We start from the raw sequence: 57001 nt of genomic DNA on the forward strand, positions 1-57001 counted from the left end.
GCCGGGCATTATTCATTCCTGCCACCCTGCACACCCTATATTGCTGAAAACTTTGGTTATTTGTGCCGGGATTTCGGGCGCGAACGCACTGATATTCACCGCACGGTCGAGCAGGTGGTGCTGAAGTTCCTCGGTGACATCAAATCAGGTGATTTTCAGGGTCGCTAATTACAGCGAAGCTGTTTATTTTACGCAGCTTGCAATAGGGCTAAGGAAACGTCACCCTGTTGGTTTGAACGCTATATAAAAAACGCCACACAAAACTGAAGATCGAGATCGGTATGAGCACGACCTCCAAGACCCCGCTTTTGGACACGATTAACACCCCGGCTGATTTGCGCAGCCTGCAACCTGCACAGATGAAGCAGGTCGCAGATGAATTGCGCGCCGAGGTGATTGATGCCGTGTCGGTCACCGGCGGGCATCTGGGGGCGGGGCTTGGCGTGGTCGAGTTGACCGTGGCCATCCATTACCTGTTTGATACGCCCGATGACCGGCTGATCTGGGATGTCGGGCATCAATGCTATCCGCATAAAATCCTGACCGGGCGGCGTGATCGTATCCGCACCCTTCGTCAGGGCGGCGGGCTTTCGGGCTTTACCAAACGCTCCGAGTCTGAATATGACCCGTTCGGTGCCGGGCACAGCTCGACCTCGATTTCGGCCGGGCTTGGCATGGCGGTTGCCAACCAGCTTTCGGACGATAAACGCAAAAACGTCATTGCCGTAATCGGTGATGGCTCCATGAGTGCCGGCATGGCCTACGAGGCGATGAACAATGCCGCCGCCGCTGATCAGCGCATGATTGTGATCTTGAATGATAACGACATGTCGATTGCCCCACCGGTGGGCTCCATGTCGGGCTATCTGTCGCGTCTGATTTCGGGCAAGGGCTATCAGGGCCTGCGCAATGCGGCCAAGGGCCTGACCAAACATCTGCCACGCCAGATCGAAGAAGCCGCCCGCAAGATCGAGGAATATACCCGCGGCATGGTGACCGGCGGGACCCTGTTTGAAGAAATGGGTTTCTTCTATGTCGGGCCGATTGATGGACATAATCTGGATCATCTTCTGCCGGTGCTTAAAAACGTGCGCGATGCGGATGTCGATGGCCCGATCCTTGTTCATGTCGTGACCCAGAAGGGCAAGGGCTATGGCCCGGCCGAAAATGCCGCCGACAAGTATCATGGTGTTGCCAAGTTCGACGTTGTCACCGGCAAACAGGCCAAGGCCACGCCCAATGCACCGTCCTACACCAAGGTTTACGGCGAAACGCTGACCAGACTTGCCGAAACCGATGACAAGATCACCGCCATCACGGCCGCCATGCCGTCGGGCACCGGGGTTAATATCTTTGCCGAACGGTTCCCGGATCGTGCCTTTGACGTCGGCATCGCCGAACAGCATGCCGTGACCTTTGCCGCCGGGATGGCGTGCGAGGGTTATAAACCGTTTTGCACGCTTTATTCGACCTTCCTGCAACGCGCCTATGATCAGGTGGTGCATGATGTGGTCATCCAGAACCTGCCGGTTCGTTTCGCCATGGACCGTGCCGGGCTTGTCGGGGCGGATGGCGCAACCCATGCCGGGGCCTATGACATTGCCTATCTTGGCTGTTTGCCAAACATCGTTCTGATGGCGGCGGCTGACGAGGCCGAACTGGTCCATATGACCACAACCGCATGGGCGATTGATGACCGCCCCAGCGCCTTCCGCTATCCAAGGGGCGAGGGTGTCGGTGTTGAAATGCCGGCCGAGGGCAAGGTTCTTGAAATCGGTAAGGGCCGTATCCTGCGCGAAGGCGGCAAGATCGCCATCCTGTCATACGGCACCCGCCTGGCAGAGGCGATGCTGGCCGCCGAAGACCTCGCTGCACGCGGCCTTCCGGCAACGGTTGCCGATGCCCGCTTTGCCAAGCCGCTGGATCATGCGCTGATCGCCGATCTGGCCCGCAACCACGAAGTCCTGATCACGATTGAAGAGGGATCTATTGGCGGCTTTGGCGCGATGGTCCTGCAACATATGGCGGGCAACGGCCTGCTGGATCATGGGCTTAAAGTCCGCACCATGGCGCTGCCCGATGCCCTGATCGATCATGACAAGCCCGATATTCAATATGCCAAGGCCGGACTTGATGCGCAAAGCATCGTCAAAACCGCCCTTGGTGCGCTGGGCCTTTCCGAAAGCAAGGCACGCGCCTGATCGTTCAGGCAAGACCCGTTAACGAAAAACGCCGCCCAAAGGGGCGGCGTTTTTGTTTGTTTGGACTGGCCCGGATCAGAAATCCGCCGTCAGCGAGATTTTGGCCGTCAACGGCGCACCCATCGTCAGATAGCCGCCATTGGCCGACGCCCAGTAATCGCTATCCGTGACGTTTTCGATATTGGCGCGGATGGTGACAGGGTATTCGTGCACCTCGGTCGTGTAACGCGCACCAAGGTCAAGACGTGTCCATGACGGGATCGAAAGCGTGTTGGTCGCATTGACATATTGCGATGCCGTGTGAACCGCCCGCGCATTGACCGTCGCACCTTTAAGGAATGGCAGGTCATATTCAATGCCAAGCTTGGCAACATAGTCGGGAATGCCAATCGGCGTGTTGCCGTCATTGGTGCCGTTCTGGGTATCGGACAGTTCCGCATCATAAACCGTGATACCGCCCAGAATACGGGTGCCGGTCACAGGTTCGCCAAAGACCTGAAACTCAACGCCACGGTTCTGCTGCTCGCCGTCCGCGGCAAAGGTGTTGCTGGCGTTCTTGTAGGCGAAGGGTTTGGAAATCTGGAACAGGGCGACGCTGCCGCCAAAGCTGCCGAAATCCGCCTTCGCCCCGATTTCATATTGCTCGGAGGTGTAAGGGGCAAGCTGCTCGCTCGGGTTGGTCAGGGTCGCGTCACTGGCCGCACTGGCGGCTGTTTCACCGGGCGACAGGGATTCCATATAGTTTGCATAAACCGATACCTGATCGGTCACATTGCCGACGATGCCGACCATCGGCGTGTATTCGTCCGCATCATAGTTGCTCGATTGCGCACCACTGGTCAGATCAAACTGCTTGGTATTGACCGACTGACGGCGAATGCCACCCGTGACGCTGACGCGGTCATCAAGGAAGCTGACGGTATCAGCCAGGAAATAGCTGGTCAGTTCGTTGATATTGCGAAGTCCCGGATCGCTCAGATTTCCTGATGGCGCTGCCAGCGCCGGATAACCTGTGGGCGTCGGCCCGTAAATATTGCCGGTAAACGCCGACGCACCGGGCGAGAACGCCCATGCCTGATGGCTTTTGTTCTGAAGGTAGGAAACCCCGGCATTCAGTTCGTGTTTGACGACGCCGGTTTCAAATTTAACGCGGGCACCGGTCAGCGCACTGTTGGTCGTATCTTCGCGAATGATGGTTGAGCCGCCATAGGTCATTGTCCCGTCGGTACCGGTAATGCGCGGGGTCGAATAAATCCCGGATTCTTCCATGTGGCGGGTGCCTGCGGCGGCATAGGCCATAAGATAGTCGTTTACATCATGTTCGACGCGGCCCTGAACAAAGCTGTCCTCAAGGTCGGCCCATGTCCCATCTGCATTGTAATTGTGGCTCGCATCCGGGGCATCGGGAATGTTCGTAAGCGTGCCGAGCAGATTTACCGATGTTCGACCGTGATCAATATTCTTTTCATTATGCCCGGCATCAACCGTGATCCGGGTATCATCACCGCGATAATCGAATGACAGGGATCCGATCTGGCTGTTGCGGTCTTCGTCATCGATGGCGGTTTCACCGTCGCTATATTTCAGATTGGCACGAATGCCGAACTGATTGTCCTTGCCAAATCGCCGTCCGAAATCGACATGCCCGCCGGTCTGGCTGTTCATTTCATAGGATGTGGTGACACTGGTGATCGGGTCATCCGTGGCGCGTTTGGGAATAAGGTTGATCCCGCCGCCAATGCCGCTGCCGCTGGGGGCCATGCCGTTGATGAATGCCGATGCGCCTTTGACGACTTCGACCCGGTCATACATCGACATATCGATTAACTGGCGCGGTGCCGTGCCATAAAGGCCGTCCAGCATCACGTCATCACCATCAAGAACGAAGCCGCGGATCATGAAGCGGTCACCCGAACCGCCATAGCTATAGGATGTCAGCACACCCGGATCGTTATCAACCACATCGGCAAGCGTATCGGCCTGCTGGTTTTTGATCACTTCGCTGGTATAGCTTGTGATGCTGACCGGGATATCCAGATTGTCCTTGTTGCCCAAAACACCGGCCCGGCCACCCGTCGCAACCTGACCACCGGCATAGACCGGCGGGGTGGGATCACCCGCCGTGGCATTGGCTTCACCCTCGACCCGGATCGGGTCAAGATTGATGGCGCCGTCATTTTCGGTCGTCGCGGTATCGCTGGTATCGTCTGATTGCGCGTTTTGCTGTGGCGATGTGTCCTGCGCATAAGCCGGTGTCGCCATGACGGCAAAAATACTCACAGAAGCCAGCAACAGCGTACTGAATGTACGGCGTTTTGCGGTCGATGAAACGTGCATGAAAGAGCCCCATAGTCAAAGGAATTGCCGCCCCCGGCGGTTTGCATATGGGGTTCATTATCACTACTGATAATCAATCTCAATATAAATGATTATTATTATCAATTGCGATATAATTGTTCAGAAACTCAACCTGACGTTCAGTCACGCACAGGTGTGATGGGGTGGGGGGATGTTAACGGGGCAAACCCGCCCGCAGGAAGCAGTAAAACCGCAGAAGGAAGGGGCAGGGAAAAGACCACGTTCGCCCAAGGCTCCCGGTCAATCGGCATAGATCATTTTATGCGTCATGCCGCCATCAATGCGGATGGTTTCGCCAGTCATGAAACCGGACTGGTCATGATCAAGCAGGAAGGCGACCATTTTTGCGATGTCATCGGGCACGCCAATGCGCCCCGCCGGATGTTGCTGCCGGTCGATGTCGCGATGTTGCGGTTCCTCGCGGGCGGATGATTTTTGCCAGTCACCAACTTCGATCCAGCCCGGCGCAATGGCATTGACCCGAACCGCCCCCGACAGGCTGACCGCCATGGCATGGGTCAATGCCACCATGCCACCCTTTGACGCGGCATAGGCTTCGGTATTGGGTTCTGACTGAAAGGCGCGGGTGGAGGCGATATTGACGATTGCGCCGCGGGTCTTGCGCAAATGCTGTGTCGCATGTTTGGCTGCCAGAAACGCCCCGCCCAGATTGACATTGATCACGCGCTGCCAGCTTTCCCAATCCAGATGTTCGAATGATCCCGAATGCGGGTCGGCAATACCGGCATTATTGACCAGCCCGTCAATGCGCCCGAACCGGTCAACGGTCTGCTGAACCGCAATCGCCACATCATGTTCATTGGCAATGTCGCCCTTGAAAAACAGGGCACGTTCCTGCTGTTCTTCGGGAAGGGCCGTGATGGCCTCGTCCCCGGCATCCGCATCCAGATCAAACAGCATGACCTTCCACCCGGTTGACAGAAGATGCTGCGTTATGCCCAGTCCCAGGCCCTGCGCTGCACCGGTGACGAAGGCGACCTTGGGATCGGGAAAACTGTTCATGTGCTGCTATGTCCGCGTTGATCTGGAAAGGAATGAATTTTGTGAACGTCTTGAAAATGGACCTGTTCCGCGAGGATGCAACAAACAAGCCGAAAATTTAATCGGCTGCCCGATCCTGCGATGGTGCCAGCCGATCAAGAAGCGCGTGGACGAACCCCTCTTGCCGCCCGTCAAGCCCGCGTGCCCTGGCGGCGTCCTGCAGGGCTTCGGTGGCTTCAAGATGCAGGCGAAAATGCCCGGGATTCTGATCAATGCGGTCTTTGCGTTGATGTTCGTCGCCAAAGACCATGGTGTGACAACGCGGCGCACTCGACGATGTAAAGGCCCGGCAGGTCAGGGGCCGAACCTCATAGATCGTGCATCTTTCATCCGCCCCCAGAAGCGGGCAGCGTGCGCGCACTTCGGATGTGGTTTTGGCCTGTTCAATGATCCGTGCGGCCTCAGCCAGACGTTCAAGCAATGCCTGTTGTTCATCAGACGGGAACGTCTTGCGGATATGGTCGGCAATCAGGCTTGTGACACCGGGTGGAACCGCGACAAACAGATGGCAGCACGCGCTGCATCCATCCCGGCAGTCACAATGGGGCTGATGGGGAAAACTGTCACGCAGGGTCCGGGATGCCGCATCGACCAGCATCATGGCCGCCTGTGCTGCGTCACTGATGGTCGGTGCCTGTTCAAGCACACGGGCCAGTTCGGCGCGGAAGCCGGGAAACATTTCCTCGTATCGGCGCGACGCTTCTGCGGTCAGCGCACCGGTTTGGGAAATATCACTCGTGATCCGGTCGATTGCGTCGTCAAGTTTCACCATGACCATGCGATTGCCTTTATCCCGATCCTGTCCGCAAAACGGGCAGGCTGATATGACAGAGCGTGGGGACCTTCATCCCATCATGCTGATTTTGGCACGCTTTTCCAAGTGCATCCTTGGAACCGATGTTCAAGACAAAACGCCCGCCAGAATTTCTGACCGTTGGCGGTTTCGTCCAATGGCGGATTTGCCAGACGGCGCGGCCAAGCCAAATCCAGCCAGGCCAACCAAGTCCACGCCACGCCCGACCAATCCCCACAACACACCGCCAAGCAATCACCCCGATCCCCCCGCCGCGCCCGATGACCGGCACCTGCCGTGATCCTCCCATGCTGCCTCCGACACGTGGTCCCGCAAACCCTTGCCGCGCTGCTCCTTCGGCGGATATCCCCCGTTCGGAGAACGCGGAAATCCAGACAGGCACCGAACTCCCGTCAAGCCGCCGCAAGCTATCGCCCTGATCTTCGCTGCCCGATGACAGACAACCTGCCGCGATCCTCCCATGCTGCCTCCGGCACGTGGTTCCGCCAACCTTTGCCGCGCTGGCTCCTTTGTCGGATATCCCCCGTTTGGCGAACACGAAATCCAAACAGTCGACGGACCCCAGCCGGTCGCACCAGTCGCCCTGGACCGCCCCCTCCAGTAGCCCATCTCCCGGCGCTGTTTGCCACCTGCTGCCCAATTCTGCCAGCCGCTGCCGATTGAAATCTCGCTGGCTACCTCGCCGCCAAGGCGGACCTCTCCCGTCCTGACCTATCGCCAACGGACCCATCACCAGCCGCTGCTTGCCAAATGATGCCCGACGCAGCCAGGGCGCTGCCGATTGCAATCTTGCAGCCGCTCCGCGAACAAGGCGCACCTCTCCTGTCATGGCTCATCATCAGCCACCGCTTGCCTGATGCTGCCCGGCGCAGCCCAGCCGCTGTCGATCACAATTTTACCGGTTGCCTTGTCAACAAGGCGCACTTCTCCCGTCTTGACCTTTGGGTGACCTTGGGGTGGGTTAGGACACGGGCGCAAAACCTCCGTAATGGCTTTTCCACCCGCCGGTCATCATCCGGCGATGTTGCCGCCGGATCGGTCTGTCTTTGTGCCGCTGCATCATCATCACTTTCATCTGGCCCCAAACGCAAAAACCCGCAAAGCGAATCACGCTTTGCGGGTATTGGTCCGGGCGCTTTTATCCCGTTGACTTTTCTTTTCTAGCATAACAAAAAGAACAAATCAAGAACTTTTTGAGAATCCGCGCAAAAAAAATCACCGGCCAGAATTTCCGACCGGTGAAGGAGTTTGGCTGTCTGCAAGACAGCAGGGAGACACGGGAAAACGAAACAGAGTGTGCAGTTATCCGTTGGCAGATTTGCCCGACGGGGTGGCAAAGGTATTGGCATAATCCTTGCGCAGCTGGGCCTTCTGGATTTTGCCCATGGTGTTGCGCGGCAATTCGTCGAGCATCCAGATGCGTTTGGGCACCTTGAATTTCGCAAGCTTGTCCTGGGTGCGTTTGATGATGGCCTCGGCATCGGGTTTGGCACCCTTGGCCGGTACGATCACCCCGGCAACCGCTTCGCCGAAATCGGGATGCGGCAGGCCAAAGATCGCGACTTCCTCGACCTCGTCATACTCGGCGATGATTTCCTCGACTTCCTTGGGATAGACGTTGAAACCACCCGAAATGATCAGGTCCTTGTCGCGCCCGACGATGGTGACATAACCGTCTGCGCCGATGGTCGCGAGATCGCCGGTGATAAAGAACCCATCCGTGCGGAATTCGGATGCGGTTTTTTCCGGCATCTGCCAGTAACCCTTGAAAACGTTGGGCCCGCGAACTTCAAGCACCCCGATTTCACCGACCGGTAGGACATTGCCGTCCTTGTCGCAAACACGCGCCTCGATCCCCGGAAGGGTCGGGCCGACCGCCCCCGGACGACGTTCGCCATCCAGCGGGTTTGACGTGTTCATGCAGGTTTCGGTCATGCCGTAACGTTCAAGGATTTTATGCCCGGTCCGCTCAAAGAACGCATCGTGGGTTTCCGCCAGAAGCGGGGCCGAACCCGACACGAACAGGCGCATGTTCGCGACCAGATCCTTGTCAAACTTCGGATGGGCCAGAAGGCGGGTATAGAAGGTCGGAACCCCCATCATAACGGTCGCATTCGGCAGGCGTTCCACCACATCATCGGCATCGAATTTCGGAAGCAGGATCACCTTGCCGCCATTGACCAGCATGATGTTGATCGCAACAAACAGGCCATGCGTATGGAACAGCGGCAGGGCATGCAAAAGCGTATCACCCGACCTGAAACCCCATGCCTTGTGCAGGGTCAGCGCGTTGGAGCCGAGGTTGCCATGCGTCAGCATCGCGCCCTTGGACCGGCCCGTCGTGCCCGATGTATACAGAATGGCGGCAATGTCATCCTTGATCACATCGGCGACGTCGCCATGCGGTTTTGCACTGGCGGCCAGATCATTAAGACTGCCATCGCCCTTGTCGCCAAGCGACAGGACCGCACCGACATTGTTCTGTGCGCCAAGGGTTTTGGCAGCATCAATATGCGCCGGGCGGCAGACAAAAACGCGCGGGGCGGCATCACCAAGGAAATAGGCGATTTCATCGCCGGTATAGGCGGTATTAAGCGGCAGGTGAATGGCGCCAAGCTGAAGGCAGGCCAGATAAAGCGCGATCACATCGGATGATTTGTCGATCTGGGCGGCAACACGGTCGCCCTTGACCACGCCATGATCGGCAAGAACCGTGGCATAACGCCCGGTACGATCCAGCAGCCAGGCAAAGCTGCGTTCGGTGCCGTCGCGTTCGATCAGAAAGGTACGCGAACGGTCCGCCGGGAAACGTTTGGTAAATTCGTTGAAAAGATTATCCGACATGGTTCTGTCCTAGTTTCCCGTAAGCTGCATGACCGATTTCGAAACGGCGATTTTGCCGTCATTCATCAGCGCTTCGTGGTTTCGTTCAATATCGTCAAGGTGATAGGCGTAATTGACCATCATCCCGCCCGCCTGACGCAGTCCCTTGGACGATGTATCGCCAAGCCAGTTCAGGCGCTCAAGCTGCGCCCCATTGCCAAGATGGAAACGTGCGGTGGGATCAAGCGGCGATTTGCCGCGCTTGCAGGTCGCAAGATAACGCGCACACAGCATCATCGCCGGCTTTTTAAGCTCGGCGACTTTTTCCGCGTCATCAATCCAGTCGTCGTCGCTCATGGCGGCAAGGACGGTGGCGGCGATATCGGCATCGTCCGATTTGCTTTTCTGACGGGTGCGCAGCCATCCCATGAAGCCCGGAATGGGCGACAGGGTGGCGAATTGTCTGAGTTTCGGGAACTCGCGTTTAAGCTCCTCGACCACCTGTTTGATCAGGAAGTTGCCAAACGAAATCCCCTTAAGGCCCGATTGGCAGTTGCTGATCGAATAGAAGATCGCGGTATTGGCTTTTTCCGGGGCGGTTTCATCGATTTCCGGGGCCAGAAGGGCCTGAACGCTATCGGCAAGCCCGTGAACCAGGGCAACTTCGACAAAGATCAGCGGATCATCGGGGATCGCCGGATGGAAAAAGGCAAAGCATTTGCGATCCGTTGCCAGACGGCGGCGCAGATCGTCCCAGCCCTTGATTTCATGAACCGCTTCATAGCGGATCAGTTTTTCAAGGATGGCCGCCGACGTATCCCAATCAATATGACGCAGTTCAAGGAAGCCGCGATTAAACCAGCTTGTCAGCAGATGCTGCATATCGGCATCAAGCGGTTCAAGGTGACGGTTTTCCTTGATCAGTCCCAGAAGCGTTTCACGCATATCGACAATCGCGCGCGTGCCGCCCGGTGCCATATTGATCCGGCGCAGAAGCTCCTGCCGGGCGGGTTCCGACGCATGGGTCAGAACCGCCAGATTGGCTTCGGACGGATCATTGGCAAAAGCCTCGCTTGCCTTCTTGACCTCGGTGCGGTTGGCACTGAAATCATTCTGCATCATTTCGAAAAAACGCAGATGATCTGCTTCGGGCAGTGTTTCCCACATGCGGACCACTTCGCGGGCAACCGCCGTTCCACGGGCTTCGCCCTTTTGTGACACAAGGTCCTTGCACATCGCTTTAAGCTGGGCAAACGGGTCCTGCGGTGTCGATAGCGGCAGGTCAAGAAGCTCCCGGCCGCGATCGGCAATGCTGGATATCCAGCTTCTGACGGAAATTCCGGACATTTTAGCGTCCCCCTATGACCGTTTCGGGAAGCCAGGTGGCGATTTGCGGGAAGAAGCACAGGATCACGATGGCAACCACCATGCAAAGCACATAGGGCATCGCACCTTTCAGGATCGTCTGCAGGCGGATATCGGGCGCAATCCCGTTGATGACATAAAGGTTCAGGCCAACCGGCGGGGTAATCAGGCCGATCTCCATGTTGATCGTCAGGATCACGGCGAACCAGTAGGGATCAAACCCGGCATTGACGATCACCGGCAGAAGGATCGGGGCCGACATCAGGATCACGGCAACCGGCGGCAGGAAGAAGCCGCTGATCAGCAGGAACACGTTGATGAAGCCCATCAGGACCCAACGGTTGACGTCAAGGGCGGAAATCCACTGTGCAATCGACTGGGTGATGAACAGCGAGGACAGCATATAGCTGAACAGACCGGCAGCCCCGATGATCAGAAGGATCATCACAGACTCTTTGGTCGTGTCGCGCATGATGTTCCAAAGCTTGCCCGGCTGCCACATGCGATAAATGATCATCGCGACAATCAGGCAGAACAGCGCACCAACACCCGCCGTTTCAGAAGGCGTTGCCACCCCGCCATACAGCGCGAACAGAACCGCACAGATAATGACGATGAAGGGCAGGACGCGCGGAAGGATTTCAAACTTTTCCTTCCAGCTATAGGTCACCGATGCCAGTGCAACCGATGCATTGCCCTGACGCCAGGTCGAAAAAAGCGACCACGCCATGAACAGTGCCGTCAGCATCAGACCGGGCAGAAGACCAGCAAGGAACAGCCGCCCGATCGATGTATCGGTGGAGATACCATAAACAATCATGGTGACACTTGGCGGGATCAGAATGCCAAGCGTACCGCCTGCTGCAATCGAACCGGCCGCAACCGAGCTCGGGAAGCCGCGTTCACGCATGGCGGGGATGCCCATTTTGCCAATCGCGGCACAGGTCGCCGGTGATGACCCCGACAGGGCGGAAAAGATCGCGCATGCCCCCAGGTTGGAAATAACCAATCCTCCCGGCACACGCGTTAACCAGCGATCCAGCACGGAGTACAGATCACCACCCGCACGGGACGATGCGACAACCGCCCCCATCAGGATGAACATCGGGATCGCGAGAACTTCGAAACTTTCGAGTTTGGAAAACAGGATTTCAGGCAGCAGCGGTAACGCACTTGCGCCATCGAAAATCCAGATAAAGCCGACACCAACCATCAGAAGCCCGATGCCGACCGGAATGCCGGAAAACAGGATCAGGGTGGTGACAATGCCAACGAGTGCTGCGAGTGAAAGCGGATCCATTGCACCAGCTCCTTAAAACGGGTTGTCTTCGATATGGAAGGCTTTCGACCGGTTGGTCAGAAGGCACAGCAGATCGGCGAATAATTGCAGGAACAGCAGGCCAAAACCGACCGGCAGCATCAGGTAGGGCTTCCAGAGTTCAGCCGCCCAGATGGTCGGGGATTTCCAGCCGCCCTGATAGGCTTCGATGACCAGTTCGATGCCGTAAAAGGCAAACAGGCCGCTAATGCCAAGGCCGCACAGCAGGGTCGCAACCGCAAGCAGCTTGCGCGCACCACGTTTCAGATACATCGGCAGCAGATCGACATTCACATGCCCGCGCAGAAGCTGGACATAAGGAAGCCCGATCAGGGTGCCGCCGATCATCAGGTAAATCACGGCCTCCGTCTGCCAGACGGTGGACGAGTTCAGGATGTAACGGATAAAGACAAGCTGGCAGATCAGCAGCATGGCGATGAAGAACATCGATGCTGCGGCAACACCGCAGGCCTTTGACAGAAAGTGGACGAAATTGATCGCATGATCGAGCGGGCCACGCGGTGCCATCGGGGCAGGGCGCGCGCCATTGCCGTTGCTGCCGGGTTTTTCGGGCAGCGGTTCGACATCGGGTGGCGGCGGGAAACTGTTATGGTTGGCCCGGGCACGCGGGGCGGGATTGCCATCGTCGGGCAGGTCAACCGGCAAGGAATTGGGAAAAACTGCGTTCGCCACGCTGGGACTCCTGAAGATCAAGGTCGTCGCAAAAAAGCGGAAAAGAAGTGGCGCCGGCATGCAGGGCATGCACCCGGCGCCACGACACCATTATTCGACAGAAAGAGCCATATCGAGCATTTCCTGACCGCCCGGGGTTTCTTCGACAAACTTGGCATAGGACGTCTGCTTGGCGAGGTCCTGCCATGCCTTGAAGTCGGCGTCGGTCAGATCGGCGATTTCAACACCGGCATCCTTGAAGACCGTGACACTGGCAGCGTCTTCTTTACGGGCTTCTTCGGAATAGAAGGCCTCGGCCTTTTTGGCAGCCGCAGCAAGGGCGTCTTTCTGGGCGTCGTTCAGACCGTCATAGGTTTTCTTCGACATCAGAACCGGCTGATACATGAACCACAGCGCGTTGGCACCCGCCGGGGTATAGCATTTCACCTGTTCGTAAATGCGATACGAAACGAAGCTGGACGAACTGGTGTTGGTGGCATCCAGAACGCCGGTCTGCATCGCCGGATAGATTTCCGAGCTTGGCATTGCGGCGATGGATGCACCGGCACCCTGAAGCATCTGTTCGAAGGATTTGCCGGCTGCACGAATTTGCAGGCCTTTGACATCATCCGGAACCCGGATGCAGCCCTTGGTCGAGGCAAAGCCACCGGCCAGCCAGCCCTTGGCAATGGTAACAACCCCGTTTTCGTTCAGAAGTTCTTCCATTTTTGCCATGAAGGGCGAGTTATTCAGACGATCGGCATGGTCATGGTTTTTCACCAGTGCCGGCATCAGGGTCAGGTTGGTTGCCGGAATACGACCACCGGCATAGGCCAGCGGATAGACGATCATGTCAAGCTGGCCGCGTTCCATCGGAGTCCACTGTTCGTTCGCCTTGAACAGCGAGCCGGACGGGAAAATCTGGATTTCCAGATCGACATTGGCGGCTTTGACTTCGTCGGCAATGATCTGCGCGACTTTGTGACGGACATCGCCGGTCGACCACTGGTGCGACAGCTTGAGCGTTTCCGCATCAGCGTTCGAGGACATACCGAAGGCGGCGATGGACAGGGTGATGGCGGCGACAGACGCCGACAGAGTACGTTTGAAAATCTTCATCTTTTCCTCCCGGATGAAGCATGCGTTTCTGGATGCATTCATGACGCGTTTGCACGTCTTTTTATTGGTGCGGATTTCGCAATATCAAAAAGCGTTACAGATTTCTGGCATCCTGTCTACGGGTTTTTGTATACCAGAAATGTGTATTGCAGTGCCACAGATGTGCGCCTGAGGATTGCAGCCATTTTCCCGGTTTTCTGCGATTGAACTTTTGCATCGCAACAGAATTTCGATGCAGGGCAGCACGGAAAAGGCTTTGCGCGGTACCATTTTCTATGTTCTGGTATACCACGATTGCAGCGTAAGGATGAGGCTTCCCATGTCACGGAACGGCAAGCTCGCCACCGACCTGGTTCAGAAACTTGAACGCGATATTGTCACCGGTGTACTTAAACCCGGCGACAAGCTGGACGAGCGCAGCCTGTCGGAACGGTTCGGCGTTTCACGCACCCCCGTGCGCGAGGCCCTGCAAACGCTGGCGGGGTCCGGACTGGTCGCGACGATGCCTCGTCGCGGGACGATTGTTGCCTCGATCACGGTGGCCGATCTGATCGAAATGTTCGAAGTCATGGCCGAACTCGAAGCCATGTGCGCGCGCCTTGCCGCACGTCGCATGCCGCGTGCGGATATCGAAAAGCTGATTGCACTTGGCAACGAATGCAGCGAGCTTCAGGAACATGCGGATGCCGATGCCTATTACGAGGCCAACGTCAATTTCCACGAAGTGATCTATTCCGGATGCCGCAACAGCTTCCTCGAACGCCAGACCAAGAATGTGCGCAACCGGCTCGCACCCTATCGGCGTTTGCAGTTGCACCGGCCGGGCCGGGTGAAAAAATCCAATGCCGAGCATTCCGAAATCCTCGAAGCGATCTCGACCGGTGATGCCGAACGGGCGGGCAAGCTGATGCACCAGCATGTCGCGGTCCAGGGCGAGGCCTTAAACGATCTTCTTGCCATCGTGCCGCGCGGCTATCTGGAACCACTGGCAAGCTAGACGCTTGCGCTGCTTTGCGTTAAAACCCGCGCATGGCAAAGAAACGTTTGGATCAGTTGCTTGTCGAACGCGGACTGGTGGAAACCCGGTCCAAGGCGCAGGCTTTCATCATGGCAGGCAATGTCTTTAGCGGCGAGCAACGGCTCGATAAGCCGGGGTTGCAATGCAAGGAGGACATTTCACTGACCCTGCGCGGGCAACCCCATCCGTGGGTGTCGCGCGGCGGGCTCAAGCTTGAAAAGGGGCTTGCCGAGTTCGGTGTTGATGTCACCGGTTTTACCGCGATTGATGTCGGCTCCTCGACCGGCGGTTTTACCGATGTCTTGCTGCAAAACGGTGCGGCCAAGGTCTTTGCCGTCGATGTCGGGCAGGGGCAGCTTGACTGGAAACTGCGCAATGACGACAGGGTTGTCGTGATGGAAAAGACCAATGCGCGTCACATCACGTCCGAACAAATTCCCGATCCCATTGATATCGTCGTCTGCGACGCCAGCTTCATCGGCCTTCGTACCGTGCTTCCGGCAAGCCTTGATCTGGTCAAACCGGGCGGTTGGCTGATTGCATTGATCAAACCGCAATTCGAAGTCGGCAAGGAACGCGTCGGGAAAAAGGGTGTGGTCCGTGAACCGGAACTGCATCAGGAAGTCTGTGATACCATTTCCGGCTGGCTGGAAAGTCTTCCGCGCTGGGAGGTGCTTGGCATCGCGACAAGCCCGATCACCGGACCCGAAGGCAATGTCGAATTTCTGATTGGTGGGCGGAAATCGGCGTAATCAATGCCGATTCCCGCCAATAGTGGTGGGTTTATTTGCCGATTGCTTTCAGGAAATGATCGATCCCGGCCTGGGCGCAATCCTGATCCTGCGGCGGGGTGCCGGAACTGACACCGATCCCGCCGACAACATCCCCGTCCACCGATACCGGCAAACCGCCAGCCACAATCGACAGGCGACCGCCACATTCGGAATCGATGCCAAATGCCACCATGCCCGGTTGGGCGGCGGCGGCATATTCGTGGGTGGCCTTGCGAGCACCTGCGGCGGTAAATGCCTTGTCCTGAGCAATCGTGGTGCTGGTGACCTTGCCGCCATCCATGCGTTCAAAGGCAATCAGCACACCGGATTCATCGGTGATGGCGATGCACATGGGAATACCGATTTCGGTGGCGCGATTGCGTGCGCCTTCGATCAGTATTTTGGCGTCATCGATCGACAGGCGTTTGATGGTCAGCATCGGGCGTCTCCGGCAGGGTGTTATTGAAACGGCTGTTTCTTGCCGGGGCATCTTATGGGCGGCGTTATCGGGCGATCAACCGCATAAAAAGTCTTTTCATATGGTGGAAGAAACCGGTGCCATGGCAGGCGCAATTGTGCCGGTCACACTGTGATTGTCTCCGTCGCTATCTGCTGGTGTTGACGGGGCGAGGGCCGCAATCGCACCAAGGGCGAGTTCCCGAACCGCAGGATTGGCCTGTTCGCGCACCAGAAGCGCGATGTCGATCTTTGGCAGTGGCGGTAAGGATGGATCATCAACAATCTGCATTCCGGCATATTCAGCCGTACAGCGCGGCATCGCCCCCAGCGCATGACCGCCATCAATTGCCGTGATGATCATGGAATTGGAGTCGCTGCTGTGGCTGATGCGAAAGGCGATGTTCTGTTGTGACAGGACTTCTGTCACGGAACGGCGGATCACGCAGCCATCATGGAACATCGACAGGCGAAGCGGACGTGCCTGATGGTCAAACCCGGCATCCGCCACCCAGACCAGCGGTTCGGATGTCACATGCAGGCTGGGTGTTTCGGGATCTGCCGTCAGGATCGCCAGATCAAGATCGCCATTGGCGACCCGTTTGCCGAGATTGCGACTGATATCCGCATGGCAGCTGATTTCTGTTTCCGGTAGGCGCAGGGCCGCAATCCGCAGGATTTCCGGCAGATAGATCGCGGCATAATCGTCGGGAAGCCCGATGCGCAGCACGGCCGGTGCCGCATCAAGAAGATCGGCCAGCATCTTGTCGTTCAGGCCTATAATCCCCTCGGCATAGGATTTGACGACAAGTCCGGTTGTGGTTGGGGTGATGGCGTTGCGGTCGCGCGTAATCAGCGGCGCGCCAACGGTATCTTCAAGCTTTTTGATCTGCTGGCTGATGGCGGGTTGCGTGCGCAAAAGGCGTTCGGCCGTGCGTGTGAAACTTTGGGTATCCAGCACGGTCAGAAACGTTCTGAGCAGATCGATATCGACATTCAGAAGAGCCATAAGCGCAATTTATCCCGACAATAAGGCGAAGCAATTTCACATCGATATAGCACCGCTGCAAGATAATCGCTATCAGCCAGGGCGCATTTTGCACAACCTGCACCTCGCTATCGTTTCGAAAGACCAGACCATGCCCCGTGCCTTACCTGACACCCTTCGCAATGCCGGAAGTACATCTGTTACTCCCTCCGCCACCACGGACATTGCGCAGCGAGAAGAAGGATTAAAGCTGATGGTTCAGTCATCATTCTGGGCTATTGCGACCCTTGTTGTGGCCGCAATTCTGATGGGGCTCGGTCCGATTTTTGTGCGTTATAGCGGTGTGTCACCCGATGCCTCGGCTTTCTGGCGTGTCGCGCTCGCAGCCCCCGTGTTGGGCGCGACCGTCTTTTTGATGCCAGCAGGATCATCAAAACCAGCCAACGAAAATGGCGTTTCCGCGCGCAAGCATGGTGACACGGGGTTGATGATCCTTGCCGGTCTTTTCTTCGCAGCCGACCTTGTTGCCTGCCATATGGCGATTGAAATGACGACGGTCGGCAATGCGATTTTGCTTAACAACCTTGCCCCGGTGATTATCGGGTTCCTTGGTCTGTTTGGCATTGCGCGCAAGCCCGGCATGATGTTCTGGTGCGGGGTACCGTTTGCCGTTATTGGCGGCTATTTCCTGTTCCGCGCCAGTGAAACCGGGGCCGGATCCATGCGCGGCGATGCCTTGGCCGTTCTGGCCGCCTTTTTCTATGCCGGTTATCTGATTGTCATCAGCCGTCTGCGCCGTAATCACAACGCGGTATCAATCATGTTCTGGAGCACCCTGACCACCATGATCGCCCTTGGCGTGATGATGCTGATCAAAGGAACTTTCGTTCTGCCGCCGCACATCACGGGCTGGCTGGCGCTGATCGGGCTGGCGATGCTGGTGCATGTTCTGGGGCAGGGAATGGTATCGGTCGGGCTTAAGCGCGTGGATGAAGCCACCGGATCGATGATCCTGCTGTTGCAGCCCTTTGTTGCCTCGATCCTAGGGGCGGTGATTTTGGGAGAGGTCCTTAATCAGTGGCATATCATGGGCAGTGCGGCGGTGGTCGTGGCCCTTTTGATCGCAACCCGGCGCCGCCGCACTTTATAGGCATTAACGGGCGATCATGAACCAAAGCGTACCGACCGGCAGCAACGTTGCCGCAATGCCCAGCATCGTCCAAAGCTTTACGCATTTGTCATAGGCCACCGGCATGGCGGCTTCGCCCGCCGCCACCGTTTGGGCGGCAATCCGCGACATATAAAGCTGCAAGGGCAAAAGCCCGACCAGCCACAGCACGGCCGCCATCGCAAACAGACTGATACCCATCGTCAGATGCGGGCTATCGGAAAGTGAAGTGCCGCCGGCATGAAACAGCCCGACACCACCAATCACCACCAGTGCCGCGCCAAAGGCGGTAAAAGCCAGATCGGTGACATTCACCAGCCGGCAGGCAAAGGCAATAACCACCGGATTTTTCGTACGATCCGCCAGGCTTTTCCAGACTGCGGTGACGATGATATTGCCCAGAAACAGCACGGCACCCAGAAGGTGAATGAATTTGACGGTGGTGTATTCCATCTTTGGCGGCCTTTGAATTGCGGATATCGGGATCAGGAATTTTCAGGGGCTGTCAGGTCTTCGGCAAGAAGCCCCAGCACAAAATCATCAAGTTCCTGATCGGCAGGCGGAACAATCATGCCGTCAATCACCAGCATGGCGATGCCGTGTGCACGGCTCCATGCCGCAAGGGCGCGGTTATAGGCGGTGGCTGCTTCGTTCAGGGTCATATCGGCACGACGATCAACTGATGTAACGGCGCGTTGCAAAACGTCAAACGCATTATCGGCCGCCTCGCGAAGTTCTGGATATTGATCGAGCGGCGGACGTTCCCGGCCAAAGATCAGGCGAAAATGCTGCGGGAAATCGACCGCGAAATGCACATAAGCCGCACCAAGCGCCATGATCCGTTCTTCGTGCTTCTGGACATTGGCCGCGACATTTTCCAGCCGTTCTGCAAAGCGTTCAAACGCATCAATCGCCACTGCCGCCAAAATGCCATCCTTACCGTCAAAATGACGATAGGGCGCTGCTTCCGACACACCGGTCATGCGCGCCAGCCGCCGCAGCGAAAGCCCGCTCGGACCTTCTTCGTTCAGGATGTTTTCGGCTTTTTGCAGCAGGACATTGCGGACGTCACCGTGGTGGTATTTTCCCATAAGCTCGTATTCCGGTTTCTTGTATTCTTGCATATGTTAATGTCGTTAACATATGCGCCTGATGCAGCAAAATGCAAGCCAAAAATGCCCGAAAAGAGATTCTTGGTGTCGGAACGGAAAAACGGTCCTGATCAGGCCAGAATAAAATCGAACCGCGCGATGTCGCCGTCAGATGCTTTTTGAACATCCATCAGCAGTGCCGGGTTAAACAGAAAGTCCCGCGCGTTGTGGGCTTCGCCGGGGAAATAAAGCTGTGTGGTCAGAACCCGGTCGTCCCCGTTTCGCACCTTGACGTGATAATGCGGGGTTCGGCTGCCATATTCGGCGGGGCGGATGGTTTCGAAAAAGTACCGGCCATCGGCATCGGTTTTCTGATAACCGCGTAACCGGAAACCGCGATTGTCATATTCGCCGTCGCGATTGGCATGCCAAAGATCGACGATTGCACCGCTGATCGGCTGGCAATCGCGGGTCAGGACAAACCCGATCAGGGTTACCGGATCACCATCTGCATCGCCACGAAAATCGGATTTTTCCGGGGGCTGGTTGCTGTAAAACGGGCCTTCGGTGCTGCTGCGGGTTGGTTCATCATCGGTGCCACAGGATAGCGTGATGTCGCGTTTTATTGGCTGGGCGCGCAAGATTGGCGCAAACATCCCCACGGAAATGCCTGAAATGCCAGCCGCGCTGGCGGCAAGCCAGCCTTGCAACAGGCTGCGGCGGGTTGGCATGGCGTGACTTTGCTCAGGTCCTGATAACGGCATGCGGTATTGCCCCTTTCATCACCATCAGGCATCTAACCGCACGTGGAATGCGGGCTGTCTGATAAAAGCGAGATAGCGGCTTTTGTCCAAAAATCAACGCCCTCATGCAATTGGTGATGAAAAGCGATTGGCGAATTCAGGCAGGCGTTGTCGGTGTTGGCTTGTCAGCTTCGACCGGTTGCGAGGCAGCAGAAGCATCGTCTCCTTGGTCTGTCGATGGTGTCGCGGGGGGCGGTTGAGTTGCTGGGGCGGTGTTGCCATTCGTGCCATCCGGTACGGCGGTGGTAGTGCCTGATATATCGGCCGCAGGCGCAGGTGCCGCGCCTTGATCTGCGGTTGGGGCAGGCGCATCTGGGGCTGGGGCTGGGGCTGGGGTAGGAGTTGGAGTTGGAATGGTTGCCGATGCCGCCTCGCTTTTCGGCGACACAGGTACTGTTGCCATATCCGGGGTGGATGCGGCGGGTTGGGGTACTGCGTTGCTCGTATCCGGTGTTTTTCCCGGTTCTGCTGGTGTTGCTGTTGCTGTTGCCGGTGCCGGTGTCGGGGCAGGATCAACCGGTTTTGCCGGTGCGGCGGGCTCGTCCGGCGTGATCGAAAGCGTTGCGGACGGCGACGGGGTCGGGGCGGCTTTATCATGATCAGGGCGGATCAGGAAGCGGTCGGACAGGGTGTCGCGCCCGACCAGAAGCGGTTGGGTAATGCCTGGTACTTCCAGCAGGCCAAGTTCAACATCACAGATAACACCGCGCAGGACCAGCTTCGTTCGGATCACGGGGGCTCGCACCGGGGTGCTGTTGGCGCTGGTTGTGATCTGCCGGAAGGTGCTTGCTGGCATGGCAAGACGCCAGGTGATCTGTCGCTGGATCAATTTGGAATTGTCATCAGGTGCGCTGTCGACAGTCAGCGAAAAGGATACTTTGACAGGCGCAGGTGTGTCCGCGTCACCGGGCGTTCCGGCACTGTTTTCCGCGTCGTTTTCGGGTTCCTCTACCGTCAGGTCGCTGACGAAAAGGCAGCTTTGCGGGGCTGCGCCAAGGATCATCGAGGGCAGGGCCGCAATTCCCCAATCGGGCAAATCGACCGGTTCATCGGCATAAAGGACGGTGCGATTGCCCAAGCCACCATCCCGCCCGGCGGGCTTTGTGGCCGATGCCGGTTTGCTGTTGGATGCAAGCATAATCAGGGCTTTGTACAATGTCGGGTTCATGCACTATTGACGGTGCACGATCCCGCTTGTGACAGACTAATGCAGGAAAATAATGCCGCCGGAATTACTTGTTGCGGTTCCAGCCATCACACTGCCCGCGATGGCGCAGCAGATGATCGGCCAGAACGATGGCAGCCATGGCTTCGCCAACCGGAACTGCGCGAATGCCAACACACGGGTCATGGCGGCCCTTGGTCACGACATCGACATCCTTGCCGAAAATATCGACGCTTTTGCGCGGTGTCAGGATCGAGCTGGTCGGTTTGACGGCAAAGCGCACGACAACATCCTGCCCGGATGAAATCCCGCCCAGAATACCGCCCGCATGGTTGGAGCCAAAGACCGGCTTGCCATCTTCGCCCATGCGCATTTCATCGGCATTTTCGATGCCGGTCAGTTCGGCGGCCTCAAAACCGTTGCCGATTTCAACACCCTTGACGGCATTGATCGTCATCATCGCCTTGGCCATGTCGGCATCAAGCTTGTCATAGACCGGATCGCCAAGCCCGACCGGAACGCCCGAACAGACAACTTCTATTACTGCACCGACCGATGATCCATCCTTGCGCAGGTCATCAAGATATTCCTCAAAAACCGGAACGGCGGCTGCATCGGGGCAGAAGAACGGGTTGTTATCAACTTCGTCCCAATTCCAGTTGTCGCGATTGATTTCCTTGGTGCCCATCTTGATCAGGGCGCCGCGGATTTTGATGTCATCGCCAAGGATTTTGCGCGCAATCGCCCCGGCCGCAACCCGCATCGCGGTTTCGCGTGCCGATGATCGTCCGCCGCCGCGATAATCACGGATGCCGTATTTTTCCCAATAGGTGTAATCGGCATGGCCCGGACGGAACTGGTTTTTGATTTCGCCGTAGTCCTTGGACCGCTGATCAACATTTTCGATCAGAAGCCCGATCGGTGTTCCGGTGGTTTTGCCTTCGAACACGCCTGACAGGATTTTGACCTGATCGGGTTCGCGGCGCTGGGTGGTAAAGCGCGACTGGCCCGGTTTGCGTTTCTCAAGAAACTGCTGGATATCTTCCTCGGTAAGGTCAAGAAGTGGTGGCACACCGTCAACGACGCAGCCAATGGCCGGGCCGTGGCTTTCGCCAAAGGTGGTGAAGCGAAACAGGGAGCCAAAACTGTTGCCAGCCATTTCCGATATCCAGAATTCAGGTGTTTGAAGACAAAACGGGCTGCCAGCGAGGCAGCCCGCAAGATCATATCATGTTCAGATCAGGCTTTCTGAACATTGATGTCAGGTGCGTCTGCCTGCTTCATGCCAACGGTGTGATAACCGCAATCGACATGATGGGTTTCCCCGGTAACACCGGTCGAAAGGTCCGAAAGGAAATACAGACCCGACCCGCCAACATCATCAAGGGTAACGTTGCGGCGCATCGGCGAATTATATTCATTCCATTTCAGGATATAGCGGAAATCGCCAATCCCCGACGCGGCAAGGGTCTTCATCGGGCCTGCCGAAATAGCATTCACACGGATGCGATCCGGACCAAGGTCATTGGCAAGATATTTCACGCTGGCTTCAAGGGCCGCCTTGGCAACGCCCATGACGTTGTAATGCGGCATCACCTTTTCCGCCCCGTAATAGGACAGGGTCAGAAGCGAACCACCATCGGTCATCAGCTTTTCCGCGCGTTGTGCAACGGCGGTAAAGGAATAGACCGAGATGTTCATTGAAAGCGCGAAGTTTTCAGGCGAGGTATCGACATAGCGACCACGAAGTTCGTTTTTATCGGAAAATCCAATAGCGTGAACCACAAAGTCCAGCTTGCCCCATTTTTCTTTCAGCGTCTCGAACACGGCATCAATGCTTGCCGCATCGGTCACGTCGCAGGGCAGGACGATATCGCTGCCAACAGACTCCGCCAATGGCCGAACACGCTTTTCAAGTGCTTCGCCCTGGAAGGTAAAAGCAACTTCGGCGCCAGCGGCAGCCACAGTGCGTGCAATACCCCAGGCGATGGATTTATCGTTCGCGACGCCCATAATCAGGCCACGCTTGCCAGCCATCAGGCCGGAAATGTTTTCGGCGGAAAAGCTCATTTTCCCTCTCGTTCCCACGATCTCTCTCTGGCAGGCATGCAGCGCGGAACAAAGCTGTGACCTACACAGGAGGCATTTGACATTGGGCGCATCCTACACAAAGCGAAGCCAAGGTCAATCTGGCCTGTTTTATCTTGTGCCGGCGCGCTATCCTGTTGATCAATTACACTATAACCGGAAATCGCGCAGGGATAAGTGTTTAATGGTTCCAATCGGGCAAATACTGAACGATCGCACCGGATTTTGGCGCTATGCGATCATGCGCTTTATCCATGATAAATCCATCCAGCGCGCAGCAGGCCTGTCTTATACAACCCTTCTTGCAATGGTGCCGTTCCTTGCCGTGGCCCTTACGGTTCTTTCGGCCTTTCCGGTCTTTGACCAGTGGAAGGACCAGATCACCGGCGTGGTCCTGAACAATTTCCTTCCCGAAACCGGCGAACAGGTAACCGATTATCTTGGCGGGTTCCTTCAAAACACCGGCCAGATGACAGCAATAGGCACGATTGTTCTGGCTTTGACAGCCGTCATGCTGCTTGGTGCGATCGAAGGTGCAATGAACGATGTCTTTCGTGTTACCACCCCGCGCAAGCTTTTGGCGAAACTGGTTGTTTTCTGGACTCTGCTGACGGTCGGGCCGATGTTGTTGGGGCTAAGCCTTTCGGTGGCATCCTATATTTTTGCCATGCGCTATATGGTCGGGGCCGATGGGCTGGGCGAACATATCGGGCAATTGACGTTTTTGGCACCTTTCCTGTTATCTTCGATTGCCTTTTCGCTTTTGTTTATCGGTATGCCGAACCGTTCGGTCGTGATCATTGACGGGATTTTGGGTGGGTTGGTAGCGGCCGGTCTGTTCGAGGCGCTAAAAAAGGGATTTGGTTTTTACGTCATTAATTTCCCGACCTATCAGACGATCTATGGCGCGGTCGCGATTGTGCCGATCTTCCTGTTATGGATGTATCTGACCTGGATTGTTGTCTTGCTGGGCGCGCAGGTCGCCGCGGCACGGTCCGAATGGCGTGCGGCGCGCGCCGCCGGACTGATCCCCGATCCGCGTGGGGCGGTGCCGGGGCAGATGGAACGCATCATCGCTGTGTTGCGGGTTCTGGAATATCTGCAACACCGTTTCCACGAGGCCTCCAAACCGCCAACCTATCGTCGGATGCTACGTGAAACCAAACTTGGCGGGCGGGATCTGAACTGGGCTCTGGCAGCACTTCGTCGTGAAAAGCTGATTGAACGATCCGAAAGCCATCGCTGGCTGCTATCGGGGGATTTGTCGCGGATTACGCTGGTGGATTTGATGACCCGACTTGGGTTGTTTCTGGATTATGACCGGTTACTTCTGGTCAATGCCGATGGTGGCTGGCCGGTTGCGATGCGCGAACGTTTGGTCGAGCTGGAAAAAACACGCAAGACCGTACTTGATGTCAATGTTGCCGAGCTTCTTGATTTACCCAAATCCGAGGACAAGGTACCCGAAACGGTGGAACCGAAGCGGGAACAGGAATCATCAGGGGAAATCGGGCCAAAAGATATGACGCAGATCGTTGATTAATCCCGGCTGTCCGGTGTTGTATCACCGGATGCGTCATCCGGACGGCTCATTTCGACCCGGATATCGCCATCACTACTGCGCAAATGCAGATCGCGTTGCGGGAACGGGATTTCGATCTCGTTTTCCTTAAAGCTGTCCCAGACGTTCAGCAAAACTTCGCTGATGATATTGCCGCGACCGTTTTGTGGGTCCGTGATCCAGAAACGGATTTCAAGATCGACCGAATTGTCGCCAAAGCCACGCAGCAACGTATTGGGGCCCGGATTGTCCAGAACGCGGGTGCATTTTGCCGCGGCCTCATTGCATAATTTGATCGCGAAATGCGGATCGCAACGATAGGCAATGCCGACCGGAACCTTCAGGCGCAGCTTGACGTCCGAGTGGCTCCAGTTTTCGACCTGATTGGTGATCAGGTCTTCGTTCGGGATCAGGAATTCGGTACCGTCACGGGTGCGAACGGCAGTGTAACGCGCGCCAAGCGACTGTATCCAGCCAAACGTATCTCCAATCGCGATCACATCCCCCGGCTTGATCGAACGATCCAGCAACAGGATTACACCGCTGATCAGGTTGGCGACAATCCGTTGCAGACCAAACCCGATGCCAACACCGATGGCACCACCAAACACCGCAAGCGCGGTCAGATCGACACCGATTGTCGATAGCGCGAACAAAACCGCAATCGACAGCAGTACGAGTTTCAGAAGCTTGGACATCAGCACCTGAACCGAGGGTGTCAGGCGATGAACCTTCTGGATGCGTTGTTCGAAAATGCGCGAGGCAAAGGATGCAACCCATAGCAGGATCGCCAGCGACAGCATCGCTTTGAGGATGCCAAATACCGATATCCGGAACTGCCCGATTTGAAGGGCAAGACTGTCCAGCAGGTCAATCGTTGGATCAAGCCAGCCGACGATGTTAAGCGCAGCCAGCCCCCAGGCGACGATCGCAATGCTTCGCGCCCAGACTGGATCATTGACAACGGCCGTGCCCAGACGAATGAAAATCCACGCATTCAGAAGGCTTGCAACGAGACGCAGGATATTATGCCGAAGCCCTGCCTGTATCGCGACGGCATCAATAAACCAGATCAGCAGAACCAGAATGATCGGAAATGCCAGGTCGGGCAAAACTGCAAGCAATCGCCGGAACCCGGCATAATGTAAAAGCGCCCGCCAGTTTTGCAAACGGGCCAGTTGATGCGAAAGCGGACGGCGCAGCAACAGGGCCGGGATCACCGCAAGCAGGCAGGCAACAATCTGCAACAGGATCGGGACAAGCAGAACATTGGTTTCCACCCATGCGGCGGCCTGTTCAAGCCAGATCACGAGCTGGTCGGGATTCCAGAATTGTTCCATGCGTGCCCTGTGTCTTCCCTGTATGACGATTGGCGAATGGAAAGTGTTTTATTTCATATGGTAACGCGAACCCGCCCCTGCGAGATAGGGTTGTGTTGTTCCTGGTTGGGATTTTCAAAGCAGCTTCCTTGACGATAGATAGCTATCTATCTAAATATTTAGGATCAAAAATCCTCCCGCAGGTGTTTCTCATGACAAATCCCCCTGACAGCAATGCATCACGTGAACAGTTCGGTATCTGGCTGGGTATGCTTGCCCGGCAATGGCGCGCCGAAGTTGATCGGCGTCTTTCACCCTTTATTTTGACCGAGGCACGCTGGATCATCCTGTTTCGCCTCAGCACGGCGGATCATGACCTGACCCAAAAGGAACTGGCGCGTGTAGCCGGAGTGCAGGGACCGACACTGGTGCGAACACTGGACTGGCTAGAAGAGAAGGGACTTATCGAACGACGCGAAGTCCCTGATGACAGGCGGGCAAAAACCGTTCATCTGACGGCAAAGGCCGAACCGGCATTGCGCCAGATCCAGGCGGTGATACAGGGTGTGCGCGCCCAGATTTTCGCCGATGTTTCCGACGAAGAACTTGAACAATGCCTTGCCGTGTTCAAAAAGATCGGCCGACAGTTCGATGCTTTTGCCGGAAGCGCACAGGACAGGGACATGATCATGGTCGGGCAGGGGAAGAAATAGGGGCCTGCTACCGGCTCCAACCTAGGACCGGTTTGATGACCGGTTTCTAAGGCTTTCATTTTCCCAGCGTTCGGTCAAAACCGCCGCCCCAAAGCCAAGCCCGCCAAAGATCGCGAGACTGATCGCGATTGCGGGTAAAAGGCTGTCTGCTGGCAGGAAAGTTGGCGATCCGTCCGGCAATGACAGCCAAACCATTGCCGCACTTCCCCACAATACGCTAACCGTCACCACTCCGATCCCTGTGAAGGCAAGCCGCAAGCGCGAAATACCCCTCATTGCGATGACCTGCTGCGTTCGACGGAGCCGTCATAATGGATCGCGACTGTTTCGTTGGTTTGATCGTCACGGGCAAGAGCGATGACATCGGCTGGTTTGCGCTGCAAAAGCGTTACGATATCGCCCGACGGAACTTCGCCGATCACGCTGTAACCCGCAACCCGCCCGATCTTGCAATCGCGCATCGGTGCCGGAGTGGTCATCATCGCCTGCTGTTCCGAAAGCGACAGGTTGCTGACCTGTGCGGCACGAACATCGAAACCTTCGGCCTCAAGGAGGCTTTGCCAATCGGCGCTGTTTTGGCAATCTGCGGTATAGGAAAGTTCAAGTGTCGGACGTGACGTGCCGACAAATGCCGTAAGTCCGATCAGGGCAACACCGGCCAGAACGGTCGCAAGTGCAATGGGTCGCATGGTTTCTGCCTTTGTCAGATGAAACTGCAAAGGCAGAATGCCTGTGAAAATCCGATCAGGTCTTGAGTCCGGTCAAATCGTCAACGGGGCACGCCGGATCAATGTATCAGCGCGCCTTATAGGGATGCTTTTCCGACCATTCGCGGACGAAATCGATCAGTTCGTCATCTCGATTTTCCGGCAGCTTGACAGTCAGATGGACATATTGATCGCCGCGTTTGTCACCCCGGGCATAGGCCGCCCCCTTGCCGCGGAGGCGCAGTTTTGTGCCGCTATTGGCATTGGCCGGCAGCTTCATGCTGACTTTGCCATTAATCGTTGGGACTTCGATAGAGCCCCCCAAAACTGCCTCGGCGAGACTGATTGCCAGATCGCAATGCAGGTCATTGCCTTCGCGGCGGAACGTTTTATCGGGATGGACATGCAGTTTGATCAGCGCATCGCCTGCTTCCCCGCCATTCATGCCTGCCATCCCCTGGCCTTTCAGGCGCAGGGTCTGGCCATCTTCGCTTCCGGCGGGAATGCGGACTTCAAGACTTTTGCCACTGGCAAGGTTAATGCGCTTGGTCGTGCCGATAATCGCCTCGGCCAGATCAAGGCTCAGTTCATAGGAAATATTGGGTCCCTTGACCTTTTCGGCCTGTCTGCGACCACCAAAGCCACCAAATCCGCCGCCACCACGGCCAGCTTTGCCGAAAATCTCGTCAAAGATATCCTCGGCATTGGCACCGGAAAATCCGAACGGATCGCCACCTGCCTGACCGCTGTAACGCGCGCCACCACCGCGACCAAACGGCCCGGTTTCACGACCGTCGGCATCAATTTCGCCCGCATCATATTTCTTGCGACGTTCGGCATCCCCCAGAAGATGATAGGCGGCCGAAACTTTTTTGAATCGCTCTTCGATCTTGGTGTCGCCGGGATTGACATCCGGATGAAGCTCGCGCGCAAGTTTGCGATAGGCTTTCTTGATTTCGTCCTGGGTGGCGTTTTTGGCAACGCCCAAAGTCTTGTAGGGATCCTGCATCGCCTGACCGGTTGGATAAAGGGAAACTCTATAGATGTATTATAAGCCTGTATCGGCTGTGGCAAGGAAGCCATTTGTTTTAATTGCTGTCCTTGACATGGCTCAGATATGAAAAAGCGGCGCTGTCCGCAAGGAACGCGCCGCTTTTTTTAAATGTCATGCCGTGAAGATCAGTTCACAACTTCCCAACTGCCATCCGGCTTGCGGCATGCGGTGCCGTAAGCTTCTTCCTGCTTGCCACCAATGGTGACGGTTTGCTGGTATTCACGGCAATATTCCTGGGTTTTGGGCTCCTGATAGGTGCGAACCGGGGTTACCGTACCCCGCGCACCTGTATCGGGATTGTTCCAGGTCGAAGTCTGGCCCGTGGGGGCACTTTCAAGTGTCCGCTGAGTGTTCTGCGCCATGATGGCACGGTCCGCATTGTCAAGCGACCGGCCTACTTCACTACCGATGAAGGCGCCGGCAAGCGTACCAAGTGCAACGCCTACAAGCTGCCCCGATCCTTTACCGAACTGGGCACCGGCAACAGCACCACCAACCGCGCCCAGAAGGGTACCTGCGGTCTGTTTCTGGCCCTGATCCTGTGCACAACCGGCAATGAATGCGGTCATCATGACGGGGATAACGATATGACGGAATTTCATATTTATTTGCCTACCTTGTCTTTCCTGTCCCAACCGATATGTTCTGTATCTACGGAACGATCTTGAGTGTGTCGTTTCACGTATATCCAAAACCCGTATCTTTCGAATTTGGTGCGGATTTTGAACTATCAAAGGAATCCTGACCCCAATGGACGAAAAAAATACGCCAAAAATTGGGCATGAAGCCCATTCGGTTCCGTTCGATCTTTTTGACGTGTGGTTTAACGAGGCGAAAAACAAGGAGAAACCGTATCCCGATGCGATGACGCTGGCGACAGCTGATGCCAACGGGCGGCCTTCGGCACGTATCGTTCTGCTAAAGGGGTTCGACGAGCGCGGCTTTGTTTTTTATACCAATTACGAAAGCCGCAAGGGCGATCAGCTTGCCGAAAACAGCTTTGCCGCACTGTGCTTTCACTGGAAGTCGCTAGAAAAATGCGTGCGTATCGAAGGGGCGGTTACGCGCGTTGACGGTGCGGAATCAGATGAATATTTCGCATCGCGTCCGCGCGGTAGCCAGCTTGGTGCGTGGGCTTCAATCCAGTCCCGCCCAATGAGCGGCCGGTTCGATCTGGAAAAACGGGTTGCTGAATTTACCGCCAGGTTCGGACTGGGAAAAGTGCCACGCCCAGACCATTGGGGCGGTTTCCGCCTGATCCCTGATCGTATCGAGTTCTGGTCCGAGGGTAAGTTTCGCCTGCATGATCGCCAGCTTTACACCCGCGATGCCGACGACAAGGGGTGGAACCTGCAGAAGCTGTTCCCCTGAGAGGTTTCGGAAACGTTGCCAGATTCCGGAAATGCAAACGCGCGGCCCCCGGGATCTGCGCGTTTCGGGTTGGAGGAAGTCTTAAGCTTCCTCGGGAGGGCAGAATACTTCCTGCAATACGCCGATGATCTTCATGATATCGGGATTGGCCAGTGAGTAGTAAATCGTTTGCGATTCCCTGCGCGTTTTCACCAGCCCGTCACGGCGTAATCTGGCAAGGTGCTGTGATAGAGCCGATTGCTTGATGCCCAGTTCACCTTCCAGTGTGCTGACCGATTTTTCGGTTGTTCCCAGTGAACAAAGAACCATAAGGCGCCATTCATTTCCCAATGTTTTCAGGAACTCTGCGGCATCGCGAGCGTTTTTGTGTAAATTGCTATAAGGCATCAGGCGCAGTATCCATTCTCGCAGTCGGTTCGGCTATTTTCTGGCGCGTTGAATTCGACAAACCGATTAATCTATTTAATCTTCGTCGTTCGGCAACGCATTGGTTTGATGTTACACTGGATTTCGTCACCAGCTAAGCAATTCGTAGCGGAAAGGCCGGTTTCGTTGATTAAAACGCGTTCTTTTATGAAAGTTTTGATCTTGAACAAGGAAAGATGCGTTTTGCGGTTGCAGACTGGCCCTGCATGACGTCTTCACGCGTTGAACTGACCGCAACAAGACATATGTGTCGAAAGACACACCAATCTCGGGAGTGAGTGCGATGGCAGTAAGAACGATTCTGGCTCCGGTGGCAGGTTCGAATATAGATCAGCGGGTACTTGATCTGGCGTTTCGAACGGCCAAAAGATTTAATGCACATCTCGAAGCATTGTTTGTCGCGGCCGAACCCCAGGATGCGATCCCGATTGTGGGTGAAGGCATGTCGGGTCTGATCATCGAAGAAATGATGCGGGCAGCCGAAAGCGAAACCCAGCGACGTGAAACCCGCGGGCGTGCAGCCTATGACGCGGCACGTGATGCCGCCGCCGTCGCGGAGGCTGCGGTTCCGATGCCTGACCTTCAGGCGACCTGCGCATGGCGGCGTGATAACGGTCGCGAGGACGAAACGGTCGCAAGACGTGGCCGTTTGTTTGATCTTGTCGTGATTGGACGCGATCCGCGCGAAGCTGCCGCGTCGCTAACCTTTGATGCCGCCCTGATGGAAACCGGTCGCCCGTTACTGGTTGCACCGGAAAAAACACCGGAAACCGTTGGTGAAAAAGTCGTGATTGCCTGGAATGGCGGGGTCGAAGCCGCGCGCGCCGTGACATCGGCCATGCCGCTTCTGCGTACGGCCAAGGAAGTCACCATCGTTAGTGTCGGCGAAGTCCCTCATGGCCGGGCTTGTGCCAAGGCATTGGCCGAACAGTTTGTCTGGCACGGAGTCGAGGCAAGGGTGTCCGAATTACCCGAACAGTCGCATGTTGCTAATGCCTTGATATCGGAGGCGGAAAAGGTTGGTGCCGATAGCATCGTTCTGGGCGCGTACAGCCATTCACGTTTCAAGGAAATGATCCTTGGCGGGGTGACGCAGGACATGCTGGCAAAATGCACCTTGCCGCTTTGGATAATGCATTGACCCAAGGGTCACTTAACCTCCTGATATCCGGATGATTATTTGTATGATCATTGGTATATGACACTAAAGGCGCAGTCTTCTGCGCCTTTTTTTGTTGCGTCTGCGAAGAAAACCGGCCACCGTTACTGAAATCTTACAAAGACGGAAGCCCGATTAACGAGGCTCTCCGCCCGATAAAAGAACAGTGGAAGAAACGTCTGGCAGGGGAATTCCCATGTTATCACTTCGCGATGTCATTGATTTCGCTTCCATGTCCGAGGATCTGGCCCGGGAACTCGCCCGCCAGAATGTCGGGTTGCCCGATCTTGGTGCGGTTGTGGCCGGTTATGGCAATGTTGCCACCGGCACTGTTAGCGCCTGCAATGCAACGCCCTGTGCGGCGAATGACGCGGATAGCGAATAACCCGCCAAATCCATGACCGGCCGATCAGAAAAGATCAATCTGGCCGTCGTCCTGCTTGGCGGTTTTGGTGCTGTCCGGCAAATCGTCGGACCATTTCAGAACATGATCGGGCACCGGGCCCAGCATGTAACGCAAGGTGTCAAACCGGTTGGCGGGATCAAGCCATCCGGCGATATGGTTCGGTCCGATCACGGCGGGCATTCTGTCATGGATATGCGCGATCGAGGGCGCGGGGGCACAGGTGATAATTACTGCCTCCGTCCCGTTTTCAAGCCCGGCAAACAGCACCGGCTGATGATCGGGCAGGGTAATACGGGTTTTGTGTTTGACCGCGCCGTCCTTGCGCCATTCAAACCAGCTTGTCGCCGGAATCAGGCAACGCCGTTCCAGCAACGGACGAAAAGTCGGCTTTTGATCAAGAGTTTCAGCGCGTGCATTGATCAATGGCGCGTTCAGTGTCGCAACGCTTAAACCCCAGCGGCGCAAGACGGGTTTTTGCTCCGGCAGGATGACAATCACCGGATCGGTCGGGCGGCGAATGCCTGAAAGTGTTTCAAAGACGGTTCTGTCCGTCTCTATTTCCAGTTCTTCCTGATCTTCAGGGACGGTTTTATTGGGAAAATCCGATGCTTCCTTGCGAATGATATCCGTAAGGTCGATGGCCAATTGCGCCTGAAACGCATTCATGTCGCTGATAAGCTGGTATTGGCTGCACATCGGATGTCCGTTCCTGAATTGACAATGATCATAGCCGTTTGACTGGTTTTGGCACAACCTTCATCCTATATAGGAACGCGTGTTGCGACAGGTGCCTGCCGCGGATAGCAATGCTATAAGAAGATTATTGCACGATATAACGCGCCATTTTGGCGCGCGGGATTTGAAAGAGCCACCCAATGAATGCCAATGCCCCGAAAACCGTTGTCCTGACCGGCGCAAGCCGCGGGATCGGCCATGTTACGGTCGGTTATTTTGCCGCGCGTGGCTGGCGGGTGATTTGCTGCTCGCGCGAGGCACCGCCGCCCAGTTGCCCGCGTGATCCGGCACAGGGTATTCATATTGCCGCCGATCTTTCCAAACCCGAAGATGTCGAATTTTTCATCAAACAGGCCAACGAAGTACTGGGCGACGATCCGCTTCATGCGTTGGTGAACAATGCAGGTGTATCGCCCAAAACGCCCTATAAAGAGCGGCTGGGCTGCCTGAATGGCGATATCGAGGCATGGCGTGATGTGTTCGAACTGAACTTCTTTACCCCGCTGACTTTGTCGCGTGGTTTTGCCGCTGCCCTGCACCGGGGCAAGGGGGCAATTTGCAACATTACCTCGATCGCGGGCCACTATGTCCATCCCTTTGCCGGATCGGCTTATTCCACGTCGAAGGCCGCCCTTTCGGGGCTGACACGTGAAATGGCGGTGGAGTTTGCCGAACTGGGTGTGCGGGTTAATGCTGTCGCCCCCGGGGAAATCAAAACGGCAATGATTTCCCCTGAATACGAGGCACTGGTGCCCCGCATCCCGATGAACCGAATGGGCACCCCCGAAGACGTGGCCGCCGCCGTGCATTATCTGGTCGGCGAAGACAGCAGCTATGTCACCGGCACGGAGATCTTTGTCACCGGCGGGCAGCATTTATACTGAGTCGAAATCCGGATCAAACGGGGGCCGCAATAGCTGTTGATGACAAGCTATCAAACGGCTGACGGTCGGGAATTTCCGGCTGTTTTCTTTTGTTCAGTGCTGCGGGGCGATGTAAAAGGCCGGGTCGTAATCAACATTTCCTGCCGGAATAGTATCGATCAGCGGTCGAGCCATGAAATACTGGTCGGGAACGCCTTCCAGTTTCAGATCGGGCAGGGGCGCAAAGCCAAAGCGGCTGTAGTAGTCCGGTTCGCCAAGGACCACGCAACCAGCTGCATCATTGATACGCAGTCTGGCGATTCCGGCCTGGATTAACTCTGATCCGATCCCCAAGCCCTGCCGGTCGGGGTTGACCGCAACCGGGCCAAGACCGAACCAGTCGCTTTCTTGGCCATCGATTTTTACCGGTGAAAAGGCAACGCAACCGACAAGTTCGTCATCTTCGATTGCCACAAGCGACAGGCTTAAACGGCCCTTGTCGCGCAATGCATCAACGATCAGATGTTCGGTTTGCTGGCTATGTGGTGCGGTTGCAAACGCATTCGCCAGCAATGCGTGGATTGCCGGAATATCGGCCTCTGTCTCATCGCGGATAAGCATGATCGGACCCGTCCCATCCTGTGACTTGGCACCCGCTACCTGCAGGTCTATCTCTCGACTATAACGGGAATTGGAATTAGGCCAACAGACTTTTCAGCCAATCGCGTTTTTGTTCCAGTCGACGTGCTTCCATGTCAAGCCATCCGGTGAACGGGGCAGCTTCGTTCGCGTGCTCTTCGCGAAGTGCCAGAACGCGATCAAGTTCCAGTTCGCAAACGTCATGCAGGATTTCGATCTGGTCGCGGCGCGTCTCATCATCCAGCAGATGCAGGAAACGCATTTTAAGTGCCATCACAAGGCGCGAAAGCTCGCCTGATGTATCGCGAAGTGTTCCCTGCATCAGTTCCTTGAACTTGTCATGTCCGGCCTTGGTCAGCGACAATTGCGCATCCGAATATGACCCGCTGTTGCAATCTTCGCGCACCAGCCCTTCAAGCTTAAGAAGCTGAAGCGAGCTTCCCATCATATCAAGCGACGGCCCCATGATATGGGCGGTAAAATGGCGCACTGAATTGGCCAGATCGGCATAGCTGATCGGTTTATCGGAAAGGGCAAGGGTGCCGAGTGCGCAAAGGCGCAGACATTCTTTGGGCAGCAAGGTTCTATCCGAATACATAAACGGTCCCTGTCATGTTGCAGACACCGAAGTTAACGCGAACGGTTCTTAATTGCAAGGTGGTAAATGGCTTCTGTCCCAACATCGTGTGATGGCAACAGCATCAATATAGGACGGGAAGTTTCGAAAGCAAACAACCGCATCACGAGAACAATCATTTCCCGATCTGCCGAAGAAGGGGCCCGCAATGAGTGGCAGACACAAAAAAGAAGGCCGTCGATAATCAACGGCCTTCAGTATTCTGTCATATGCAGTGGGATTTTAAGCTTCAGGCTGCCTTGGCAATACCAAGCTGGCCCCAAACCACCAGAAGCGAGTCGATCAGATGATCTATCAGTTCATCATTGTGAAGCGGGCCGGGGGTAAAGCGTAGCCGTTCTGTGCCGCGCGGTACGGTCGGATAGTTGATCGGCTGAACATAGATGTCGTGATCAAACAGCAACCGGTCGCTGGCTTCCTTGCACATTGCGGCATCTCCCACCATCAGCGGCACGATATGGCTTGGCGCATCCATGACCGGAAGGCCGGCCGTCCGCATGCGTTCGCGCAGCGTTTCGGCACGTTCTTTCTGGGCTTCGCGTTCTATATTGCTGTCCTTGAGGTGGCGGACCGAGGCCAGTGCTCCGGCGGCGATGCTGGGCGGGTGGGAACTGGTGAAGATAAAGCCATTCCCGAAACTGCGCACGAAATCGACGATTTCATGTTTGGCTGCGACGTAGCCACCGATCACACCAAATGCCTTGGCAAGTGTGCCCTGAACGATGTCGACACGATTCATCACGCCGTCGCGTTCGGCGACGCCGCCGCCACGCGGGCCATACATGCCGACCGCATGCACTTCGTCGAGATAGGAGATCGCGTTGTATTTTTCGCAAAGATCAAGGATTTCTGCGATTGGCGCGATATCGCCATCCATTGAATAAACGGACTCGAACGCAACGATCTTGGCCCGGTTCGGCCCCAGATCGCGAAGGATTTCTTCAAGATGTTCGACATCGTTATGTTTCCAGATCCGGCGTTCCGCTTTGGAATGACGCATGCCTTCGATCATGGAATTGTGGTTAAACGAGTCGGAAATGATCACACAATCCGGGAGTTTCGAGCCAAGGGTTGAAAGCGTCGTCCAGTTGGCAACATAGCCCGATGTCATCAAAAGGGCTGCTTCCTTGCCATGCAGATCGGCGAGCTCCTGCTCTAACGCGACATGCAGATGGTTGGAACCGGAAATATTGCGCGTGCCACCTGCACCGCCACCCTGACCGGTGATGGTGTTTTGCATGGCTTCAAGAACCTTTGGATGCTGTCCCATGCCAAGATAGTCGTTTGAACACCAGACCGTAATTTTACGCGGCGCATCACCGTTTCCCGGATGATACATGGCTTTGGGGAATTCACCGACAATGCGTTCAAGATTGGCGAATACGCGGTAACGGCCTTCAGCCTTGAGGCCGGACAACGCGTCTTTAAAGAAGGTGTTATAATTCATCTTTTGTGTCTTTCGCCTGTCTCTTTACCGCAGGTACGGGCTGTCTTTCATCCCGTTCTCTCACCCTTGGCAAAGCTCTGGTCCTGGCCGGATATGCGTACATCTCCGGATCAGCATGGTCCCGTTTGACCGGGTCTTGATAACCTCCTTATCGGACATGGCTTCCGACTTGGCATTGACCCTTGTCAAAAATTTTAAAGCGATTCCAGTTTCACTTCGATTGTCGTTTTCAGTGTCGCTGCGAACCACGCTGTCAAAGAAGGCGTCCATTCATTGTTTGTCGATCTCGCCATCACTCATGGCGTTGGGTGGTTCCCCATTCAATTCCTGTTCCCAATTTGGCGCTATTGATCGCATTTGGCAAGGTTTTGAAAGGACTTCCGACCCACAATTAAATCAATTCAAACAAGCAATAAAATCTATTAATTGCTATCAACTGAAAGTTTCTTGCTATGATGATGCCGCTGCGTCTTCATTGATGCAGCGACATCTATTTGTTTTGTAAAGGTTTTCTGTTCTGGGACGGTTCAGCCGAGGCTGTTGTGCCAGTCCCCAAGAGCAGCTTCGACCTTGTCGAACATATCATGGACCTGCTGTTCGGTAATGATCAGAGGCGGGCAAAAGGCAACGCTATCGCCAAGTGCACGTAGGATCACACCGTGGTCCATACATTTTGCAACAACCGCCTTACCGGCAGCACCGACAGGCTGCATTGGTGTTTTCAGGCATTTGTCTTGGACTAGTTCAAATGCGCCAATCAGCCCGCGTCCGCGGGTTTCGCCGATATGTTCAAATTTGTTCAGGTCCTTAAGGCGTTTCTGGAACGGCGACATAACATTGCGGACATGTTCGACAATACCGTCCTCTTCGTAGATGCGCAGCGTTTCAAGCGCAACGGCAGCCGCGACCGGATGGCCGGAATAGGTGAAGCCGTGGCCAAATGTACCGATCTCGTCGGATGCCTTTTTCGCAGCCTGATAAATCCTGTCATTGATAAACAGGGCCGAAATCGGCTGATAGGCCGATGAAAGCTGCTTGGCGACCGTGATCATGTCGGGTTTAAGCCGGAAGGTTTCAGTGGCAAACATCCGTCCGGTCCGGCCAAATCCGCATATGACCTCGTCGGCGATAAACAGGATGTCGTACCGGTCCAGAACTTCCTGCACCTTTTCGAAATAGGTGCGCGGCGGCACGATCACGCCACCAGCCCCCATGATCGGTTCGGCGATAAACGCCCCGATGGTTTCCGGGCCTTCGGCCTGAATCAGGTCTTCAAGCTGTTCGGCAAGACGGGTCGCGAAATCCTCCTCTTCCTCGCCGGGCTGGGCCTCGCGCCAGTAATGCGGGGTTTCGGTATGGATGATGCGGTCAATCGGCAGATCAAACATTTTGTGATTGCCCGGAAGCCCGGTCATTGAGGCCGCAGCCACCGTCACCCCGTGATAACCCTTCTTGCGCGAGATGATCTTTTTCTTTTCCGGTTGGCCAATCGCATTGTGATAATACCAGACCATCTTGACCGCGGAATCCGTTGCTTCTGATCCGCTATTGGCAAAGAAAACCTTGGACATAGGGACGGGTACAAGTTCCAGAAGCTTTTCGGCCAGATCAATCGCCGGGTTGGTGCTGCGCGATGCGAAGGTGTGGTAATAGGGCAGGGTTTCAAGCTGCTTTGTCGCGGCTTTCACAAGGCGATTTTCGCCAAATCCCAGCGACGCACACCAAAGACCGGCCATGCCTTCGATAAAATCGCGGCCATTGTCATCGGTCACATAAATCCCGTGACCCTTTGAAATGATATGCGGCCCGGTTTTTTCGTGAGTGGCAAGGTTGGTATAGGGATGAAGATAGCTTGCGATATCGCGGCTGGCTGCTGAATTACCTTTGGCGGTCGGGGCAGTATCGATTGTCGTGGTGGTGGCGTTGGTGTTCATGGCGAACCTCTGTTTCGTGCAGGAAAGATCCTGATGCTTTCAGGCACTTTAGTCAGCTATTTCCGGCATGGGAATCATTAGTTGGACCATGCTTTGGCGCGATCGGCAAAAACGAAACCGACAAACAAAACCGGCCGGGCAAGGGCACCGGCCGGCTTGGTAACGATGTCGTTGGTCGCAGCCTAGTGCGACATCAGAACCGGCACCGTCATGTGACGCAGAAGATGCTGTGTCACACCCCCCATCATCAATTCACGCAGGCGCGGGCGGCCATAGGCACCGCAAACGATCAGGTCGATGCTTTCATCGGCCGCACGCGACAGCAGAAGGTCGCCAACGCTGATGCCGCTGGCATTCATGTTTTCCTTGCGGACATTCACCCCGTGGCGTTCAAGCCGTGAACCGATATCGACACCGGGAACAGGAATGGAGTCACGGGCGCCCTTGTTAGGGTCGGCACAAAGAACCAGGGCCGATTTGGCATTTTCAAGAAAGGCCATGCCGTCATTCACCGCACGGACGGCTTCGCGATACGGCTTCCACGCAACCATAACGCGTTCGCCAATCGTTTCGAACCGACCGGCATAGGGGACGACCAGAACCGGGGTGCCCGCGGTCAGAATGGCCTTGTCAGGCATTTCCGAGGTTGAGGACGGATCGGCACTGTCCGGGTCATATTGGCCCAGAACCGTCAGGTCATGATGGCGGGCATACATGGCAACCGTGTCGGCAATCTCGGCTGCCGAGCATGGCGTTTCCTGCCAACTGAAGGTAACACCGGCGTCTTCGCAGGCTTTTGCGAAGTCGCGCTTGGCTTCCTTGGCGGTTTCGGCCATGGCCGCGCGCTGCTGATTGACGATTTCCTGGGAAATCTGAACTTCCATGAAACGCGGAATTTCGGCATAGGGCAGAAGAAACAGCCCGGTCAGATGGGCTTTTTGCGCCTTGGCAACTTTCAGGGCAACTGAAAGCCGTTGTGCGCAAGGGGCTGAATTGTCGATATGAACAAGGATATCCCGATACATCTGCCAGTCTCCTTTTCCGGGCAGCACCGCCTTCGATCAAGGCGGCTAGCGTGGTTATGAGAAGCAGTCTAATGCGATCAGTGGTGGCGTTCTTTGTTCTATCTCAAATTGCACTTATCGCGTGTATCTGAGTGTCGCGTGACCCTGTGGCGAGAAAATGGCCTTTGGCAAAAGGCATCATCCATCAACGGGCTTGGACATCATCGGAATGGTCTTTTCCATGGTAGGCGTACCATTCTGCGGCATCGTTGTCGGGGCAGGGGATGTTACCAGACCGGGTGTTGCTCCCGCGGTCGGGTCGCTCATTATTTGCGCACCGGCCGATGGCATTACCCCCATGTTGTCACCTGAAATGATCGAAAGGCTTTTGTGCAATTGCTGTGACAGGGTTGACCAGTTGGTCTGAAGTGTATTGCAGGCTGCCGGGTCATTTTGCTGCACACAACGTTGTGCCATGCGATCAAGGATGTCGAGCGCGATGCGTGCCTCGTCGATCTGTTGGCGCTGTATGTCGGTGATTGCGGCCTTTTGGGGATTTGGAGTCATGACGAATTTGTCATTTGCGGCATTCGCGGATGTTGCCGTGGTCGGGCCACCCCACGGAGTTACTATTTCCGCGGTGGTATCAGCGGCGGGATTGTTTTGTGCGGTGGGTTGCACGCATCCCGACAGCAGTGCCGCAGAAACAACAAGACCGGACAGGAGGCCAGCGCTTCTGATCTTCATGACTTGCTCCTTTGGCCGCAAGGCGATGTGCGCCGGGCCGTTCCCTTTACCTTACATTGCCATTTATTGTACGGCCTTGCTTTTGCTTGTGAATATATTGGACCCAGTTACGCGTGATGTCCAGAAAAGGGCGCGTGACAGCTTATTGCCCCAGGCTTGGTTGCCGAGCTGGTGATATCAAGCGGGGTTCGTTCTTAAGCGCATTTCCGAGCCATTGCAGAACCAGCTTGATGCGCTCAATGCGTTTGAGTTCTGGATGTGTAAGCACCCAAAGCCTGTTTGATGCGAATTGATGCAGAGACGTAACGCGTTCAAGATCGGGGATCGCCAGATCAGCAGGTAGGCAAGCATATCCAATTCCGGCGCGAGCAAGGCCTGCCATTGCAACAAAATCATCGCTACGATGGATGATACGGTCAGCATGGTTTTCGTCGAGCCATTTAAATACCGGATGATTTCTTAGGGCTCCGCTGGCACCGATAAACCCACCGGGCAAGCGATCTGGAAATTTCAGGGCATTGAAATTCTGCTCGGTTTTTTTTGCCATATCGTGATTTGCGTAAAGTCCCCAATCTATCTTGCGAATTTCGCGACCGACAAGATATTCGGGCGGGAGTTCCGCGACCCGTATCGCGATATCAGCGTGGCGTTCGGCCATGTTGAATTCCTGATTACTTGCCAGAAGTTCAAGGCTGATATCTGGGTAGGCCGTCTGTAAGCGAGCGAAATAATCAGGCAGAATGAAATAGGCAAAGCTTGTCGGTGCGGTAATTCGGACCGTCCCAGCAGCGGCAATATCGCGCCCGGAAACACTTAGATTGATAGCTTCGAAATTATTCAGGATTTGCCTTGCGGGGGCCAGCATCTCTTCTCCCGCATCAGTCAGACTGTACCGGCCTTTGATACGTTCGAATAGGCGTGTTCCGGTTTCTTTTTCCAATGCATGGATATGGCGAAATACCGTTGTATTGCTGACATTTAGATGTTCGGCTGCTTTTTCAAGTGACCCGGCGTCGACAACGGCAAGAAACGATTTCACATAATTCCAGTCCATTTTGATCTTTCAAATTTGCAATGGATTTCTTCAAAATCGCCTATTTATTGTAAATTTGCAAATTCATACGATGAAGCCGATAAAGCCAGACAACCAAGAGAGAGAGCAAAATGATTGGTTATACATCGATTGGGACAAACAACCTTGCCACGTCCGGGGCATTTTACGACGCCATTCTTGGTATTATGGGGGCCAAGCGGGTGATGGAGGTGGAGGATTTCATTGTCTGGGCACGTACGGAAGGAGAGGCCAATTTTTCGGTTCATCTTCCTTTTGACGGCAGGCGGGCGACCGTTGGGAATGGTGTAATGATCGCCTTGCAGGGAAAATCAAAGGACGAGGTCGATGCCGTATACAGCAAGGCGATCAGCATCGGGGCAGCATCGGAAGGGGAACCGGGTGCGCGCGGCGGTGATGATAGCGGTTTTTATGCAGCCTATTTTCGCGATCCGGATGGCAATAAAATCAACATTCATTACATGTCGTGATTTGCCTGAAACTTGGCGGTTTTTGGGGGGGGAACGGCTAAAAGGAGGTAGGGGTGGAACATCCGCATTTTAAGCTGATAGGCCACCGGCTGTGCCCGTATGTGAAACGGGTTGCAATGGTTATGGGGCACTACGCGATTGAGCATGAAAGGGAAGATATTCGTCTGGAAGACAAGCCAGTCTGGCTTGAAAAGTTCAGTTCGGAAAGGCAAGTGCCGGTCTTGCTTCTTGATCAAACGCGACCGCTAACCGAGGCTGCGGTTATTTGCGATTATCTCGACAGGATTAATGGTAGTGCGCTTTATCCGGTCGATCTGATTGAGAGTGCCGAACACAGTATCTGGATTCTACGAGCAGAGCGGATATTGTCGTTAACTGCAGATATTGTGTATCGGGCTCATAATGAACATGACTGCGATCTGACATTGCACAGGATCGGCCTGATATTAGCCATACTCAACAAGAAGCTTGAAACCGCTGGAGCCTTTCGCGAGATTGGGCTATGCATGGTCGATATGGCCTATGCGACCGCGTTTAGGGCATTTCCGGTATTGGTATCTGGGCTTAACCGGGATTTGTTTGCGGGGTTTGAACATGTTCGGGGCTGGAGCGAACGATTGTTAAAAAACGATATCGTGCGGACGGTAGTCCCCCAAACGTATCATGGGGAACTTCATCATTTTATCGCATCAAGACAAAGCTATCTGGCCAAAAGGCTATCGATGCTTCCGGTGCCACAAAAGCCAGCCTTATCTGCTTCCCAATAGCTTTGTCAGGTTACAAATAACGGACCGAAAAGCCATCAATAGTGTATGTCTACTGTTGATGGCTTTTTCTTTATGTTCTGTCTCGCGACACCATGGCGATGATGGTTTCAAACAATTCTTGCTTTGCCTGGTCGGCGGTGATTTCACCGGTTGCCGCGGCATAGGAGAGGGCCTCGGCGGCACCCAGAAAGCCCCAAAGACGCGGCATGGGGATTTTCCCCGTTGGGCTGAAAGACGACAGGATATCGCGGCATTTATCAATGAACAGAAGATGATAGTCCCGCTTGACCTGTTCGAGTTCCGGCGATCCGGCAAGCGATGCGATCACGCCCGAAATTTCGCGTCCCTGTGACAGCACACAGTCAACATAGGATGCCGCGATGACCGATGCCTTGTCGCGCAAGGTCGGGCTGCTTTGGGCCAGAGTGGCGTCCATCAATGCGGTCTGGCGCTGGTCGTAATCCTGATAAAGCGCGATCAGCAAACCAGACCGGGTGCCAAAATGATCATAGACCACCGGTTTGGTAACCCCGGCCTGCTCGGCAAGATTTCCAAGGCTAAGCCCCTCGGTTCCGCCGTCGTGGATCATCTTCCAGGCAACGTCGAGAAGTTGCCGGTTGCGATCTTCGCGGGTCATACGTTTACGGGGCTTATGCAACGGAGACTTTTTTGCACCGAGACTTGACATGGCTATATACCAAACGTAACTTACAGATAGTAACTTACTTATAGTATATAGTGATTGCCGTTGAGAGGCAATCACTTAGCAAGGAGATAAGCCATGCGCGCGCTTGTTGTTGTCGCCCATCCAAATTCCGGTTCGTTCAGTCATGCGGTCGCCAATCAAATTGGCAAAGGGATTGAGGATGCCGGGTCCGAACACAGTTTCGAGCTTGCCGATCTGTCGGAGGAGGGATTTGATCCGCGCTTCAATCAGGACGATATCGCGGCCTTCGAGATGAGGTCACCGTTTCCGGACGATGTGCTTGCCGAACAAAGGCGGATTGATGCCGCCGATACGCTGGTGCTGGTTTTTCCAATTTACTGGTGGTCGATGCCCGCAATCCTGAAAGGCTGGATCGATCGGGTGTTTTCAAATGGCTGGGCCTATGAGGATAATGACGGTGAAAAGGTGATCAAAAAGCTGAACCATCTGAAGGTTCATCTTGTCGCGATTGGTGGGGCAGGACTTGGCACGTTTGCCCGGCATGGATATTTCGGGGCCATGAAACTGCAAATCCATCAGGGCATTTTTGATTATTGCGGAGTGAAAGTCGCAACTTCGGAATTGATGTTGCTGGCCGACGGCAATGACCCTGCGGAGCACCTTAAAAAGGCACGCGAGGTTGGGGCGGCGATCCCGGCAAAGGTGACAAAGCCGGAATTGGATATGGCGGGATAAATCTCGTTAGACCGGCCATCAAAAGCAAAACGCCCGCAGATTTTCCCTGCGGGCGTCTGAATTTGGCAATGTGTTGCCGGCTTAGTCGTGCTTTCCGCCATTGGCTTTTGACCAGCCGATTGGATCAGCAAGGAAGGCCCGAACGCCTTCGATGGCTTCTTTGGGGAAGTATTCGCCTTCTTCGGCAACGGCCAGAACATCGGCCCAGGTTGCCAGGTAATGCAGTTCGATGTCGTCCTTTTTCAGTTCCTCAAGCGCGTTGGGGAACACACCATAGAAGAACACGACAAAGGCATGTTTGCATTCGGCGCCGGTTTCGCGGATGGCATTGACGAAATTGACTTTTGATGCGCCGTCGGTGGCAAGGTCTTCGACCAGAAGAACGCGCTGGCCTTCGTGGATGTCGCCCTCGATCCGTGCCTTGCGGCCAAATCCCTTTGGCTTCTTGCGGACATACTGCATCGGCAGGTCCAGGACATCGGCCAGCCAAGCGGAATAGGGGATGCCCGCGGTTTCACCACCGGCGACCGCATCAAATGCCTCGTAACCGGCCTTGTCGGAAACCTGACGGGCTGCAAGTTCCATGACCTTGCGGCGTGCGCGCGGGAAGGAAATCAGTTTGCGGCAGTCGATATAAACCGGGCTTGCCCAGCCGGATGTCAGGATATAGGCCTCTTCCGGGCGGAAATTCACAGCCCCGATATCAAGCAAAATCTTTGCGACGGTTTTGGCAGCATACGAGCAATGCGCGGTCGAAGTTCCGTTGGTCATGGCGACTATACCCTTTTTCGGATCGAATATTTGCGCACGTCTTAGCGTTTTTGAACTCAAAGCGCAAAGAAAAGCCGCTGTCCAGCTGGTCAGGATCAGGTGCCCGGTGTTGCCGGGGGCAAATTTGCGGGCAGCAGAGCCGGATGCGAATAACGCAGTGCCGATTTGAAATATCAAAACTGATATCTTAGATATCATAATTGCAGTTTCAGATACCTTTTGTTAGGCTTCGGTCATGTTTGGATAGAGGGTTTGCTTCATGATCACCGCAGGACAAATGCGCGCGGCGCGTGCGTTGCTGGGCATTGATCAGAAAACACTGGCTGAGATGGCCGGGATTTCTGTGCCAACCATCCAGCGGATGGAGTCCAGCAAGGGCAATGTGCGCGGTGTGGTCGATACGCTGGCCAAGGTGGTTGATGCACTTGACCGGGCCGGGATCGAGCTGATTGGTGATCAGGCACCGAGCATTGCGACCGGACGCGGTGTGCGCCTGAAGGAACCAGAAACACGACCTGCCCGGGATAGCGGGCAGGGCGAGGAATAAAACGCAACGAATTTTGCGACGGCGACCGCCGACTTATGCCGACGATCCCGCCGCCTTTTGCAAGGCTGCCGGAGACTATGGAAACCAGAAGCTCGAAGATCAATCCGGCATCCGAACCCGGATATGCCGACCTGTTTACACCGAAACTTGTTACCGTCCTGCGCGAAGGATACGGACTTAACGAGCTTCGCGCCGATGCGATTGCCGGTTTGACGGTGGCGATTGTCGCCCTGCCGCTATCGATGGCGATCGCAATTGCATCGGGCGTTTCTCCGGCGCAGGGGCTTTATACGGCGATTGTCGGTGGCATTCTGGTGTCGCTTCTGGGCGGCAGCCGTTTTCAGATCGGTGGGCCGGCGGGGGCGTTTATCGTTCTGGTTGCGGGCACGGTGCAGGCGCACGGGCTGGAAGGGTTGCTTATTGCAACCATTCTGTCAGGCGTGATGTTGCTTGCCATCGGGGCACTGAAGCTTGGCACCTATATCAAATTCATTCCCTATCCGGTGACGGTTGGCTTTACCGCCGGGATTGCGGTGATCATTTTCGCAAGCCAGATCAAGGATTTGCTGGGGCTGACCCTGTCGGGGGCGGAGCCGGGGCCGCTTCTGGAAAAACTTCCGGCGATCTGGGCCGCTTTGCCGGGGATTGATCTTGTGACGGTTGCACTTTCCGGGGCGACGATCCTTGTGATCATCGGCACCAAACGGGTGCGTCCGCACTGGCCGGGCATGTTGATTGCCGTCGCCGGGGCCGGGTTGGCAACGGCATTTTTCAATCTGCCGGTATCAACCATCGGCAGCGTCTTTGGTGGTATACCAGGCGATTTTCCGGCACCGGCCCTACCGGAATTCACCCTTGAGAAAGTGCAGGCGGTTTTGCCCAACGCAATTGCATTTGCACTTCTGGGCGCCATTGAATCGCTGCTATCAGCCGTGGTGGCCGATGGCATGACCGGGCGGCATCACCGGTCGAACTGCGAACTGGTGGCCCAAGGCGTGGCCAATATGGCATCGGGCCTGTTTGGTGGCATATGCGTGACCGGCACGATTGCGCGCACCGCGACCAATGTCCGTGCGGGTGCGCATGGTCCGGTTGCCGGGGTTCTGCATGCGCTGTTTTTGCTGCTGTTCATTCTGGTGGCAGCCCCGCTGGCAAGTTTCATTCCGCTGGCAAGTCTGGCCGGGGTGCTGGCGGTCGTCGCGTGGAACATGATCGAAAAGCATGCCTTTGCTACCTTGCTGCGTGCATCGCGCGGTGATGCGGCGGTGTTGCTGGCGACGTTCCTGCTGACGATTTTCCGTGACCTGCTGGAGGCCATTGTGGTCGGCTTTGCCTTGGGATCGGTCCTGTTTATCCAGCGGATGTCAAAAACGACCGCAATTGCCACCCACAGCCCGTTTGTGTCCGAAGACCGGGCGGATGGCACGACCGGCGGGGCCGGGGCATCGGGTATTTCATCGACAACCGATCCTGACATCATGATTTACCGGATTACCGGCGTGTTCTTTTTCGGGGCCGCGGCATCCATCGGATCGGTTCTGGACCGGATTGGTGATACGCATAAGGCGCTGATCATTGATTTTGCTGCCGTGCCGTTTCTTGATTCAACCGCGGCCAATACGATTGCCGGGCTGGCAAGCAAGACACGCGGACGCGGGATCGAGGTCATTCTGACCGGCACATCGCATGACCTTCGGCGGGAACTGTTTGCGCACGGCATCAAGCCGCCGCTGGTTCATTATGAAACCGATATCGAGACGGCGGTGGTGCGGCTTCGGGCGCATGGGGTGCGTGACGTCACTGCATCCTGATTTGCTGCCACGGAGACAGGGATAACCCCCCAAGCCCTTGTCAGGCATTGGCAAAGTCCGGTTTTGGGTTTATTTGGTATAGCTTTACCGAATTAAGCGGAAAGGCACTGCTATGTCGCAGGAAACCGGACTCGTCGTCGATATCAATGACGGCGGTATTGCAACCATCACCATTTCACAGCCGGAGCGCAAAAATGCGCTGACCAAGCCGATGTGGGGGGAACTTGCCCGGATTGCCGACGATCTTGGCGGGGACAGCAACCTGCGTTGCATCGTTATTCGCGGCGGCAGCGGGGCCGGATTTGGGGCCGGGGCGGATGTTCATGAATTTGTTCGCGAACGTGACGGGTTTGAAAAGGCGCGCGATTACGGAATGCTCCATGCCGAGGCCTTGCAGGCGCTTCGGGTTTGCCAGCATCCAGTGATTGCCGCGATTGACGGGCCGTGCATTGGGGCGTCGTTTGTATTGGCTGCGGCCTGCGATTTGCGGATTGCAGCCGATAATGCAAAATTCGCCGTGCCGCCGATGAAGCTTGGCGCGACGCTGGGCTATCCGGAATTGCAGATCATGCTGGATCTGCTGGGCGAAGCAGCCCTGTTTGAAATCCTGCTGGAAGGGCAGGTTTTTGACGCCGCGCGTGCGCACGAAATCGGCTTTATCGCCCGCCATGTGTCGCTTGATGAATTTGATGCGGAAGTAACGGCGACAGCGGCCCGAATTGCCGGGGGCGCACCCATCACCCAACGCCTGCACAAAAAAATGATCAACCGCCTGAAAGAAGGTGGTGCCATCGGTGCCAAGGAATTTGACGAAGGATACCGCGCCTTTGACAGTGCGGATTTCAAGGAAGGCTACACCGCCTTTCTCGAAAAGCGAAAAGCGGTGTTTGAAGGCAGATAATCGTCAGATCATAACGGCAAATCCGGTGTCAGCGGGACATCGGTGATGCCGTAATCCAGCCCCATCTTGTAAAGCTCGCTTGTGATTTGCGATCTGTGATGGGTTTGGTGATTGAAAAGCTGCATCAGGAAAAGCTGGCGAGGCAATTTGCGGGTCACACCATCCAGCCCCATCAATTCGCGAATGTCATCCTGCCAGCCATGATCGCTGGAATCGACGAATTCGGCGATTGCCGCGTCGGTTTCGATCCGCATTTTGCCAAGAGTTTCGAAATCATCGGCCATGACGGTGCGGGCATCAAACGGTTCGGCCTGTCCGGTTTTCAGAATGCCGAGGATGCGGTGATCTATATACAGCAGATGATTAAGCGTTGCGTGGATCGAGCCAAAAAACATGCCGCGGTCACGGCGGCGTTCCTCGTCACCGATCTGATCACAAAGATCGTACAGAACACCATTTTGCCAGCTGTTATATTTGGCCATGGCGCGGCCGTAATCGTTGAAATTCATCTTTGCCATCTGGTGGGGCTCCTTGTTGGCATTAACCGGTCTGTACTTAATCTGCGGCAACCGCGACGGTATCGTCGGTTTGGGCCGGGGCAGGCTGTTCGATCTGTTTTGCCTCGGCCACAAAATGAACCATGACATTGGCGAAAATGCCAAAGGCCAGCATCGATGCGGTCACGGGCAGAAGACTGCCGTCATGGACCTGCCCGATAATGGTGCCTGCCAATGCGCCGGTGGCAAACTGTATGGTCCCCATCAAGGCGGTGGCCGTCCCGCCGATATGTGGGAAATACTGCATGAAGGCTGCGGTTGCGTTTGGTGCGGTCAGCCCGATCATGCCGACAGCAACCATCACCAGCGGCACCACAGCATATAGCGACGGCTCAAACGCATTCACCGCAATGAACAATCCGATCACGGCCGCCAGTTGAAGGGCGGTGCCAATCGCAAGTATCTGATGGCATTCAAGCCGTTTCAGCAACGGATTGTTAAGCCGGTTGCAGATCACGATGACAATGACATTTGCCCCGAACAGATAGGGGAACTGGCTGGGTGACACGCCGAAATAATCAATATACATGAACGGGCTGTCGGTCAGGAAACTGAACATCACTGCACTGGCCCCGGTATGGGCCAGCATGAAACCAACTGCCTTGCGCGTACGCAGGACTTCCAGATAGGTCCACCACACCCGTCGTGCTGGTCCGGCATAGCGGGGGCGCAGTTTGGTGGTTTCGGGTAACTTGAACCACACAATCACCAGCATGATGCTGCCATATATGACCAGCAGGACGAAAATCGCCTGCCACTGGAAATAGACCAGCAGGGCCGAACCAACCGTTGGCGCGACCAACGGGGCAATCATCATGATCACCGCGATCAGGGCAAACATGCGCGCGGCATCCTTGCCATCGAACAGGTCGCGCACCGATGCGCCGACAATCACAAGGGCAAAGCCGCCGCCAATCGCCTGGATAAAGCGCATGACGTTGAGCGAAAAAGAACTGTCGACGAAAATGATGATTGCACTGGTGATGATGTAAATCACCAGCCCGACCAGTGCGACCGGACGACGGCCAACGCGATCCGAGAGTGGCCCGCCAATCAGCTGCCCCAGAGCAAAACCAATCAGGAACATGCTGATTGATACTTCGACATTATGCGTCGGCGCGCCAAAATCTGCTGCCATTGCCGGAATGGCAGGCAGGTAGGTATCAATCGCAAATGGTGCGGTCGCGATCAGGGCGGCAAGCAGGATCGCAAGGCGCTGCGTATTGATCGGGGCGCTGGCATCTGTATTCGCCATGACTTCCGTATCCGTTTCTTATGGTGGCAGGTGGGGCGTGATCCGTCCGGTTTCCAGTATCGGTCTTTACGGGCTTCCTTAATGCCAACCGGAATGACAGGAAACGGGATATATCGCCAACACCCGGACAGCGGGCGGGGCGAAAATTCCGGTCAGAGATGGCAGTGGCATCAGGAAGGCCGCACCGTTACGGGTGGCGGGGCCGGGTGGATCGCAGCCTGAAACGATTCAATTTGTGCCATTATCCACGGAAATTCTGTTTTTTCCAGCCCGGCGATTTTGACAGCCTGAATATCAGCTATGCATATAACCGTCTGACGCGGCAAAAGAATACAGGCCGCAAAAGAAAACGGCACCCGCGATGGGGTGCCGTTTGCAAGGTTTTCAGTTCTCGCCTGATCTAATAGTTCATGACCTTTTCCGGGCCCATCAGCATGGTCGGAAGCCATGTCGAAATTGCCGGTATGTATGTCACGATGATCAGGAAGACCAGCAGGATCATCAGCCAAGGCAGGGCTGCACGAACCACCTGAACCAGTGACATGCCGGTGATACCCGACGTCACGAACAGGTTAAGCCCGACCGGCGGTGTGATCAGGCCGATTTCCATGTTCACAACCATGATGATGCCCAGATGGATCGGATCGATACCAAGCTTCATCGCAATCGGGAACAGGATCGGTGCCATGATCAGAAGGATGGCCGAAGGTTCCATGAAGTTGCCCGCGATCAACAGAATGATGTTGACCACGATCAGGAAGGCCCAAGGTTCCAGACCCCAGTTGATGATGGTTTCTGCAATGGTGTGCGGAATGCGTTCGGATGTCAGCACATGGGCAAACAGCATGGCGTTGGCAATGATGAACATCAGCATGATGGTCACTTTGCCAGACTCCAGCAGCACGTGGCGGATATCCTTGTCGAACGGGATCAGCGCGATGGCCTTGCCGATTTTAGGCAGGTTGTAGCCAATGATAGCGCCCACACCCATGCCTTTTTCCGGAACCCAGGCAACACCCTTGATCGGGCCCATATCGCGATAAAACACGATAGCGACCAGCAGGGCATAGACGGATGCGACGGCTGCGGCTTCGGTCGGGGTAAAGATCCCGCCATAGATACCGCCCATGATCACAACCACCAGAAGCAGGCCACCGGATGCGGAAAACAGGCCTTCAAACCATTCCGAAGCGCTCGGACGATCCTGTTTGGGCAGCTTTTTGATCCGGGCGACAACATAGATCACCGCCATCAGCATCAGACCGGCAATCAGGCCGGGAATGACACCGGCCAGGAACATGCGGCCGACCGACACCTGGGTTGCCGCGGCATAGACCACCATCACGATGGATGGCGGGATCAGAATGCCAAGCGTACCGGCGTTACAGATCACACCGGCGGCAAAGTTGCGCGGATAACCCGATTTGATCATGCCGGCGATCACCACCGAACCAATGGCAACAACCGTAGCCGGGCTGGAACCAGAAACGGCGGCAAACAGCATACAGGCCAGGACGGACGCCATGGCAAGACCGCCATGGAACCAGCCAACCGTATCCACCGCAAAGCGGATCAGACGACGTGCCACCCCGCCGGTCGACAGGAAGGTCGAGGCAAGGATGAAGAACGGAATGGCCAGAAGGGTGTAATGTTCCATCCCGTTGAACAGTTTTTCGATCAGGGTCGCAAGCGAGTCCGATCCAAAGAACAGGATGGTGGTGATGGATGACAGGCCCAGCGCCACGCCGATCGGGGTGCCAAGCGCCATCAACGCAAACAGCGTGATGAACAGATATGCGATTGTCATTTAAGGCGTTCCCCCGCGATCATTTATCGTTGTCGCGACGGACCATGCCGTCGGCCATGGCTTCGGCTTCATCGCCCTCGCCAATGGTTTCGATCGCCTCGCGTGCCTCGTCGGCAAGCGAGAATCCGTTTTGCTGACCCGAAAGAATACGCCACAGGACCTGTCCGAGACGGAACAGCAGTAACGCACCGCCAAGCGGCAGGATCAGATAGACCACCCACATCGGGATCGGGGAATCTTCGGCCTCGATACCGATCATGTGATAGAAGGCCATACTTTCCCAGCCGCCGTAAAGAATGAGCGCGGCATAGGTCATGCAGACCAGGGCAACAAAGATACCGGTGATGCGTTGGGCGGGTTTTGCAAACAGCTGGACAAGGGCATCGACCCCGATATGGGATCCGACCTTGACGCCATAAGACATGCCGAAAAGCACAAGCCAGGCAAACAGAAATTCGGTGATTTCCATCGACCAGGTCATACCGGAATTGAAGCCGTAACGAAGAACGACATTGACGAAAGTCAGTACCGTCATGGCGGCGAGAAGGAGGGCAATAATGCCCTCCTCCAGCCGGTCAACGACCGTTTTAATCATAGCGGTAACGGTCCTCTAGGTTCGAGGAATTACTTGTTGCAGGCGGCGGCGGCTTCGATCAGATCGGCACCGATATCACCTTCGAACTGCGCCCAGACAGGCTTCATGGCTTCGCGCCATGCTTTGACATCGTCAGGAGACGGTTTGACGATTTCGGTTTCGCCCGAGTCAACGATCAGCTGGCGCTGTTCGTCGGCCAGTTTGCCCGATAGACCGTTCGAGTATTCGGTTGCTTCGTCCATGGCCTGTTTCAGACCAGCCTGGATTTCCGGATCAAGACCGTCCCACCATTTGGTCGAGGTCACGACCAGATAGTCGAGCAGACCGTGGTTGGATTCAGTGATGTAATCCTGAACTTCGAAGAACTTCTGGGAATAGATGTTCGACCAGGTGTTTTCCTGACCATCAACAACGCCGGTCTGAAGTGCCGAATAGGTTTCGGCGAATGCCATTTTCTGCGGGACGGCATCAACAGCTTCGAACTGGGCAGCAAGAACGTCCGAGCTCTGAATACGGAATTTCAGGCCAGCGGCATCAGCCGGGGTCAAAAGCGGCTTGTTGGCCGAAAGCTGTTTCAGGCCGTTGTGCCAGTAACCAAGACCGGTGAGACCCTTGTCAGCCATCGAAAGCAGAAGCTCCTGACCTTTTTCACCTTTCTGGAAGCATTCAACAGCTTCCATGTCGTTGAACAGGAACGGAAGATCGAACAGGCCGAGCTTCGAGGTCCATTTGCCGAATTTCGCAAGCGACGGTGCAGCAAGCTGAACGTCACCGCGGAGCATTGCCGGCAGAACCTTGTCGTCATCGAACAGCTGCGAGTTCGGGTAAATTTCGACTTTAACCTTGTCGCCAAGGATTTCTTCGGCACGCTTTTTGAAGAACTCAGCGCCCTGACCCTTCGGGGTGTTCGGGGCAACCACGTGAGCATATTTGACAACAACCTGTGCGGATGCTGCGCTGGTCATGCCAAGAACAGCTGCCATTGCAACGCTGGTTGCGAGAAGTTTTTTGGTAATCGGACGCATCAATAGTCTCCCTATAAGCTTTGTGCGTTTTCCCAGTAGCGCGCCAGTTATCGGCGTCGTTCAGGTCGCCGTCTGGCGCTGGGGTGCAATACTGCAATTGCCGGGCCAGTTCTGCATATCTGCCATTACGATAAGTAATATCAGCGGTTTGCGGTGTATTTCACGATGGTGCGGTGCAGCGTAAGTTCTTATTTTTGTTGTCTTTCCCGCACATCCCTCTTTCGCAATGTGCGGTCTTCCGCACAATATCTCAAGTTGAAAATGCAATTTTTTTATCGATTACGGGATTTTGGGCGCAATCAGGGTCTGCCATTGGTAGGACCAATACCAGAACTGTCTGGAAAAGCGGTTCCCGGCCGGTGGCGTTGGTAAAGCATGATCGACGCCTAAGGACACATTGCCAAGTGGTGTCAGCCGTCCGATTTATTGCGGAATTCAGCCGGGACGATGCCGTATTTGGCAAGTTTGTCATAGAAGGTTTTGCGCGGGACACCCAGCGCATTGACCGTTGCCGTTACATGGCCGCCATGCTGACGAAGTGCCTCGCAGATCACGCCTTTTTCAAAGGCTTCGACCTGTTGGGGCAGGGACAGGATATTTTCGATTGTCTGTGCGCTGTCACCGGCAAACGGATCAAGGCCCAGCACCCGGCGTTCAGCGGCATTGCGCAATTCGCGGACATTCCCCGGCCAGTCATGGGCCGTCAGGCGGGCGATTTCGGTGCCGTTTAGTGGCGCAAATTCCCGGCCAAACCTTCCTTGCGCCTCTTTCATGAAATGCTGGAACAGAAGGGGGATGTCATCCTTTCGATCGCGCAATGGCGGAATGTGCAGTTGCACGACATTCAGGCGATAATACAAATCTTCGCGGAATGCCCCGCGTGATGATGCCTCGCGCAGGTCAATCTTGGTCGCGGCAACCACACGCAAATCAATCGGTTGCAACTTGTTCGATCCCAATCGTTCCAGCGCGCGTTCCTGTAGCACACGCAGCAGCTTGACCTGCAGGGACAGCGGCATGCTTTCGATTTCATCCAGGAACATGGTGCCCTTGTCGGCAAATTCGAATTTGCCGATGCGCTTGTTTTCAGCCCCGGTAAAGGCACCTGCTTCGTGGCCGAAAAGTTCGGATTCAATCAGGTTTTCTGGCATTGCCCCGCAATTTACCGCGACAAACTGCCCGGGGCGGCCGGATGCCTCGTGCAGGGTGCGTGCAACGACTTCCTTGCCGGCACCGGTTTCACCATTGATCAGGACATGGGCATCGGTCGCGGCGATATTGCCAATCAGCGTGCGCAGCTTTTCCATGGCGGGCGTGCGCCCGATCAGGCCCGATACTTCCTTGCTGTGGCGGGCCAGTTCAGCCTTGAGCGTCCTGTTTTCAAGAACAAGCTGCCGATGGGCCATGGCCCGGCGTGCGACATCGATGAAATGGTCCGGATCGAACGGTTTTTCGATGAAATCAAACGCGCCTTCGCGCATGGCGCGCACCGCGGTGGCAACGTCGCCATGCCCGGTGACTAGGATCACTGGCATTTCCGGTTCGATTTTACGGATCTGGGACAGCAATTCCATGCCATCCATGCGTGGCATGCGGATATCGGTAATCAGGATTCCGGGCCAGCCGCGGCGAATGCGTTCCAGCGCCGAACCGGCATCGCTGTGGCATTCGACAGGGATGTCGGCAAGCTCCAGCGTTTGCTGTGCGGCTTCCCGCACATCTTCGTCGTCATCGACAAACAGAACGCAATGGGCCGAGTTGTTCAAATGCCTTCCCCTTTTAATCCGTTCCGGATCACGGGGCGATCATACGATGTACCAGCAGATCCGTTTCCATGCCTTCTGTTTCGGCGGTTTGGCCGGATGTTGTATCAGGCATCGGCGATGACGTCGAGGTTGATGTGCCGTCATGCCCGGTCATCTGTTCAACACATCGCAATTCAATTGTGAAACAGGCCCCGCCCGTCGGGCGGTTTTCCGCACGTATCGTGCCGCCAAAGCTGCGCATGATGCCATAACAGATCGAAAGCCCAAGCCCAAGCCCGTCGCCAAACGGCTTGGTGGTGAAGAAGGGATCGAACAGTTTGGGCAGGTTTTCGGGCAGGATACCGGGGCCGTTATCGGTAATCGCGACCAGAACGCGGCCATCCTTTTCTTCCAGCATAATGCTGATCTGCGGGAATTCCTCATCGCGGCAGGCATCGGCTGCGTTGCTCAGAATATTGAGGAAAACCTGTTCGAGCTGGTTTTCCTCGGCGGTCACCAGTGCGATGTTTTCAGCTGCCTGATACCGGATATCGGCCAGTCCGGCCCGCCCGGTTTCGCGCAAAAGGTCAATCGCCTTTTCCAGTGGACCGGCAAGGGCAACGGGGTGCGTGTCGTGTTTGGGGCGGCGGGCAAAAGTTTTCAGATGGTTGGTGATCCGGCCCATGCGTTCGGTCAGTTCGGAAATCCGGCCCAGATTGCGACTGGCGGTTTCATCATTGCCGCGCGCAATGAATTTCAACGCATTTTCGGCATAGCTTCGAATGGCGGTCAGGGGTTGGTTGATTTCATGCGCGATGCCTGCCGACATCTGGCCAAGGGCGGCAAGCTTGCCTGCCTGTACCAGTTCTGCCTGTGCGGTACGCAGGGCATCCTCGGTGCGGCGGCGTTCGCTGATTTCCTCGGCAAGGCGCAGGTTGGTGCTCATGAGGTCGGCGGTGCGAAGCCGTACCTGACGTTCCAGTTCGCGTTGCGACCAGTCACGAATTTCGATTTGTTCAAGCATCGCGCGGCGGCGTTGCAGCAGAACAAATATCGTTCCCATGATGATGATATGCATCGCCCCGCCAATGAAACCGGCGGTCAGGATCGACTGATCCAGAACCGCCTTGTCGGTCAGCAGGTAAATGTTCCAGCCCTGTTTGGGCAGGGGGCTTCGGATTACCAGATAGGGTTTGGCATCTTTTGGGGCTTTTTCCGTGGCTTCCGTCTCTGCATTTGTGGTGGCGGGCTGGCCTGATTGCAGGGCTTCGGGCGTTATGATCTGTGCCGGGGCAAGGGACAGGATGCCGATCCCGTCATTGCCGGGCCATTCGCCCTGGTGAACCGGCATCGGGTCCAGGGGATATTCACCGTATTTGCGCGACAGCATTAATTCCGGGCGGTCTTCCGGGGAGATGCCAATCAGATCGCGGAACCGCCATTCGGGGCGGGATGTAATGATGACAATGCCGTTTTCATCGGTCACCAGAACGTTTTCATTCCCACGCGCCCAGCGTTGCACCAGCGTTTCCAGATGGGTTTTCACCACCATTACACCTTCGAATTCCGTGCCGTTCGGGCGCACCGGATGCGATATGTAATAGCCCGGCACATTTGACGTGATGCCAAATGCAAAATAGTGACCGGTCAGTCCGGCTTCGGCCTGTTTGAAATAGGGGCGAAACGCGAAATTACGCCCGACAAAGGATGCGTCGCTGTTCCAGTTGCTGGCCGCAATTGTCGTCCCGTTACGATCCATGAAATAGATGTCGGATGCACCGCTGTCGGCGGCGAGTTTTTCCAGATAGACATTGACCTCGGCCGCGTCTGACGGGCTGGAATGCAGGGCAAGATCGATGATGCGTTTGTCACTGGCAAGCGTGATCGGAAGATATTCGTGTTCCTTGATCGCGCCCTGAAGGTTGGAACGGTAAAGTTCCAGCTTGTTGCGGCCGTCCTCGGTGATTTCGACAAGACGGGTTTCGCGCCACAGTTCCGTGGTCAGCCAGACGGTAACAGGCAGCAATATCAGCATGCCGGCCAAAACCAGCCGCGCACTTCGCTTTGCGGATATTGATGTCTTGAGCATTTCCCGTCGGACCGTTTTTCAGATTATGCCAATGTATTATGATGACATATTGGTAACAAAGCATAGCCGAAAAAGGCTGCGCGCGTCAGGTGCTTGATAAAAGTGCGGACTGTCTGTACCAATCAGAAAGTGACTGGCGCCCGCGTTGACCCAGCACTTCCTGCCTGCACGGGAAATCAATAG

General features: G+C 55.7%; 57 protein-coding genes (1 of these 57 only partly in view). 17 read left to right on the top strand and 40 right to left on the bottom strand.

Annotated features, from left to right (window positions below; translation table 11 throughout):
- Both AUP42_RS15105 and dxs read left to right on the top strand, forming a co-directional pair.
- On the top strand, positions 1-168 hold the 3' end of the coding sequence (locus AUP42_RS15105) for an alpha/beta hydrolase family protein (protein WP_062952423.1). 801 nt of this gene lie to the left of the window's left edge; the window shows 168 of its 969 coding nt (coding positions 802-969); its start codon lies beyond the left edge, outside the window; it ends in the stop codon at positions 166-168.
- A gap of 113 nt (positions 169-281) precedes the next feature.
- Positions 282-2201 carry a 1-deoxy-D-xylulose-5-phosphate synthase gene (dxs, locus tag AUP42_RS15110; RefSeq protein WP_062952424.1) on the top strand — a complete coding sequence of 640 codons (1920 nt, stop codon included), beginning with the start codon at positions 282-284 and terminating at the stop codon, positions 2199-2201.
- Positions 2202-2276: 75 nt separating this feature from the next.
- Here the strand turns inward: dxs and AUP42_RS15115 are convergent, their stop codons facing one another.
- From AUP42_RS15115 to dctP, 8 genes are all read right to left on the bottom strand, one after another.
- Positions 2277-4538: a TonB-dependent receptor gene (locus AUP42_RS15115; protein WP_062952425.1), complete on the bottom strand. Its 2262-nt coding sequence runs from the start codon at positions 4536-4538 to the stop codon at positions 2277-2279.
- Between the two features lie 261 nt (positions 4539-4799).
- Positions 4800-5582 (bottom strand): glucose 1-dehydrogenase, encoded by a 783-nt coding sequence (locus AUP42_RS15120; RefSeq protein WP_062952426.1) that lies wholly within the window; start codon positions 5580-5582, stop codon positions 4800-4802.
- A gap of 97 nt (positions 5583-5679) precedes the next feature.
- Positions 5680-6399 carry a YkgJ family cysteine cluster protein gene (locus AUP42_RS15125; RefSeq protein WP_062952427.1) on the bottom strand — a complete coding sequence of 240 codons (720 nt, stop codon included), beginning with the start codon at positions 6397-6399 and terminating at the stop codon, positions 5680-5682.
- 1338 nt (positions 6400-7737) lie between these two features.
- A complete protein-coding gene (locus AUP42_RS15140; protein WP_062952430.1) occupies positions 7738-9279 on the bottom strand; it encodes a malonate--CoA ligase in 1542 nt (513 codons plus the stop codon).
- 9 nt (positions 9280-9288) lie between these two features.
- Positions 9289-10605 carry a malonyl-CoA decarboxylase gene (locus AUP42_RS15145; protein WP_062952431.1) on the bottom strand — a complete coding sequence of 439 codons (1317 nt, stop codon included), beginning with the start codon at positions 10603-10605 and terminating at the stop codon, positions 9289-9291.
- A gap of 1 nt (position 10606) precedes the next feature.
- The gene (locus tag AUP42_RS15150) at positions 10607-11923 is read right to left on the bottom strand and encodes a TRAP transporter large permease (RefSeq protein ID WP_062952432.1); all 1317 of its coding nucleotides are present in this window, start codon (positions 11921-11923) and stop codon (positions 10607-10609) included.
- 12 nt (positions 11924-11935) lie between these two features.
- A complete protein-coding gene (locus AUP42_RS15155; protein WP_082824793.1) occupies positions 11936-12634 on the bottom strand; it encodes a TRAP transporter small permease in 699 nt (232 codons plus the stop codon).
- Between the two features lie 90 nt (positions 12635-12724).
- Positions 12725-13732, bottom strand: coding sequence for a TRAP transporter substrate-binding protein DctP (dctP, locus tag AUP42_RS15160; RefSeq protein ID WP_062952433.1), 1008 nt, complete (start codon positions 13730-13732; stop codon positions 12725-12727).
- A gap of 319 nt (positions 13733-14051) precedes the next feature.
- Here dctP and AUP42_RS15165 point away from each other — a divergent pair, with 319 nt between their 5' ends.
- Positions 14052-14729: a GntR family transcriptional regulator gene (locus tag AUP42_RS15165; RefSeq protein ID WP_062952434.1), complete on the top strand. Its 678-nt coding sequence runs from the start codon at positions 14052-14054 to the stop codon at positions 14727-14729.
- A gap of 32 nt (positions 14730-14761) precedes the next feature.
- Positions 14762-15502, top strand: coding sequence for a TlyA family RNA methyltransferase (locus tag AUP42_RS15170; RefSeq protein ID WP_062952435.1), 741 nt, complete (start codon positions 14762-14764; stop codon positions 15500-15502).
- Positions 15503-15533: 31 nt separating this feature from the next.
- Here AUP42_RS15170 and AUP42_RS15175 read toward each other — a convergent pair whose 3' ends face one another.
- Positions 15534-15962 carry a GlcG/HbpS family heme-binding protein gene (locus AUP42_RS15175; protein WP_062952436.1) on the bottom strand — a complete coding sequence of 143 codons (429 nt, stop codon included), beginning with the start codon at positions 15960-15962 and terminating at the stop codon, positions 15534-15536.
- 96 nt (positions 15963-16058) lie between these two features.
- Positions 16059-16988, bottom strand: coding sequence for a LysR family transcriptional regulator (locus tag AUP42_RS15180; protein WP_062952437.1), 930 nt, complete (start codon positions 16986-16988; stop codon positions 16059-16061).
- Between the two features lie 130 nt (positions 16989-17118).
- Here AUP42_RS15180 and AUP42_RS15185 point away from each other — a divergent pair, with 130 nt between their 5' ends.
- Positions 17119-18117 (top strand): DMT family transporter, encoded by a 999-nt coding sequence (locus AUP42_RS15185; RefSeq protein WP_197468295.1) that lies wholly within the window; start codon positions 17119-17121, stop codon positions 18115-18117.
- 3 nt (positions 18118-18120) lie between these two features.
- On the opposite strand, the gene AUP42_RS15190 is transcribed toward AUP42_RS15185, so the two are convergent.
- The 6 genes from AUP42_RS15190 to fabI all read right to left on the bottom strand — a co-directional run bounded on the left by AUP42_RS15190 (position 18121) and on the right by fabI (position 23264).
- On the bottom strand, positions 18121-18588 hold the full coding sequence (locus tag AUP42_RS15190; protein ID WP_062952440.1) for a DUF2269 family protein: 468 nt from the start codon (positions 18586-18588) through the stop codon (positions 18121-18123).
- 32 nt (positions 18589-18620) lie between these two features.
- Positions 18621-19259 (bottom strand): TetR/AcrR family transcriptional regulator, encoded by a 639-nt coding sequence (locus AUP42_RS15195; RefSeq protein ID WP_231858306.1) that lies wholly within the window; start codon positions 19257-19259, stop codon positions 18621-18623.
- 98 nt (positions 19260-19357) lie between these two features.
- A complete protein-coding gene (locus AUP42_RS15200) occupies positions 19358-19990 on the bottom strand; it encodes an intradiol ring-cleavage dioxygenase (RefSeq protein ID WP_231858307.1) in 633 nt (210 codons plus the stop codon).
- 136 nt (positions 19991-20126) lie between these two features.
- A complete protein-coding gene (locus tag AUP42_RS15205) occupies positions 20127-21167 on the bottom strand; it encodes a hypothetical protein (RefSeq protein ID WP_156484633.1) in 1041 nt (346 codons plus the stop codon).
- Between the two features lie 94 nt (positions 21168-21261).
- The gene (gene aroC, locus AUP42_RS15210; RefSeq protein WP_062952446.1) at positions 21262-22353 is read right to left on the bottom strand and encodes a chorismate synthase; all 1092 of its coding nucleotides are present in this window, start codon (positions 22351-22353) and stop codon (positions 21262-21264) included.
- An 80-nt stretch (positions 22354-22433) separates the two neighbouring features.
- On the bottom strand, positions 22434-23264 hold the full coding sequence (gene fabI, locus AUP42_RS15215; protein WP_062952450.1) for an enoyl-ACP reductase FabI: 831 nt from the start codon (positions 23262-23264) through the stop codon (positions 22434-22436).
- Between the two features lie 202 nt (positions 23265-23466).
- Between fabI and AUP42_RS15220 the strand changes: the two genes are divergently transcribed.
- Positions 23467-24825, top strand: coding sequence for a YihY family inner membrane protein (locus AUP42_RS15220; protein ID WP_062952451.1), 1359 nt, complete (start codon positions 23467-23469; stop codon positions 24823-24825).
- Here AUP42_RS15220 and AUP42_RS15225 read toward each other — a convergent pair.
- Positions 24822-26183: a mechanosensitive ion channel family protein gene (locus AUP42_RS15225; RefSeq protein WP_062952452.1), complete on the bottom strand. Its 1362-nt coding sequence runs from the start codon at positions 26181-26183 to the stop codon at positions 24822-24824. The genes AUP42_RS15220 and AUP42_RS15225 overlap by 4 nt on opposite strands.
- Before the next feature lie 191 nt (positions 26184-26374).
- Between AUP42_RS15225 and slyA the strand changes: the two genes are divergently transcribed.
- The gene (gene slyA / locus AUP42_RS15230) at positions 26375-26875 is read left to right on the top strand and encodes a transcriptional regulator SlyA (RefSeq protein WP_062952454.1); all 501 of its coding nucleotides are present in this window, start codon (positions 26375-26377) and stop codon (positions 26873-26875) included.
- A gap of 21 nt (positions 26876-26896) precedes the next feature.
- On the opposite strand, the gene AUP42_RS21415 is transcribed toward slyA, so the two are convergent.
- The 4 genes from AUP42_RS21415 to AUP42_RS15245 form a co-directional block, all read right to left on the bottom strand.
- Complete coding sequence (locus AUP42_RS21415) at positions 26897-27103, bottom strand: hypothetical protein (RefSeq protein WP_156484634.1); 207 nt, start codon at positions 27101-27103, stop codon at positions 26897-26899.
- Between the two features lie 44 nt (positions 27104-27147).
- Positions 27148-27564 (bottom strand): DUF411 domain-containing protein, encoded by a 417-nt coding sequence (locus AUP42_RS15235; RefSeq protein WP_156484635.1) that lies wholly within the window; start codon positions 27562-27564, stop codon positions 27148-27150.
- A gap of 106 nt (positions 27565-27670) precedes the next feature.
- On the bottom strand, positions 27671-28591 hold the full coding sequence (locus AUP42_RS15240; RefSeq protein WP_062952456.1) for a DnaJ C-terminal domain-containing protein: 921 nt from the start codon (positions 28589-28591) through the stop codon (positions 27671-27673).
- A 170-nt stretch (positions 28592-28761) separates the two neighbouring features.
- The gene (locus AUP42_RS15245) at positions 28762-29238 is read right to left on the bottom strand and encodes an RT0821/Lpp0805 family surface protein (RefSeq protein ID WP_062952457.1); all 477 of its coding nucleotides are present in this window, start codon (positions 29236-29238) and stop codon (positions 28762-28764) included.
- 148 nt (positions 29239-29386) lie between these two features.
- On the opposite strand from AUP42_RS15245, the gene pdxH reads away from it, so the two are divergent.
- Positions 29387-30007 carry a pyridoxamine 5'-phosphate oxidase gene (gene pdxH / locus AUP42_RS15250; protein ID WP_062952458.1) on the top strand — a complete coding sequence of 207 codons (621 nt, stop codon included), beginning with the start codon at positions 29387-29389 and terminating at the stop codon, positions 30005-30007.
- An 81-nt stretch (positions 30008-30088) separates the two neighbouring features.
- Here the strand turns inward: pdxH and AUP42_RS15255 are convergent, their stop codons facing one another.
- Positions 30089-30394, bottom strand: coding sequence for an ArsR/SmtB family transcription factor (locus AUP42_RS15255; protein ID WP_062952459.1), 306 nt, complete (start codon positions 30392-30394; stop codon positions 30089-30091).
- A gap of 322 nt (positions 30395-30716) precedes the next feature.
- Between AUP42_RS15255 and AUP42_RS15260 the strand changes: the two genes are divergently transcribed.
- Both AUP42_RS15260 and AUP42_RS15265 read left to right on the top strand, forming a co-directional pair.
- Positions 30717-31574, top strand: a complete 858-nt coding sequence (locus tag AUP42_RS15260; RefSeq protein WP_062952460.1) for a universal stress protein — start codon at positions 30717-30719, stop codon at positions 31572-31574.
- Between the two features lie 214 nt (positions 31575-31788).
- The gene (locus AUP42_RS15265; protein ID WP_062952461.1) at positions 31789-31977 is read left to right on the top strand and encodes a hypothetical protein; all 189 of its coding nucleotides are present in this window, start codon (positions 31789-31791) and stop codon (positions 31975-31977) included.
- Between the two features lie 24 nt (positions 31978-32001).
- Here AUP42_RS15265 and AUP42_RS15270 read toward each other — a convergent pair whose 3' ends face one another.
- Positions 32002-32694, bottom strand: coding sequence for an SOS response-associated peptidase (locus tag AUP42_RS15270; RefSeq protein WP_062952462.1), 693 nt, complete (start codon positions 32692-32694; stop codon positions 32002-32004).
- A gap of 179 nt (positions 32695-32873) precedes the next feature.
- Here AUP42_RS15270 and AUP42_RS15275 point away from each other — a divergent pair, with 179 nt between their 5' ends.
- The gene (locus tag AUP42_RS15275; RefSeq protein ID WP_062952463.1) at positions 32874-33617 is read left to right on the top strand and encodes an SDR family NAD(P)-dependent oxidoreductase; all 744 of its coding nucleotides are present in this window, start codon (positions 32874-32876) and stop codon (positions 33615-33617) included.
- Positions 33618-33710: 93 nt separating this feature from the next.
- Here the strand turns inward: AUP42_RS15275 and AUP42_RS15280 are convergent, their stop codons facing one another.
- The 7 genes from AUP42_RS15280 to AUP42_RS15310 all read right to left on the bottom strand — a co-directional run bounded on the left by AUP42_RS15280 (position 33711) and on the right by AUP42_RS15310 (position 41058).
- Positions 33711-34217 (bottom strand): GNAT family N-acetyltransferase, encoded by a 507-nt coding sequence (locus AUP42_RS15280; protein WP_062952464.1) that lies wholly within the window; start codon positions 34215-34217, stop codon positions 33711-33713.
- A gap of 76 nt (positions 34218-34293) precedes the next feature.
- Positions 34294-34815, bottom strand: coding sequence for a hypothetical protein (locus tag AUP42_RS15285; RefSeq protein ID WP_231858308.1), 522 nt, complete (start codon positions 34813-34815; stop codon positions 34294-34296).
- Positions 34816-35101: 286 nt separating this feature from the next.
- Positions 35102-36319 carry a 5-aminolevulinate synthase gene (hemA, locus tag AUP42_RS15290; protein ID WP_062952466.1) on the bottom strand — a complete coding sequence of 406 codons (1218 nt, stop codon included), beginning with the start codon at positions 36317-36319 and terminating at the stop codon, positions 35102-35104.
- Between the two features lie 527 nt (positions 36320-36846).
- Positions 36847-38253 carry an aspartate aminotransferase family protein gene (locus tag AUP42_RS15295; protein ID WP_062952467.1) on the bottom strand — a complete coding sequence of 469 codons (1407 nt, stop codon included), beginning with the start codon at positions 38251-38253 and terminating at the stop codon, positions 36847-36849.
- Between the two features lie 182 nt (positions 38254-38435).
- Positions 38436-39278 carry a universal stress protein gene (locus AUP42_RS15300; RefSeq protein WP_062952468.1) on the bottom strand — a complete coding sequence of 281 codons (843 nt, stop codon included), beginning with the start codon at positions 39276-39278 and terminating at the stop codon, positions 38436-38438.
- 177 nt (positions 39279-39455) lie between these two features.
- On the bottom strand, positions 39456-40004 hold the full coding sequence (locus tag AUP42_RS15305; protein WP_062952469.1) for a hypothetical protein: 549 nt from the start codon (positions 40002-40004) through the stop codon (positions 39456-39458).
- Between the two features lie 142 nt (positions 40005-40146).
- A complete protein-coding gene (locus AUP42_RS15310) occupies positions 40147-41058 on the bottom strand; it encodes a LysR family transcriptional regulator (protein ID WP_062952470.1) in 912 nt (303 codons plus the stop codon).
- Positions 41059-41168: 110 nt separating this feature from the next.
- Between AUP42_RS15310 and AUP42_RS15315 the strand changes: the two genes are divergently transcribed.
- Complete coding sequence (locus AUP42_RS15315; protein WP_062952471.1) at positions 41169-41546, top strand: VOC family protein; 378 nt, start codon at positions 41169-41171, stop codon at positions 41544-41546.
- Between the two features lie 53 nt (positions 41547-41599).
- Positions 41600-42313 (top strand): glutathione S-transferase family protein, encoded by a 714-nt coding sequence (locus tag AUP42_RS15320; protein WP_062952472.1) that lies wholly within the window; start codon positions 41600-41602, stop codon positions 42311-42313.
- 70 nt (positions 42314-42383) lie between these two features.
- On the opposite strand, the gene AUP42_RS15325 is transcribed toward AUP42_RS15320, so the two are convergent.
- Positions 42384-42950 (bottom strand): TetR/AcrR family transcriptional regulator, encoded by a 567-nt coding sequence (locus AUP42_RS15325; RefSeq protein ID WP_231858309.1) that lies wholly within the window; start codon positions 42948-42950, stop codon positions 42384-42386.
- Positions 42951-43094: 144 nt separating this feature from the next.
- On the opposite strand from AUP42_RS15325, the gene AUP42_RS15330 reads away from it, so the two are divergent.
- A complete protein-coding gene (locus AUP42_RS15330; RefSeq protein ID WP_062952474.1) occupies positions 43095-43715 on the top strand; it encodes an NAD(P)H-dependent oxidoreductase in 621 nt (206 codons plus the stop codon).
- An 81-nt stretch (positions 43716-43796) separates the two neighbouring features.
- Here the strand turns inward: AUP42_RS15330 and AUP42_RS15335 are convergent, their stop codons facing one another.
- Entirely contained in the window at positions 43797-44486 is a 690-nt protein-coding gene (locus AUP42_RS15335; protein WP_062952475.1) for an orotate phosphoribosyltransferase, read from the bottom strand.
- 259 nt (positions 44487-44745) lie between these two features.
- Here AUP42_RS15335 and AUP42_RS15340 point away from each other — a divergent pair, with 259 nt between their 5' ends.
- From AUP42_RS15340 to AUP42_RS15350, 3 genes are all read left to right on the top strand, one after another.
- Positions 44746-45033 carry a helix-turn-helix domain-containing protein gene (locus AUP42_RS15340; protein WP_062952476.1) on the top strand — a complete coding sequence of 96 codons (288 nt, stop codon included), beginning with the start codon at positions 44746-44748 and terminating at the stop codon, positions 45031-45033.
- 77 nt (positions 45034-45110) lie between these two features.
- A complete protein-coding gene (locus tag AUP42_RS15345) occupies positions 45111-46844 on the top strand; it encodes a SulP family inorganic anion transporter (RefSeq protein WP_062952477.1) in 1734 nt (577 codons plus the stop codon).
- 112 nt (positions 46845-46956) lie between these two features.
- A complete protein-coding gene (locus tag AUP42_RS15350) occupies positions 46957-47745 on the top strand; it encodes an enoyl-CoA hydratase/isomerase family protein (RefSeq protein WP_062952478.1) in 789 nt (262 codons plus the stop codon).
- Positions 47746-47753: 8 nt separating this feature from the next.
- On the opposite strand, the gene AUP42_RS15355 is transcribed toward AUP42_RS15350, so the two are convergent.
- From AUP42_RS15355 to AUP42_RS15390, 8 genes are all read right to left on the bottom strand, one after another.
- Complete coding sequence (locus AUP42_RS15355) at positions 47754-48263, bottom strand: DinB family protein (protein WP_062952479.1); 510 nt, start codon at positions 48261-48263, stop codon at positions 47754-47756.
- A 37-nt stretch (positions 48264-48300) separates the two neighbouring features.
- Positions 48301-49557 (bottom strand): multidrug effflux MFS transporter, encoded by a 1257-nt coding sequence (locus AUP42_RS15360; protein ID WP_062952480.1) that lies wholly within the window; start codon positions 49555-49557, stop codon positions 48301-48303.
- A gap of 170 nt (positions 49558-49727) precedes the next feature.
- Complete coding sequence (locus AUP42_RS21420) at positions 49728-50006, bottom strand: hypothetical protein (protein ID WP_156484636.1); 279 nt, start codon at positions 50004-50006, stop codon at positions 49728-49730.
- On the bottom strand, positions 49958-51364 hold the full coding sequence (locus AUP42_RS15370; RefSeq protein WP_062952482.1) for a TRAP transporter large permease: 1407 nt from the start codon (positions 51362-51364) through the stop codon (positions 49958-49960). Before AUP42_RS15370 ends, AUP42_RS21420 begins: the two co-directional genes overlap by 49 nt.
- Before the next feature lie 19 nt (positions 51365-51383).
- Positions 51384-51959: a TRAP transporter small permease gene (locus AUP42_RS15375; protein ID WP_062952483.1), complete on the bottom strand. Its 576-nt coding sequence runs from the start codon at positions 51957-51959 to the stop codon at positions 51384-51386.
- Between the two features lie 29 nt (positions 51960-51988).
- A complete protein-coding gene (locus AUP42_RS15380; protein ID WP_082824795.1) occupies positions 51989-52984 on the bottom strand; it encodes a TRAP transporter substrate-binding protein in 996 nt (331 codons plus the stop codon).
- 410 nt (positions 52985-53394) lie between these two features.
- Complete coding sequence (locus tag AUP42_RS15385) at positions 53395-54750, bottom strand: sigma-54-dependent transcriptional regulator (RefSeq protein ID WP_062952484.1); 1356 nt, start codon at positions 54748-54750, stop codon at positions 53395-53397.
- Between the two features lie 28 nt (positions 54751-54778).
- Positions 54779-56818, bottom strand: a complete 2040-nt coding sequence (locus AUP42_RS15390; RefSeq protein WP_062952485.1) for a sensor histidine kinase — start codon at positions 56816-56818, stop codon at positions 54779-54781.
- Positions 56819-57001: the final 183 nt, after the last annotated feature.

The organism is Thalassospira lucentensis, assembly GCF_001613805.1.
Lineage (GTDB): Bacteria > Pseudomonadota > Alphaproteobacteria > Rhodospirillales > Thalassospiraceae > Thalassospira > Thalassospira lucentensis_A.

Bases quoted from the DNA above. Each gene is read 5' to 3' on its own strand.
- AUP42_RS15305 (WP_062952469.1), bottom strand. From the start codon at position 40,004: ATGAAGATCAGAAGCGCTGGCCTCCTGTCCGGTCTTGTTGTTTCTGCG.
- AUP42_RS15170 (WP_062952435.1), top strand. From the start codon at position 14,762: ATGGCAAAGAAACGTTTGGATCAGTTGCTTGTCGAACGCGGACTGGTG.
- AUP42_RS15350 (WP_062952478.1), top strand. From the start codon at position 46,957: ATGTCGCAGGAAACCGGACTCGTCGTCGATATCAATGACGGCGGTATT.
- dctP (WP_062952433.1), bottom strand. From the start codon at position 13,732: ATGAAGATTTTCAAACGTACTCTGTCGGCGTCTGTCGCCGCCATCACC.
- AUP42_RS15360 (WP_062952480.1), bottom strand. From the start codon at position 49,557: ATGGCGAATACAGATGCCAGCGCCCCGATCAATACGCAGCGCCTTGCG.
- AUP42_RS15150 (WP_062952432.1), bottom strand. From the start codon at position 11,923: ATGGATCCGCTTTCACTCGCAGCACTCGTTGGCATTGTCACCACCCTG.
- fabI (WP_062952450.1), bottom strand. From the start codon at position 23,264: ATGAGCTTTTCCGCCGAAAACATTTCCGGCCTGATGGCTGGCAAGCGT.
- AUP42_RS15295 (WP_062952467.1), bottom strand. From the start codon at position 38,253: ATGAACACCAACGCCACCACCACGACAATCGATACTGCCCCGACCGCC.
- AUP42_RS15345 (WP_062952477.1), top strand. From the start codon at position 45,111: ATGGAAACCAGAAGCTCGAAGATCAATCCGGCATCCGAACCCGGATAT.
- AUP42_RS15275 (WP_062952463.1), top strand. From the start codon at position 32,874: ATGAATGCCAATGCCCCGAAAACCGTTGTCCTGACCGGCGCAAGCCGC.
- AUP42_RS15145 (WP_062952431.1), bottom strand. From the start codon at position 10,605: ATGTCCGGAATTTCCGTCAGAAGCTGGATATCCAGCATTGCCGATCGC.
- AUP42_RS15240 (WP_062952456.1), bottom strand. From the start codon at position 28,591: ATGCAGGATCCCTACAAGACTTTGGGCGTTGCCAAAAACGCCACCCAG.
- AUP42_RS15330 (WP_062952474.1), top strand. From the start codon at position 43,095: ATGCGCGCGCTTGTTGTTGTCGCCCATCCAAATTCCGGTTCGTTCAGT.
- AUP42_RS15255 (WP_062952459.1), bottom strand. From the start codon at position 30,394: ATGCCTTATAGCAATTTACACAAAAACGCTCGCGATGCCGCAGAGTTC.
- AUP42_RS15235 (WP_156484635.1), bottom strand. From the start codon at position 27,564: ATGCGACCCATTGCACTTGCGACCGTTCTGGCCGGTGTTGCCCTGATC.
- AUP42_RS15315 (WP_062952471.1), top strand. From the start codon at position 41,169: ATGATTGGTTATACATCGATTGGGACAAACAACCTTGCCACGTCCGGG.
- dxs (WP_062952424.1), top strand. From the start codon at position 282: ATGAGCACGACCTCCAAGACCCCGCTTTTGGACACGATTAACACCCCG.
- AUP42_RS15370 (WP_062952482.1), bottom strand. From the start codon at position 51,364: ATGACAATCGCATATCTGTTCATCACGCTGTTTGCGTTGATGGCGCTT.
- AUP42_RS15225 (WP_062952452.1), bottom strand. From the start codon at position 26,183: ATGGAACAATTCTGGAATCCCGACCAGCTCGTGATCTGGCTTGAACAG.
- AUP42_RS15200 (WP_231858307.1), bottom strand. From the start codon at position 19,990: ATGCCGTTATCAGGACCTGAGCAAAGTCACGCCATGCCAACCCGCCGC.
- AUP42_RS15165 (WP_062952434.1), top strand. From the start codon at position 14,052: ATGTCACGGAACGGCAAGCTCGCCACCGACCTGGTTCAGAAACTTGAA.
- hemA (WP_062952466.1), bottom strand. From the start codon at position 36,319: ATGAATTATAACACCTTCTTTAAAGACGCGTTGTCCGGCCTCAAGGCT.
- AUP42_RS15125 (WP_062952427.1), bottom strand. From the start codon at position 6,399: ATGGTCATGGTGAAACTTGACGACGCAATCGACCGGATCACGAGTGAT.
- AUP42_RS15310 (WP_062952470.1), bottom strand. From the start codon at position 41,058: ATGGACTGGAATTATGTGAAATCGTTTCTTGCCGTTGTCGACGCCGGG.
- AUP42_RS15140 (WP_062952430.1), bottom strand. From the start codon at position 9,279: ATGTCGGATAATCTTTTCAACGAATTTACCAAACGTTTCCCGGCGGAC.
- AUP42_RS15325 (WP_231858309.1), bottom strand. From the start codon at position 42,950: ATGACCCGCGAAGATCGCAACCGGCAACTTCTCGACGTTGCCTGGAAG.
- aroC (WP_062952446.1), bottom strand. From the start codon at position 22,353: ATGGCTGGCAACAGTTTTGGCTCCCTGTTTCGCTTCACCACCTTTGGC.
- AUP42_RS15355 (WP_062952479.1), bottom strand. From the start codon at position 48,263: ATGGCAAAGATGAATTTCAACGATTACGGCCGCGCCATGGCCAAATAT.
- AUP42_RS15300 (WP_062952468.1), bottom strand. From the start codon at position 39,278: ATGTATCGGGATATCCTTGTTCATATCGACAATTCAGCCCCTTGCGCA.
- AUP42_RS15270 (WP_062952462.1), bottom strand. From the start codon at position 32,694: ATGTGCAGCCAATACCAGCTTATCAGCGACATGAATGCGTTTCAGGCG.
- AUP42_RS15205 (WP_156484633.1), bottom strand. From the start codon at position 21,167: ATGCTTGCATCCAACAGCAAACCGGCATCGGCCACAAAGCCCGCCGGG.
- AUP42_RS15175 (WP_062952436.1), bottom strand. From the start codon at position 15,962: ATGCTGACCATCAAACGCCTGTCGATCGATGACGCCAAAATACTGATC.
- AUP42_RS15115 (WP_062952425.1), bottom strand. From the start codon at position 4,538: ATGCACGTTTCATCGACCGCAAAACGCCGTACATTCAGTACGCTGTTG.
- AUP42_RS15375 (WP_062952483.1), bottom strand. From the start codon at position 51,959: ATGATTAAAACGGTCGTTGACCGGCTGGAGGAGGGCATTATTGCCCTC.
- AUP42_RS15280 (WP_062952464.1), bottom strand. From the start codon at position 34,217: ATGCTTATCCGCGATGAGACAGAGGCCGATATTCCGGCAATCCACGCA.
- AUP42_RS15340 (WP_062952476.1), top strand. From the start codon at position 44,746: ATGATCACCGCAGGACAAATGCGCGCGGCGCGTGCGTTGCTGGGCATT.
- AUP42_RS21420 (WP_156484636.1), bottom strand. From the start codon at position 50,006: ATGGCTTCCGACCATGCTGATGGGCCCGGAAAAGGTCATGAACTATTA.
- AUP42_RS15245 (WP_062952457.1), bottom strand. From the start codon at position 29,238: ATGAAATTCCGTCATATCGTTATCCCCGTCATGATGACCGCATTCATT.
- AUP42_RS15120 (WP_062952426.1), bottom strand. From the start codon at position 5,582: ATGAACAGTTTTCCCGATCCCAAGGTCGCCTTCGTCACCGGTGCAGCG.
- AUP42_RS15220 (WP_062952451.1), top strand. From the start codon at position 23,467: ATGGTTCCAATCGGGCAAATACTGAACGATCGCACCGGATTTTGGCGC.
- AUP42_RS15265 (WP_062952461.1), top strand. From the start codon at position 31,789: ATGTTATCACTTCGCGATGTCATTGATTTCGCTTCCATGTCCGAGGAT.
- AUP42_RS15185 (WP_197468295.1), top strand. From the start codon at position 17,119: ATGCCCCGTGCCTTACCTGACACCCTTCGCAATGCCGGAAGTACATCT.
- AUP42_RS15180 (WP_062952437.1), bottom strand. From the start codon at position 16,988: ATGGCTCTTCTGAATGTCGATATCGATCTGCTCAGAACGTTTCTGACC.
- AUP42_RS15390 (WP_062952485.1), bottom strand. From the start codon at position 56,818: ATGCTCAAGACATCAATATCCGCAAAGCGAAGTGCGCGGCTGGTTTTG.
- AUP42_RS15335 (WP_062952475.1), bottom strand. From the start codon at position 44,486: ATGACCAACGGAACTTCGACCGCGCATTGCTCGTATGCTGCCAAAACC.
- AUP42_RS15195 (WP_231858306.1), bottom strand. From the start codon at position 19,259: ATGCAAGAATACAAGAAACCGGAATACGAGCTTATGGGAAAATACCAC.
- slyA (WP_062952454.1), top strand. From the start codon at position 26,375: ATGACAAATCCCCCTGACAGCAATGCATCACGTGAACAGTTCGGTATC.
- pdxH (WP_062952458.1), top strand. From the start codon at position 29,387: ATGGACGAAAAAAATACGCCAAAAATTGGGCATGAAGCCCATTCGGTT.
- AUP42_RS15260 (WP_062952460.1), top strand. From the start codon at position 30,717: ATGGCAGTAAGAACGATTCTGGCTCCGGTGGCAGGTTCGAATATAGAT.
- AUP42_RS15380 (WP_082824795.1), bottom strand. From the start codon at position 52,984: ATGCGTCCGATTACCAAAAAACTTCTCGCAACCAGCGTTGCAATGGCA.
- AUP42_RS15190 (WP_062952440.1), bottom strand. From the start codon at position 18,588: ATGGAATACACCACCGTCAAATTCATTCACCTTCTGGGTGCCGTGCTG.